Consider the following 40,804-nt stretch of genomic DNA (forward strand, 5'->3'; position numbering starts at 1 on the left):
TCATTGGTTTTCTCACAGGATGGTCTTGGATCTTACATTCTTTATCTCTAGCACATCTTTAGAAAAATGGTATAAGTCCTATCTCAGCTACCGAGTCGCAAAAATTGAACGAAATTGGAGGGCGCGATCGCACTCCTTGGCACCACTATCCGAAATAGGCTTTTGGGCTTGTTTCACAACAAAGTACAGCAGTTGTCAATTGGATCGAATACAGGTAGGGACTCAGGCAAAGCCTGAGTCCCTACACCAAATCTGTATCGCACTCAACTAAAAATTGCTGTAAATTTACTTGAGAGGTGGGGATAAGTGGTTTCCCCAAAAGGGATGATTGAGAGCGATCTAAAAACTCACTTACTATTTCCGGTTCTCAAATAAAACTGGCGCACCTATACTGTAATTTCGACGTGATACCGTTACAGTATAGGTGCGCCAGTTATAGCGCCCGTCAATCGATTTTAGATTTTAGATTAAAGAATTGAAGAAAGCGACCCCACTGCTAAATCGGGGGGCTGGCGATCGGGAGCGAGGAGCTTTTTTTTCACTCCCCGAATGACTCCGGGGGGCTCCGGACTAAATTGCTCGATCGTCAATTGCGGAGTTTCGGTAACGCAGGTGCGGTGAAAGTTAATCATCCATGCGCATCAGCTTCCGGTAAAACGATTTAGAAAAATCGACGCTACGAGTCCGCTGAAAAGTCAGGAGTACCTCAATTAAGCAACTGACAAACTCAGAGCTTTGCATGGTCACTTCGTAGCTAAGTTCAGCATTGCCGTCAAACAAAACCCGACAGCGGGTCAAATCGATCGGCAGGGACGATATATTCCAACTAGCGACAAACGGCACGTTCTCCCCGCCGTCAATTTTTCTTGCCCCCTCCAAGCTTTTGAGCTTGTAGAGGCCGATAGCGTGCGGCAAAAACTTGCGCCGGGGCTCCTGACAGAAAGGCGCATAGACTTTCACTTCTTTCTCGTCGGCTGGCTTCAGTTGAGGAATAGACATATTTATACCTCAGATAATTATTAGTAGCAGATACTTGAGATCCTCTGAAAAAACTAACAGATATTCATGGTCGATCGCAAGCAAAAGTCATCCCAAATACTCTATGCAATGCCCGTTTACCCTGTTCGGACAAGCAGCTAGCCCGCTGCTTGTCCTCCGGTCTGCTTTCGACAAAACGCCAGAAACTGGTACAGTAAATACTTATCTCTAAAATCAAAAACTATTGGTGGTTGAATCAAGTAACCTATGCAGGAGACTTCTTGGTCAGAAAACGACGCTCGCAGCGAGCTTAACTTGGACATCTCTGATTTAGCTCAAGAAGAGCTCAAGAGTTTGACCTCGAACTCGAAGCTCGGCAAAGTATTTGCTATACCAGACATTGGCGACAGGGTGTTTGACGCGGAAACAAAACCAAAACTCCCGGTTGCGGTGTCGGTGCCGGGAACTACCTCTTTTCCTCAAAATCTGTACCGGGGACGCCGCGGAAAAGCCGCCGCAGTGCTGACTGCGATTTGGGGCGGCACGATCGCCCTGCACTTGATTTCTTGGGGTGCGTGGGTAGTGTGGGGGCTGACGGGACTGCTGTGGATGCAAGCATTTCGAGTTTTGTTTGCTTCGCCCAAGCCCGCACTGCCGCCTCTTGCCGATGAAAATCGAGAGGATTGGCCCTACGTGTCGCTGTTGGTGGCTGCGAAAAATGAGGAAGCGGTGATTGCCCGATTCGTAGAATCAATCTGCAATGTAGACTATCCGATCGACCGCTACGAAGTTTGGGCGATCGACGATCACAGCAGCGACAGCACCCCGGTAGTATTGGAACAGCTCACCAAAAAGTACCCGCAGCTCAAAGTATTTCGCAGAGGAGCAAATGCCAGCGGCGGCAAGTCGGGAGCCCTGAATCAAGTGTTGCCGCTGACTCGCGGGGAATTTGTGGGAATATTTGACGCCGACGCGACAGTAACGCCGGATTTGCTGCGCCTGGTGCTGCCGGTGTTCGATCGAGAACAGGTAGGGGCTGTGCAAGTCAGAAAAGCCATCGCCAATGCTTCGGTAAATCTGTGGACTCGGGGCCAAGAAGCAGAAATGGCTCTCGACAGTTTTTTCCAACAGCAGCGGATTGCGATCGGCGGCATTGGAGAATTGCGCGGTAACGGCCAATTCATGCGTCGCACCGCCTTGGAAAGCTGCGGCGGCTGGAACGAGGAAACGATTACCGACGACCTGGATTTGACGTTGAGGCTGCACCTCGAACAATGGGACATTGAATTTCTCGCTTTCCCAGCCGTGTCAGAAGAAGGAGTCACTAACGCTCGCGCCCTGTGGCACCAGCGCAATCGCTGGGCAGAAGGCGGTTATCAGCGTTATCTTGACTACTGGCGGCTAATTTTGCGCAACCGCATGGGAACTTGGAAAACCTGGGATTTATTTGGATTTTGGGTATCTCAATATTTCTTGCCCACAGTAGCGCTACCCGACTTTGTGATGTCAATTGCGCTGCGCCGGATGCCGATCGCCAGTCCCCTAACTGTGATGACCCTTACTTTGTCAGTGGTGGGAATGTTTGTCGGTTTGCGCCGCACTCGCAAAGAGACCAAATTTGAGGTAAGGCGAGTTTTTGTCACCTTGCTGCAAACGCTGCGGGGTACTGTGTATATGTTCCACTGGCTGCTGGTAGGGACTGTGACGGCTCGGATTGCGGTACGGCCCAAGCGGCTCAAATGGGTTAAAACCGTCCATCAAGGCGCTGCTAGTAGCATCAAGTAAACAATTAGCAGAAATATCTCGGCACCTTTTTGCCCCAAGTCCGAAGATTTTCGGAGACAAAAAAACACCAAAGCTCGCCAAATATGTCCCCACCACAGCCTAATAGTAAAATTTGGCAATTCCGAGAAAAAAACATTTTGAAACAGCTTAGGTAATTAATAGGTAATCGGCGAGGGGTAATAGCGAATAAGTAATCGGCAATACAAAAGTCTAAAATTAAAAGATAAAAGCGAAAATTTTTAACTTTTAACTTGACAAAAAACCAATTACTATCTATTAATTATGAATTGCCAATTAGGACGAATTGCTTGTTGCCAACTACCCGTCACCCGTAATTGATAATGGATTTGTTAGAGTACCAAGCTAAATCTTTATTTCGCCAGATGGCAATTCCGATTTTGCCGTCGCAGCGGATTGACAATCCCGCCGACCTCAAAGGACTGAAAATTCCCTACCCCGTTGTACTAAAATCGCAAGTGCGGGCTGGGGGAAGGGGCCGGGCGGGCGGTATCAAGTTTGTGGCAAATACGATCGATGCAGTAGCTGCGGCCCAAACAATTTTTAATTTGCCGATCGAGAGCGAATATCCCCAAGTCCTGCTGGCAGAAGCAAAGTACAACGCCGACCGAGAATTGTACTTAGCGGTACTCCTAGACCCCGTAGCGCGACGCCCGGTGCTTCTGGGATCGAGCCAAGGAGGTATGGATGTCGAAGGGTCGATCGAGCAAATGCAGCAAGTTGCCGTAGATCAAGAATTTTCCCCGTTCTACGCGAGGCGTCTCACGCTGAAAATGGGATTGCAGGGAGACTTGATTCAATCGGTGAGCACCATTGTCGAGAAAATGTACCGGCTGTTTGTCGAAAAAGATTTAGATTTAGTAGAAATCAATCCTCTCGGCATCAGTCCTACGGGAGAGGTCATGGCTTTAGACGGTAAAGTCACTGCCAATGACGAGGCCTTGGGGCGACATCCAGACTTGGTAGCACTCTCGGAGAATAGGCTCTTGGGCGGGCTGGCACGGGAAAGGAGAAGTCCCCATGTCCCTGGCGATCGCCCCGATTCCTACTCGAAGGCTCAGCAATCGCCGGAGTTTGACCCCAAATCTAAATCCCCAATCTCGAATTCCGAATCCCTGGAATTAACCGAACTAGACGGGAATATCGGAATTTTGTGCAACGGAGTGGGCCTGACAATGGCAACTCTGGATGCTGTAACCCACCAAGGAGGAAAACCAGCTAATTTTGTGAATATTGGTTCCCTAGACCGCTACTATGCAGCAAATGCCCTGCGCGATCGCGCGGATTCGGGTCTGGAGTTAGTCGCTCAGGATAAAAGCGTTAAGGTGATACTGGTAAATATTTTGGGCAGCGCCTCCAAGACGGAGGAAATAATCGCCGCAGTAGCCGGCTATTTGGAACGGAAAGCTCGCGCTAACCGCCACATCCAAGTTGTGCTGCGGCTGGTAGAGATCGATGCTGATGCTGTTAAAAAGCGTTTGGGACAGTTGCCGGTGCAGCTAGCTAGCACTTTGGATGAGGCCGCGGCCGCTTCTGTATCATCCGTCAAGTAGCGGCAGTCGATCGGCAAAAAACAAGATTTCTGTACAGATGAAGGCCTTCTGCTTTTTACAGATCGAGTGTCAAGTGGGAACAAATGAATTTAACTCCTGAAAGCAAAGTCCTGGTGCAGGGCATTACAGAATCTCCCGCGTCAACCCGCGCCGCCCTGATGATGAAAGCATACGGCACGAATGTAGTCGCCGGTGTCAGTCCCGGTCGGGGGGGGCTGGAAATGGAGGGGATTCCGATTTTTGATTTGGTAGAACAAGCAGTGTCGGCAGTGGGTCACGTTGACACTGCGGTAATTTTTGTAGACGCTTACTCGGTGCTGGATGCGGCTCTAGAAGCGATCGCCGGAGGAATTCGGCAAATCGCGATCGTTACTGGGGGAGTGCCTCCTCTGGATATGGTGCACTTAGTCAGAAAAGCAGAGGCTACTGAAACTTTAGTAATCGGGCCTAACAGTCCGGGGATAATTGTGCCCGACAAACTGCTGCTGGGATCTCACCCCAAGGAATTTTACATTCCCGGCCCGGTGGGGGTGATCAGCCGCAGCAGCACTTTGACTTACGAAGTTGCCCTAGAACTGACTGAGGCCCGGTTGGGACAGTCTATGGCGGTTTGTATTGGCTGCGACGGGATTGTCGGTTCTTCTTTTATGCAGTGGCTGCAAATTTTGGACGAAGACGACAGTACCGAAGCGATGGTTTTGGTGGGGGAAGTTGACGGCTGGAGCGAACAAGCTGCTGCTTCTTACATCGCCTCGGCGATCGACAAACCCGTGGTTGCTTATCTGGCCGGTCGCTACGCTCCCAAGGGGCCGTCTTTGGGCCACGCCGGCATCCTGATCAGTTCTCGCGCTGCTGCCCAGAAAGCCTTTGGAGTTACGCCCCCAAACAAATTGGCGGCTTTTGAAGAGGCGGGCATACCTGTGGCGGCTCGGCCTTCGGAGGTTCCGAAGTTGCTCAAAAAATTGCTCAAGAAAAATTGATTGCTTCGGGAGTCCTAACCCTCGTGGCGGTTGGGATCAAGGTAGGGCGGGGGCGGGTTTGGTCTCAAAATTGCCTGCAGAATGCCACAAATGCACGCTAAACCCGCCCCTAAGACACATTTATAATTTTTTTACCAAAGTCCTCTGACCGGCCTCACAGGCTGCGGTGCGGGTGCTGGCAAGGGTGCGGGTTCGGCGCGGCGCGGCGCTGGAGGCGGAATTGTTGGCTGCACGCTGCGCCGAGGTTCGATCGGACTTTCGGTGCGAGTTGTTTCAGTTGTGCGATTTGTCGATCGCATCACATCTTGAAGCAGGCTTTGTATATTTCCGGCTAAACTCTGAACTTTCCCCACAGTGGCGCTAATGCTGGCAACATCTACGTAAACCTCCGTTAGAGGATACTTTTTCAGGATTTCCAGCAGCGATACCTTGCCGTCATCCCCGGCCGCCAGTATCATCGCCGCCCGCAGAGCTTTCCCGCTTTCTGTGCGGCGCTGAGTGCGAATTGCTTGACCGATTTCGTCAGTGATTTTTTCTCCCGGGGTGCTGTAAACTACCCGGGCCAGATTAGCAGGCTTTAAACCGATTTCTAGACCCATCAACCCCCGCAATATTTGCGCGTCCATTTTGGAAAACCGGATAATTTGTTGTAGGGTTGGGGTCGTCGTGCCGTCTTTAGCAAAGTCTTCTAAGTCGCTGATATTGATGGCTTGTCGGATCGGGCCAAATGTGAGGACAATTTTTTCGGCTGCTAATGCTGTACTGCTGCTAGATAATATGCTCGCGCTTGCCCCTAAAGCTAGGGCAATGCCGATCGATACAAATTTTGTTAATTTCATACTCATTTTTACCGCTCGATTAAAATTATTTCTTTGAGATTTGTACATTATAGATGCAGCAGTTATATTCTACAAGGTCGCCTGTTTAATTTGTACCCGCGTCACACCCACAATCTCGACCGAGACTTTTTCTCGATCTTGACTTTAAGAATAAGTAACCACATCTGCAGCATATTTTTGCTTCTCTTCATTCTGCCTTCTACCTTCTACATCGGAGTGCCTTCTACATCGGAGTGCCTTCTACATCTGAGTGCCTTCTAGAAGTTATGTTTAAAACCAAGCGCAAATCCAAAAAATCCAAACACAAGCACAGCGAAAAAACAACAGCGCTAAGCAAAAAAGAAGTAGCAGCACAAAAACGCAAAACTTCACAAAAGCGCAATAAATTGCTGCAGGCGATCGCCATAAGCTGCTTGGTCAGCCTTGCCGCCAGCATCCCCCTGTTGTTCGTAGCCCGCCCTAAGATTGCTGTTGCAGGAGGCGCCGCCGCAGCCATCTTGCTGCTTTCCTACAAGTACCCCCGTCAAGCTTTGTGGGCTTTTCTAATTTACCTGCCTTTCAGCGGTACAATTACTTACGCAATTGGTGGCGGGAATGCTGCATTTCAAGTAGCAAAAGATGCTTTCTACATACCAGCCCTCATCGCCCTAATTCAAAGCTGCAAAAAGAAACAGTTGCCCGTGTTCATTCCCAAACAAATGCTTTCTACCTTCAGCATCCTGTTAATGATGGTCATGCTGACTTTAATTTTTGTCAACGGCGATATGCAGCTCAACCCTATGAAGGGCGACAAACCCATTTTGCAAGGAATTCTCGGCTTAAAAGTATTGATAGGTTACATACCGCTGATTGCTTGTACCTATTATCTGCTCCGCACTAAGAAGGATTTGGTATTTTTTAGTCGAATGCACGTCGTTTTGGCGATCGTTTGCTGCCTTCTCGGTTTGATTCAATACCTGTTGCTGCAAAGTGGAAAGTGTGCAGGCACCAGAGGAATGATCGGAGAAGAATTATATAAAGCAACCCTGCAAGCTAGATGTTTTGTCGGCGGTTCTTTGGTGTTCAGTCCAGAAGTCAAATTTATTCGCTTGCCTGGAACTTTTGTCGCGCCTTGGCAGTGGGCGTGGTTTTTAATTTCTAATGCTTTTTTAACCTTTGCCTCTGCCTTTTGTGACCATTCATTCTGGTGGCGACTTATCGGTTTATTTGGCATGGCATTAGTATTTGCCAATGCAGTTATTTCCGGTCAAAGAGCTGCTTTAATTATGGTTCCAGTTGCCACTGCCATCCTGCTAGTTCTCACTGGTCAATTAGTTAACTTCAAACGATTTATTCCCATCGGTGCAGGACTGGCGATTCTGCTGTTTGTCGGTGCAGCAATTAACCCGGGAATTATCGAACAGCGGTGGGAGAGTTTTGTTAGCCGCTGGAATGCTGCACCGCCCCAGCAGTTTCTCTTTAATCAATTCGAGCAGAGCAACAATTTTATCATTGACAGACCTTTCGGTAGAGGTGTGGGACGAGCAACTAATTCAACGCGAATATTTGGTACCACGCAGCTAATTGAAACTTTCCAACCTAAGTTGATCTACGAACTCGGTTATCCGGGAATGATTTCTTTTCAAATCATGGTTTTACACTTGGCTTTTCTAACTTTTAGAGCTTACCGATCTGTCAAGGACAAAAGTTTGCGGAGTTACGGAGCAAGTTTTTGGGTATTTGTTGGATTTATTACGATCAATACTCAATACTATCCGCTAGATGTAGATCCAGTGTCCGTATATTATTGGGTTTTAGCTGGGGCGATTTTAAAGTTGCCCAAAATTGACAAACAGGTGCAGGATGAAAAACATCACGAACTTGAGTCAAATGATTTGGAAGTTCACCAGCCATTAAAGGAGAAAAAAATTATTGCATCTTCCCCTATTTGAGAAGATTTTTGAGTAGTGAGTTGGGTTGATTCTTTCTTGTTCGTTAACCCGCTTTCGCTCCAAGGCGATGCAATGCAAAGATAGCGTGCCCTTCTGGGTTTATCTATGCTAAAACCCACCCGGACAGCATATTTTTGCTCTTAACTTTACTGCGGTTGCCAAACCGGATGGCTAGCATTCAAATCCTTGTCGTTTGTCAATTTAGTTAATGCCGAACCGTCCCGATTAATTACATACAAGTTGCTTTTGTCTCCTTGAGTTTCATTAAATATAAAAGCGATTTGCTGGCTGTCAGTAGACCAAGCTAATTCTGAAATACCCGACGGTTCTAGCCGAGAAGCTAGTTGATTTAGCTGGTTCCCGTCAGCATTGATTGTGTAGAGTTTTTGATTGTTGAACTCTCCGGCGACGAAAGCAATAAATTTGCCATCCGGCGACCACGAAAGTTCGCCGTAGTTGCTGGGTTTTTGGGTGAGCTTCTTGGCTGTCCCCCGGTTAATGTCGAGCAGGTAGATATCTTGATGTTTGCCGCCAAAATCGCCCGGTTTATTGTAAAAGTAAGCAATACGGCTGCTGTCGGGCGACCAAAATAGTTTGACGTTGTAAACCTCATGTTGCGGGTTGTTTGTCAAATTTTTGAGGTTGGTTCCATCGGCATTAATTGTGTAAATTTGCTGTTTCGGATAAGCGCCGAACAGGAAAGCAATTTTCGTGAGATCTGGGGACCAAACAAGTTGACTTCCGCCGGAAATATACTCGCCGGAACTTTTAGTTAGTTTTGTCACTTCCGAACCGTCGGCATTCATTTTGTAGATATATTTATCCTTGACAAATGCTACCTGCTGGGCGTCCGGCGAAAGGTAAAATTGCGATGAAATTTCCGTTTTAAGTGGACTTCCTCCTACTTGCAAATTCCGAACTAATTTAGTTCCTTTAATGCCAGCAGTGTCGCTTATATAAAGTGACTGACTGCCGGGAGTATCAGATGTAAAACCGTCGCAAGAACGGGCAAAAACAAGTTTCTGGCTGTTGGAAAACCAAGCTATTTCAAAATTAGCCGCTTTGCAAGCATCCCCAGCAAACTGTTTAGTTAGTCGGGAACCGTCAGCATTAACTGTATAGATGTCGGTGTCTCCACTCACGAAAGCCAACCGCTGGCCGTTGGGCGACCAAACTAAGGTAGGGCTAACATCTATATTGGGTGCAAGTTCGCGGCGGGAGGAACTGCTAGCATTGATGGCAAATAAATTGTTTCTCACCTCGCTGCCGCGCCTCTGGAGGGCGATAAACGCCAGTATCCTTGGTGTTGCTGCGGTTGTGGGAGGGCTATGAACGCTCAAAAACAAGCTGATTGAGAGTATTAGGGAGATGAGGGCGATCGCCCTGATGCGGCATAATTTATTGAAGCTGAAAAGTTGCAAAATTTCCAACAAGCTTTTCCGGGGCGCGCAAGATGCCCACCCCGCACTCCACTTAAACTTTTGTGTAACAGGCTTTTGTGGAACGGGCATCTTGCCTGTTCCATATCTCAGCGGGAAATGCAAGTTAAAACGCATTTTATCGATTCTTCTGCTAATTTTTAAAGTGTTTGTCTGTCTATATGCCGCGACAGCCTCAAACTCTGTTTAATTCTGCCAATAATTAGCTCGAACATTTTTTTGCGGGACGGATTCTTGCTGCTGGGCGGCATCCCTAACTCGCAACACATCAAGTTCAAGTCAGTTGCACTCATTGCCAACAACTTTTGCCTCACCTCTTCTTCATTACCATTCTTAGCTTGTAAACGCAGTTCTTCATAAACTTCGAGAACATTGGCAGCCGATAAATTAGCAGGTTTCTTAACATCAGCACCCCTGGGAATATCCGAAGTTTTTGAGCCTGCAGAAATCACTCCCCGCTTGACTTGAGTCTCAAGCCGGGTTAATTTTCGAGCAACGTCCCGCAAGATTTCCTTAAGTTCGCCAATTTCCTCAACTAACCCCCCGCTTTCTTGTTCGGAAGCAGCCAAAATTTCTTTTTTAATCATTTCAGATACTCCTCACACTCGCGCCAGAGTTTTTCAAATTCTCTAACTAATTCTCGCGGCAGTTCTCCCTCATTAATCGCGCGTTTTAGCCCGACGCTTTCCCGAATCGTCGATTCTAAGAATCTAACTTCTATGTGATTATCTTTTGAGATCTCATCGCAAAGTCTCTTTACTTCTCTCATGTAAAACTGAACTTCATTTGTCAGCAATCCTCCATAGATTTTAGCTTTATTCATAAACACTGCAATTTTGGGAAACGGATAAGGCTCAATCCGTTTCTGGAGCGAGTTTAAAACTAAACTCAATCCCCTAGAACCAAAATAATCGGGATTGACGGGAATCAATATTAAGTCGCAGCAAGAGAGTACGCTGTAGGTGAGGAGACTGAAGGAAGGCGAACAGTCAAAAAGCATCAAGTCGTATTTGGGGAGATTGGCAGAGTTGGCGATTTTGCCGATGAATCTGCGGATGAAGTCTTTAACACTTTTTCCCTCAAATCCATCGATATCCAACCAATACAATTCTTCAACTGAAGGGACAAAATGCAACTGTTCGTCAATCTGATAAATGGTGTCGAAACCCACGGGAAATTTAAAGTTATGTCCGGCTTTTTTAAAGACTTCTAAAGCGTCGTAAATTGTAAGTCTATGCTTGATAGATTGTTCGTACCACTTACCAAACTTGTCATCTAAATGACCTGTATTTTCGTTAAGTCCGATCGCCTCTGTGAGCGACATTTGCGGATCTAAGTCTAACATCAAGACTTCTAAGTCGGTTCCTTGGGATATAATATTTCCTAGACTCCAAGTGACGGTGGTCTTTCCGACACCGCCTTTGAAGTTGATTACGGCTATTGATTTAGGACTCATGGCTAGTTTTGTTTGGATTTTGCTCAAATATAAATTAAAACATATTGTGTGACTTAGTTCAGCGCGCGATCGCCCACGAGAAGCCCGAGCTGCCAATTGACATGAAAGGCAAATTATGATAAAAAATATATAATAAAATAAATAGCACCTTATGTCAAATCAACTAACTCATTTGCAAATAAAAAATTTTCGCTCCCTAGCAGATGTAAAAATTCAAATCAACCCTCTCAACATTATCTTCGGTCCTAATGGAGCTGGAAAAACTACATTACTCGATACCATCTGGTTTGTGCGAGACTGTGCCATCAGGGGTGTTGATTTAGCTTCTTCTGAGAGAGATCATGGGATTGGTCTGCTGTGGGATGCAGCCGATGAGGGGGAAAATATATCAATCAAAATTGTAACCCCATGGGGTGAATACGAAGTTTCATTTGGTTATTCTTCAGGTAGAATCGAACCTTTTGCGGGAGAAAAGCTTTTTTCCGATGGTGATAATCAATTGATTGTTCGCATTATAGGCAGTGACAAAGCTCAGGTTTATCGTACAGACCTGCAAGAATTAGAATTCATTACACTCAGAGAACCAGAGAAATTAGCCCTAAGCCGATATGTAGCATTTGAGAATAGCGAACCCGCTGCCTCTAACATAGACAACTTATTGCGCGTTGTTCGCAACTATAACTCCCGGTCAGCTTCTTTGTTCAAGATAAAGCGATTTGGTTCAGAATCTGATTCTGGAGAGCGATTACAAGACAGGTGCGATAATTTATGGTCAGTTTTGCGGAATTTACATGATAAGCGAGTCATTGATGAACGGTACGATACAATCATCAGTTTCATGCAAGAGAGCTTTCCAGCTTTTGATAATCTGTTTTTTGAACAAACAGGTCGATACACAGTCTATGGCAACTTTTTAGAAAAAGGACGGCGCAAACCAATTCGATCCTCAGGAGTATCTGACGGTCATCTCCAGATGCTGATTAATCTCACAGCTTTGTTTTCTGAAGGACAAAATCGTTATGCACTAATTTTATTTGATGAGCCTGAAATCTCGCTTCATCCTTGGGCTTTAGCTGTTTTTGCTAAAGCTGTCAAACTCGCTACTGAAAAATGGAACAAGCAGGTTTTTATTGCGACTCATTCACCTGTATTAATTAGTCAATTTGAACCAGAAAATATTTTGACTGCGGAACTTGACAAGGAAGGAAAAACCGTCCTCAAAAGGATCAGTGAGATAGAAGGTATCCAAGATTTACTAGAAGACTATGCTACTGGATCGCTATATATGGCTGAGATGATTGCGCCTCAAAGTAAATCTCCATTAGAGGTAGCAAGTTAATGAATAGTCACGATACTACGAGTGACCAGCAATGTTATTTTTTCAAGTTTGGATTGCTGGTAACAGGAGAAACGGAACAGGAACACATTCCCAAGTTATTTAAAACTCTGATGGAATTGGGTATTTGCTCTTTTCAAGTTATTCGCAAGGTTGAGCAGCTAGGCGTAAGAACTTCAGAGAAAAGACTTAAGATGGTTGAAACGGGTAAAGACATTCCTAAGATGGTTGGAACTGGTAAAGACATTCCTGATAAGGATACTGTAAGAATTGGATTCCCAGCAAGGGTTTACTTACAAACGCCATGTACTTATGTCCTGCTACTGGATGACCTAGAATCCGCTCGAACCCATCAAGCACCACAAATTTTTGAGCGATACCGAAATGTACTTGATAAGATTTTGCTCGACCAAAAACACCGTGCTTCAGTCCACTTTTTAGTAAATATGCTAGAAGCATACTACTTCGCTGATGCTGCTACCGTCAATGCAGTATTAGGAACCAGCTTAAACGATTACGAGGGAGATGTGGAAACGATTCCCCATCCCAAAAATAAACTAAAACAGATATATTCTGGATTTAAAGAAAAGGAACACGGCTGCCAAATTCTCGATCGACTTGATGTTGAAAAAGTTTTATCCGATCCGAATACTTGTGCTTCTCTGAGAACCTTATTTGCATGGTGTTTAAAGGCTTTGGGGCAAATACCTACCGATAAATATCAGCTTCTAAGTGGAAAATTAAGTGAAATAACCAAAGCACAATTGGATAATATATAATTTTTTAAATTCTGGCAGGTTTTTATTCCCGATAAAACGTAAGGTGCGCAATGCGCACCCTACAAGCTTTTTTAGCGTTTCACCAGTAAGGTGCCCATTGCGCACCCTACAAGTTGTTTTAGCGTTTGACCAACTTCTTAGAAACCTTCCGCAAGCGAATTGATTTCGGTGTTACTTCCACCAATTCATCCTGACCGATGTACTCCAAAGCGCGCTCCAAACTCATGTCGATCGGCGCTTGCAATTGCACCAATTCTTCACCGCCAGAAGCGCGGTGGTTTGTCAACTGCTTCGACTTGCAAATATTCAACTCCATATCTTGATTTCGGTTGCTTTCTCCGATAATCATTCCTCTGTAAACCTTGGTACCGGGGGTAATGAAAAATACGCCGCGGTCTTCAGCATTTTGCAGGGAGTAATAGGTCGCAACTCCTTCTTCAAAAGAAATCAATACTCCGTTGCGGCGGGCAACAATTTCTCCGCTGAGGGGGCGATAATCGAGGAAGCTGTGATTCATAATTCCAGCGCCGCGAGTCAAGCGCATAAACTCGCCTCGGAACCCGATCAAACCGCGGGCGGGAACTGAAAATTCTACTTGCGTGCGGCCGGTGCTGCTGACGTGCATATCTTGCATTTCTGCTTTCCGCTGACCGAGGCGTTCGATGCAGCCGCCGACTGCTTCTTCGGGTACGTCTAACACCAAACATTCATAGGGTTCGCACGGAGTTCCGCCGACTTCGCGGTAGATTACTTGCGGCTGGGATACTTGGAATTCGTATCCTTCGCGGCGCATATTTTCGATCAGGATGCCGAGGTGAAGTTCGCCGCGACCTGATACGAGGAATTTGTCGGGAGAGTCGGTTTCTTCGACGCGCAAGGCGACGTTTGTTTCCAGTTCTCGCATTAGTCGATCGCGAATTTGCCGAGATGTCACCAAACTTCCTTCTTGACCGCAGAACGGCGAATCGTTCACCGAGAAAGTCATTTGCAAAGTCGGTTCGTCTACCTTGATTAAAGGCAGCGCTTGCGGGTCGTTCGGACAAGTAATTGTTTCGCCAATATAGGCATCAGCAAAACCGGCAACCGCGACAATATTACCAGCAGAAGATTCTTGGATATCAATCCGTTTCAGGCCTTCAAAGCCCATCAATTTGCTGATTTTAGATTTGACAAGCGCGCCGCTTTCTGTGATTAAGACTGCTTGTTGACCGACTCTAATTGTGCCGTTGTGGATGCGGCCGATGACAATGCGACCCACGTATTCGGAATAATCCAAAGTGGTGACTTGCAGTTGCAGCGGTTTGTTGGGGTCGCCTACGGGGGGCGGTACGTGGTCTAGGATTTCTTCAAACAGCGGTTTCATGTCCACTGCTTCCTCGTCCAAAGTTTTTTTAGCAGTACCGTTGAGTCCGGAACCGAAAAGATAGGGGAATTCGCATTGATCGTCGTCGGCGCCGAGTTCTAAGAACAAGTCTAAAACTTTATCAATAGCTTTGTGGGGGTCTGCTTGGGGTCGATCGATCTTATTCACAAAGACGATCGGGCGCAGTCCTTTTTCTAGGGCTTTTTTGAGCACGAACCGGGTTTGCGGCATCGGGCCTTCGTTGGCGTCTACGATCAGCAGACAGCCGTCAACCATGCCGAGAACTCGTTCGACTTCGCCTCCAAAGTCCGCGTGTCCGGGGGTATCGACGATGTTGATCAGGGTTTCTCCGTACCTGACAGCGGTATTTTTGGACAGGATGGTAATGCCGCGCTCGCGCTCGATATCATTGGAGTCCATGACGCAATCTGGGATTTCTTCCCCTTCGCGGAAGATCCCGGACTGTCTGAGGAGAGCGTCCACAAGGGTGGTTTTGCCGTGATCGACGTGAGCAATGATAGCGACGTTGCGAATGGGAAGACTCATAATGCGTCTGGGACGTTAAACGGATTTAACTAAAGATTTCTTAATAATTGTAGCGCATGAAGTCAAGGGCCGATCGGGGCGGCTTTCAGATTGGACTGCGATCGTCGCTAAAATCAAGATTATGGAAGCGTAACCGAGAGAAATTGAGCGTTAAACTACCCCTGACGGCAGAGTTCCTTTCGATCGGCGATGTTGAGGTGGCCCAGGTCAAGAGGGTTCGATAGGGGGCGATCGCCGGTATTAAGATGAGGGTGCAAGTACGATCGACTTTATGGAAGTACAACCCAGAGATATTCAGCGTTACAGTACGCCAGACGGCAAAGTTCCTTTCTCGGAGTGGTTAGACTCCCTGCGGGAGCTCAAGGCAAAATTTAAGATTGAGCGGCGACTCGATCGAGTTGGGACTGGAAATTTCGGAGATTATCGAGCAGTCGGAGAAGGTGTCTATGAGTTGAGGATAAATTACGGCCCCGGCTATCGGGTCTATTTTGGACAAGTAGAAGAAACAATTGTACTTTTGTTGATAGGCGGGGATAAAAGCACTCAAGAACAAGATATCCGCAAGGCTAAAACATACTGGACAGATTACAGGAGTTAAGACAATGACAATGCCTAAGAGCTTACCTTATCACCCCTATAAAATTTCAAATCTCAAAGATCCGGCATATTCTGCTGGCTATCTCACAGAGATTTTTGAGGAAGAAGCCGGCGATTTGGAATTAGGAATAATGCGAAAAGCGCTCAGAGATGTATTTGAGGCTCTGGGCGAACCAAATATGTCTGCTGAAGATGCTAAATTGCATTTGGAAAAATTAGATGTTTTGTTGTCGGGAGAAGGAAGTGCGACAATTTATGCTTTAGCAAGTTGGCTGAATGCTCTGGGATTGAAGTTAACTGTTGCGGTTGATGAAGGGGATAAAGGGGAAGAGAAAGATTCTGTTAGTGCTGCTGAATTGGCGGAAGTTGGTAATATTTGATTTGGGGCGATCGAGCTTTAAGCTATTAATTAGACCTTGACGGCGCTCGAATGCCGATCGCTCAAGGAAGTAGCCGATCGCTCTGGAGTATCCTACAATACTGTTAAAAGTTATGCCCATCGCCCGGCATGGCAATGGCTGACATCGGTGCCCTGCTAAAATTGGCCCGGACGTTTGATGTGTCGATCGAAGAATTGTTGGATTTTGTCAATTTGTAACAAATTACACTTAAAATAAACCAGCGCCCCCAGCGCCAACCAGTTCGACCTCGCAGGGACGATCGACTGTGGGCCCAAGCAACAGATACGAGAGTTGGCGGATGGGACGGGGCGAAGTCAGAAAGAGATGATATATTCTCAGCGCCAATTGTAGCTGTTCGATCGCCCATATCGGTCTACAATTTGTAACGTTGAGCCTTATTGAAGTGCAGGAGTGGAGCTGGCTTGGATAACGCTAGTCTGTCGAGAAAACCCCCGCAAGCCTCGGAGCTTGTCGCCGACGAAATTCCAGAAGCAGTGCGAGACCATCCATACCCAGAAGCAGGGCAGAGTCAGTCCAAGAAAAAAGGGCTGATTTGGAAACTGCTAGGCTTGGCAGCCTTAGCCTGTGGGGTCAGCATCTGGCTGCACCTCAACTTTAACTTGTTCCCAGCCACCAGTCAGGCAGAGCAAACTCAACAAAACCCAGCACCGGTGAGTTCGCCGTCTGCATCGGTCGCGAGTCCAGCTACCAACCCCAAAGCCACCGCCCCCGCAATCCCAGAAAACCTGCTGGGACACTTGCCGTACCCAGAAGCACCAGCCAATGACTTGGTAAGCGTCACCCCCGAGGGTAGCGTCAAACTTCGCACCTCAGCAGCAGCAAAATATCAGGAAATGGCCAACGCCGCAGCGGCATCAGGCATCTACTTTGCTCCCATATCCGGCTTTCGCTCCCTGCAAGACCAACAGCACGTATTTTTTGACGTGAAAGCCGAACGCAGGCAAAACGCCAGCAAGCGAGCCGAAGTCAGCGCCCCTCCTGGTTACAGCGAACACCATACCGGTTACGCCATCGACATCGGCGACGGCAGCGCCCCGGATACCAACCTCAGTCCCAGTTTTGAAAATACTCAAGCATTCAAATGGCTAGAAGCCAACGCCGTCACCTTCAGCTTTGAAATGTCCTTCCCCAAAAACAATCGCCAAGGCGTCAGTTACGAGCCTTGGCACTGGCGGTTTGTGGGCGACAAGCAAAGCCTCGAAACTTTCTACAAAGCTCATTCCATGAAAAAGTAGAAGGAAGTTCGGCAACGAGCAATAATGTACGGGATTTAACGAATTTAACGGATAGATGTTGAGAGAATGAAGTCAAGCGTGAAGATTTCCCTACCACTCCCCCACTCCCCCACTCTCCCACTCTCCCACTCTCCCACTCTTGCACTCTTCCACTCCCCCCCACCCCCCCACTCCGTTGAGCCAAACTTGTGATTGCAATCTATCCAGGCAGCTTTGACCCGATTACCTTCGGTCACGCAGACATTATTGAGCGGGGCTGCAAACTGTTCGATCGGGTAATTGTTACGGTAGTCAGAAACCCCAGCAAAACCCCTCTGTTCACCGTAGAGGAACGGATCGAGCAGATCCAGCGCTCTACTCAACACTTGCCAAACGTAGAAGTAGACAGTTTTGAAGGTTTGACAGTAAACTATGCTAAGATTCGACAAGCCAAAGTGCTGCTGCGGGGGCTCCGGGTATTAACAGATTTTGAAATGGAACTCCAGATGGCCCACACCAATAAAACCCTTCTGGGCGAAATTGAAACAGTTTTTTTGGCAACTTCTAACGAGTACAGCTTTTTAAGTAGTAGTGTAGTTAAAGAAATAGCCAAGTTTGGTGGCTCCGTAGATCATCTTGTTCCGAAACACGTCGCCCTAGATATTTACAAATGTTACGCCAGCAGGAACCAACTCGCATCGAACCCGATAGTAACGGCCTCCGCACTGAGAATGAATCACCTCAGAACACAGCCGCCTTCGGAGACCCCACCCGAACCGCAGGAGTAGACATCCAGCGGGAATTGAACCGGCTTGAGGAAATTGTTCTCGACAGTCCGCGAATTCCCATGACCAGACGCACTCTGGTGGATGAAGAACAGTTGCTCGATCAGTTAGACTTGGTGAGGCTAAATTTGCCGATCGCCTTTCAGGAAGCCGAGACGATCATCCGGCACAAGGACGACTTGCTTCAAGAAGCGGAACTTTACGCTCAGGAAGTGATAGAAGCAGCAGAACAGCGAGCTGCAGAACTTTTAAACGATATGGGCCTGCTCCAGCAGGCGAAGATAGAAGCAGATCAGTTGCGGCAGCAAGTTTTGCTCGACTGCGAGGCAATTCAGCAGGCCACGCTGGCGGAAGTGGAACAAATTCGCTACCAGGCTCAAGAGGAATTGGAAGAGATGAGAGTCAGGGCGATGGCTGAATGCGAGGAAATTCAAAACGGAGCCGACGATTATGCTGACCAAGTGCTAGATAATATCGAACACAAGCTGAGCGATATGCTGCGCGTGATCCGCAACGGGCGCGATCGGTTGGATAGTGTTTCTGCCTCGCACATCCATCACAGCAACGGTTAGCCCGCAGTTAACTCATTGCTTGAAGACTTCTAAAAGTCTACCTAAATTAGGTAGACTTTTTTTCGCAATAGTCTCTATAGTCTTTATTCCTCAATCCCAGCACTCGGTGACTGATTTTTGCCGACATAAGTTTTGTGAAGAGAGGAGCAAATATAAAATTTTATGCTAGAGTTTGGTGAAAACCGATCGGACAAAAAATTCCTAATTGAATTCAAATTTTTACAATCTAATTGTTACCATGCAAAAAGTTTCTAATCGGTTCGCTGAATTTGATTTGATCCGAGCTTTAGCGATCGTCAGTGTTGTGATTACTCATGCTGGGTTCTTCACATTTCGCGATCGCAGAATTTTATTTGTGGCGATCGATACATTTCAACTGTTCTGCGTACCTGCATTTTTACTGTTGAGCGGTTTTTTTCTCACCAACAAACTGGAAAATCAAAATAATCCCGGACTGGTAGTTAAAAAAAGACTGTCAAAAATTCTACCCCCTTATCTGTTTTGGTCAGTAGCTGCGTACATCTTAAATAATTTGGGAGAACTCCAAAAATTTGATTTACTTTCATTACTCAGAGATATCTTGACGGGTTCAGTGATGCCTCCTTATTACTTCATCGTTGTGATTGTTCAATGCTACGGCTGGTGGTGGCTTCTGGTGAAATTAAGATTTTTAGAATCCAGAAAAGTTTTGGCTTTGGGCTTAACAATTCAAACAATTTTTACAATCTTCTTCTACTTAACCGCTTTCCAATACATATCAATACCTCTACCTTTGATGGAGCGCTGGATTTTCAGTTGGATTTTGCCATTTTCAACAGGTCTATTTTTGGGCAGATCGTATGACAGAATTCAACCCGTTCTCGAACGGAACAAAATACCAATTTTAGGGGCAACGATTTTTGTTTATCTCGCTAGCATTTGGGAATATTACCTGATAAGTGGAGTTAATTCGGAGGCATGGTTTCTCCGATCGTTTTTTAAACTATCTGCTCAAGGATACGCAATTTTGTTCGTATTATCGATCCTCGCATTTTCTAAGAGTATCGCACTTCCCAGTAGAGTATCGGGGTTAGTCAAAATATTTGCTGCTTATTCATTCCCTATATATCTTCTGGATTCGACAGTAATGAAATATGTGTTGTTACTGTTTTATAAGTTTATTGACCCGGTAAATCCCCTGCTGAAGCTCGGCTTTTTAGTGACGGGGACTTTGTTAGGTTGTTGGGCGATTATTTACCTCTTGGAAAAAGTTTTGCCCAAAAATTACAGGCAGTACATTTTGGGAATTTAATCAAATTTTGTGTTTCAGCGGATGTCTTCATAAAACTGCTTGAGATACCTTGGGGAAACGCCAAAACCCCACAAAAAACCAATCGAAAGATAGATCGCAATAGCTTTAAATTCACCCCAACTCGCAACTCGACGATCGCTACTTTCCACTACCCGATTGACTAACTTAAGTCTCCCCAGTCGCACTAACTTCAAACACAAATCCGCTTCCTCCATAATTGGCAGCGCAGTATCGAAACCCTCGCATTCCCAAAAATCGGTACGGCGGCAAAAAATAACTTGGTCGCCAAACAGCAGGCGCAATCCTTTAAAAAATAAATGAGGTCGAAATAACAGCGGCGCGTAATAAGTTTTTAGGTAATTGTGGAGGGAAAAACCCCATCTTGTTTGCTGCGAACCAGCCATCAGAGATATAAATCCACCGCCCGCTATTTCGGCATCGGACAATGTTTTCTGGATGACTGCTACAATGTCGTCGGGAACTAAAGTATCGGCGTGGAGAAAGCACAAAATTTCGCCGGTGGCGATTTGAGCACCTAAGTTCATTTGCACGGAACGTCCGGCTGTACTGCTAGAAATAACGCGGGTGGCGGCGGAAAGTGCGATCGCCGCTGTTTCGTCTTGACTGCCGCCGTCTACCACTAATACTTCCCAAGCCGGAGGATTGAGAATGCTGAGTTGGCGGAGGGTGCGTTCCAGACAAGTCGCTTCGTTGAGGGCTGGGATGATAATAGAAACGCGATCCATTTCGTTTAAATTTGTGCCAGAGATATTATAATAAAAAACTGTGGCGATTCACAAATAACGAGAAAATAAAACTTATGCGCGCGGATTCAGAAACGCGGTGTCTGCCTGCGAACTTGTCATGAAACCTCAGATTGTTCACATGAATTAGGTTTCTTGGCGTCCTATAAAATCAAGCAAAAGTGCAATCGCAATCTATATTTTCCACTAATCATGACTGACAAAATCGTGCACAGAACAAAAGTAAAAAATGATTTAAAATTTTATGATGAAAATGCAGATAATTGGTGGGACGAGAATGCTAAAATTTATGCTTTATACCATCTAAACAAACCCAGATTTGAGTTTTTCGACAGATACGCGACTAATTGGCATGGGCTGAAAACCTTAGATGTCGGGTGCGGCGGCGGCTTTTCTTGCGAGTTTATGGCCCAGAGAGGTGCTATTGTTTCTGGAATAGATCGATCGCACAAATGTATTGTAGCCGCTCAAAATCACGCAGTTACCAGCGGTTTTGAGATTGACTACAGGCAAGGTTTTGCGGAAAATATGCCCTACGACGACAATACCTTTGATGTTGCAATCTGCGTGGATGTTTTGGAACACGTGGCCGATTACAAAAAAGTTGTGTCTGAGGTTCACAGGATTCTCAAGCCTGGGGGACTGTTCTTTTTTGATACAATTAACCGAACTTTTTCCTCGCAAATTGTGATGATTGGACTGATGGAAAATATTTTGCAGGAGATTAGGCGGGGCGTTCACGATTGGGAAAAATTTATTACCCCGGAGGAACTATCTTTGGTAATGCAGGATATTGGTTTTGGCAAGATTGAAATTAAAGGTTTCGATCTGTTTGGAGAAATGGGCGCTATTTTAGCCGAGATGCACGGGTTTTGGGAAGATTTTACACGCGGAAAGCAGGTGTTTCCTTCCGTCGGTATTTTCAAACAAGTATTTCAAACTATAAAATATAATCTAGCTAGCTATGTTGATTACAAAAAGTCTGGCTTGTTTAAAATTAAAATTAATGAGGATACGTCGATTATGTATGTTGGCGTAGGGGCGAAGAATTAGTTAGTTAATTGTTGATTGTTGTCATTAGGGGCGAGTTTGAAACGGATTTTGGCGATCGACAAATCCAGCTAAAACCCGCCTCTATTGCATTTTGTAGGGTACGCACACAGCGGTACACCTTGCCCTGTTGAGTGCAATACACATATTCCGCAGGCACGGCGCCGTATCCTTACTGTATTGCGGACAATTGAGAATTGCTACATTGGCGATCGCACTACAAACCTAATTTCCCGAACTAACTGCAAATAATTAGCAAGTAATTTTAAACTTCAGCCATCGGCTTTCTCAGTTCTATAACCCAAAAATACCGCCCAGCCTCCATTTCGGGCTGCGTTCGCTGAGCGTAAACCCAGCCAGATCACCTTTTGTAACAAATCTTAATATTAAATGCTTGACAATCTATGTAAATAGCATGGTAGCTTATTGAATATTAATTGCAATAACGGCCGGAAGTTAACAGTACCTGGAGTTCAATCACCGTGACAGCAGCAATAGTTTCCGCGTCAGCCTCGCGAATCAGCGACGGACAACCCGCCTACAGCCAAAAACTGATGAGTTTGGGTAGAAATTGCGAAATACCTGACCTCGATAACTCCAAAGATCTAACCCTCGCCGTCTTAGAAGGAGTGGGAACTCTGGCGGTGTGCGATCGAACAGTCACTTTAAAACCGGGAGTATTTGTGTTTGTACCCGCCGGCATCCCGCGCAGTCTAAAAGTACAAACGACGCTAAATTTGTTACTAATTGACTGCGAAGCCGACCCCGATATGAGCGAGTCAGTTTGGTCGATCAATTTTTAACTTTAACCCGATGAAAAAACACTGTCCTTGCTGCCTTGACTCCCTAATTTCTCAGGTTTGCCACAACCGCGTCTACTGTTTTTGTCTGAATTGCAGGCAGGAAATGCCAAATCCTGACTCAAAAGAAATAAATTTTAAACACTGTCAAGTTTCACATTCGGAGTAAAAATGTCAAAAGGAATTGGTCTTTTCTACGGAACTACAACAGGGAAAACTGAGTCTGTAGCTGAAATGATTCGGGATGAATTTGGCGGCGATACAGTCACCTTACACGAGATCGGCAGCGTTGAAAATGATGCTTTTGCCGAATATGAATGTCTGATTATCGCTTGTCCCACTTGGAATATCGGCGAACTGCAAAGCGACTGGGAAGGTTTTTTTAATGAACTAGATGATATTGATTTTAGTGGGAAAAAAGTAGCTTATGTGGGAACTGGCGACCAAGAAGGCTACCCGGATAATTTTATGGATGCCATGGGGATTCTGGCTGAAAAAATTTCCGAACAGGGCGGCGAAACAGTCGGTTATTGGCCGATAGATGGCTATGAGTTTAATGAATCTAAAGCAGTCGTTAATGGCAAGTTTTTGGGTCTTGCTATTGATGAAGACAACCAATCAGATCTGACGGAATCTCGCATCAAATCTTGGGTATCTCAACTCAAGAAAGAATTTAGCTTGTAGACTGAACGGTAGCAGGGTGAGTTGTGTAATTAAATGATATTAGGCAATCAAAATTACGGACTCAACCCGCCCCGAAAATCTAGCAGATCAATTATTATTGTTAATCAGTCGCTCTTAAACTGAAAATAGATGAAATTTAGTTCAGATGACGTACTTTGGTTAAGTGTAAGTCCGAGTTTGCAATTCTTCGATCGCTCGCTGCTTTCCTACTTAAATGATTCTGTACCAGTGCAAATATGGGAATACCAACAAACTGAAGACGAAGCTTGCTCTTTAGATATGGCTGTTGAACTTTTGCACGATTTTTTAACAGTCCGCGATCGCCCAATTCATCTAATAGGCCACAGTACCAGCGGATTAGTCGGTTTAATGTATGCGCGCCGCTATCCTCACAAAGTAAGTTCTTTGGGGCTTTTATCTGTCGGTTTGCCATCTGCTATTAATTGGCAAGCACATTACTATACGTATCTTTCAGCTTTTCCCTGGAGCCGCCAACAAGTTTTGAATCAAATAGTAGGCGATATGCTGGGATGCCAAAATCAAATTATCAATCAAAAATTCATATCATATTTTGAGGATGACTTAGCCTGTTCTCCGTGTCCTCACTCCTTATTTAGGATTAGTAATCCCCGCGACAGAGGTGTAGAAGTACCTTTGTTAATATGCAGCAGCAAAACAGATTTTCTGGTATCTCCTGTTGTGATGCGTCGCTGGTCGGAATTTCTAAAAAAAGGCGATAGGCTTTGGGAATGTCAAGACGGCAGGCATTTCTTTCACCACTTTTATCCAGAACAAGTGGGCGAAGAAATACTGAATTTTTGGCTATCTGTACACAGCCACCAAGCAATTTTAAATTTTAAATTTTAGGTGAAGCTTGCTATTCATTGTTCAATTTATTGAGGCTTTATGTGGCAAAAACTAGATTAATTGCGGTAATTCCGGGAATTTTTCCATGCCTGCTTCTAGTTTTTTGGCGCAGTTGTCTCAGTTGATTCTGCCAATATTAGTTGCGAGGGTTTTGAGGCATGGAGTTTGAGTGATCGTCAATATTCTCTTGAGATTTTAGAATAATTTTAAAAATAATCAGTACTAGACGCATAAATGCCGGTTTGTTCACGTAATTTGGTCGTATACGCTCGAAAGTGACAGCGAGAGACTGGGTTTTTTTGGGAAGCGCGCGATCGCGAACTGATTATTTAACATACAGCAGATGCCACGTTTATCAAGTACACCCGCCTCTGGCTTCCCGTAGGGACACGGCACTGCCGTATCTCTACCTCTGCTATGTACCTCACTTACGGCAAAAAGTGCTTTATATTCAGATGTTTGAGTAAATGGTATACTAATTTTATTAGATTTGTTAATCAGTTTTGTTTGAATGAACCGCAGAGGTGCTGTTGACGCAGAGGAAGGTAATAGTAGATTAAACAGCAATTATTAGCAACGATTATAAAATATATTAACATCAGGTTAAGAAACTCAACCTTAGCCTGGGCAGAGGCATACTAAGTATCGATCGCATTTTAATGGCTCGATCGCCCCAACCCCTAAAATAGCGATCGAGCAAACATATATACTTAAATCTTAGGGTGAGTGCAGGGACACTGCCACTACCAAGTCACAATTTATCAAGAATTATGCCAGCAAGCTTTCTCCCAAAATCGATCGCACAGCTAACAGAATCGACCTCAATTGCTTTAGCGCAAAGCATTCAACGAGAGGCAATTACAACTCCCCTATCTTCTGGACCAATTGCCACAACCTACGTGCGCCAAGGCAGGGGAAACACCCCTATTGTGCTAATTCACGGCTTTGACAGTTCCCTGTTTGAATTCCGTCGCCTGTTGCCGTTGCTGGCTGCCGAAAATGAAACTTGGGCGGTTGATTTGTTGGGTTTTGGCTTTACAGAAAGAGTGGCGGGTTTGGCATTCAGTCAAAAGGCGATCGCCACTCACTTCTACTATTTCTGGAAAACGCTAATTTCGCAGCCTGTAATCTTAGTCGGTGCTTCCATGGGAGGTGCCGCAGCAATTGATTTCACCCTCACTCATCCCGAAGCTGTCAAAAAATTGGTGTTAATCGACAGTGCAGGTTTTGCCGCCACTTCTAATAAGGGAAAATTTCTCATTCCTCCCTTAGGATATTTGGCAACTTCATTTTTGCGAAATCCCAAAATCCGTCAGCGAATTAGTATCAATGCTTATTTCGATAAAAAATTTGCTTCTCTAGACGCTCAAACTTGCGCTGCTTTGCACTTAGAAATGCCCAACTGGAATCAAGCTTTAATTGCGTTTACAAAAAGCGGCGGTTACGGAGGTTTTCGGGATAAATTGTCGCACATTCAGCAGCAGACGCTGATTTTGTGGGGAAAACAAGACCGCATTTTGGGGACGGCAGATGCGGAAAAGTTTGCAAGGGCGATCGGCAATTCTCAACTAATTTGGATACCCGACTGCGGCCACGTTCCCCACTTAGAAAAGGCAGAGATTACGGCGCAGCATATTTTAGAATTCATAAATAAAAGCGGACTCACGCCAAACATTTAAACGTAAGGTGCGCTGCGGCGCACCTTACATATATGTTTTATCTTCCGCATTTGGTATGTATAGTTTGATGTCAAACAGACAGGTGTCAAACTTTCGGCAAATACTTTTGTACGATCGTCCATCCAGTGATCGACACAGCCACAAATCCCCCAAACAAAGCCAAATTAGTGCTGATGTGCAGGGGACGCGCCCAAGGGTGTTTAGGCCCAATTTGCAGACCGCTTCCAACAGAAATCAATACCAAAGCAACAACAGCTAATCCCGCCGGTAAATGAGCCGAGTGACCCAAATTGCCGTAGTATCCCAGGGTACCGACTACACCAATTCCCAGCAGTAAAATTACCAAAGTTGCCATCCCCGCACCAGTCGCCAAATGAAAGGGACGCAGCCACTTTGGGCGCTGCTGTTTGGTACTGCGGGCGGCAAACATCCAGGTTCCTGTAACGGCCAGCAACAGGTAAGCTAACAGGGAAACACCCATTGACCAAGCCGCTATTTTCCACAACCACAAGAAAGAAGGCAGATTCATGATTTAAATCCCTAATTAGGATTTTCCACAAAAGGTTTCTTTCCGATTTTACCTGGACTTGAAAGCAAAAATAAATGATTTTGAGAGAAAGTGCGATCGGACTATCCGCAGCTTGCATCTATCTTGCCTTGAAGTCAAACACAATTTTTCTCCTAATCAGCTTAATTGACGCTAGAGATTGGTAGCTAACCTTTTTAGGAGCCACCTTCCCATTCTAGCTTTCTGCTTTTGCTCTCAATGAAAGGCATTTTATAATACCCTAATTTTTGTTCTAAAATTAACCGGAAAAAAGGCAGACCTTCTATCAAATATCTTTTCCACAACCTTCTCGGTTCACTTAACAGTCGGTACGCCCATTCTATGCCGACTTCGCTCATCCATTTGGGAGCTCTTGCTTTGCAACCAGCTTCAAAATCAATGGTTGCACCTACGGCTAAGAAAATTTTGACGTGTGTTAATTTGCTCCTGTATTTAACCAGCCACTTCTCTTGCTTGGGCGCTCCCACTCCAATCGCCAGAACAGTCGCTCCTGATTTATTGATCGCGTCAATTATTGTTTCACATTCTTCCTCATTTTTTTCAAACCCAAAAGAAGGAGAAAGTGCTTCAACCACTATTTCTCTACCAATTTTTTGGTTAATTTTTTCCTGGGCTTTCTTAGCAATACCTTCAGCAGCTCCTAGCAAAAATATCTTAATCTTCTCGTTATCTTTGTGATACATATAAAATGCAGGGAACAAGTCGGAACCAGAAATCTTTTCTTTGAGAGGAGTACCCAAAAACTTGGAGGCATACATCAATATTTGACTGTCACAGACTCTATAAGTAGAGGTATTGTAAGCTTCATAGAAGTCGCGGTCATACTGCAACTTAATCAAGTGGTCTACATTGGGCGTAAATACGACACCACCTTCGCCGTCTAGTTTTTCAAACAACTCTGTGATGGAGAAGTTATCTATGGAGACATTCAATAAATTAACTGTTTTCATTTGTGATTTCCTTCCACCTTTTATATTAAACTACAACTCAAACACTCAAACTATTATAACCCACACTACAGCCTTGTGTTTTCACTACTTGGGCGTTTTGTCGGTGAATATACTTTTTTAAGTATATCCTCGTACACCCTACCTGTCCAGTCATGATTTTTAAAGATTGTGTAAAGACTCAGCTCTTTTTAGCAAAAAGTGTATAAAGCCAATTTGTGTTTGCAACCCGCAAAATGATGGTAATAAAAATACAATCCCGTGCTAAATATTTGCAGCATTATAAATCAGTGTAAAAAAAGTTACACTGATTTTGAGCAATTGACAAAGATAGCCCAACTCCCTAACTTTATTTGAGGAAAAAGCGGTAGATTTTAGAGTTTTTGTATGCAGCGAATGCAAGATATTTTCAACATAGAAGTGAAGCGGCGATCGCATCTCTGAAAATCATCCTGATTTTTGGTGAACCAGCGACTGTCTTCTTGGTGGCGAACTGGTTTTTTTGGTCTTAAGACTTTCGGGAGCTTTTAAGACCAGACCCGATATTCCTCCAGCAATCATCGCAAAAATCGGGTTAGTCATAGCGTTCAAAACACAGTCAAACACGTACATAGTTAAGGCTACTCCCAGGACGGCAGCCGGCGCTACTTTGGGATTAGACCAGGTTCTGGCGGGATACTTGAACACGCAAAAGACGATAACAGGAAGTAACAATGAAGAAAATAAACTAACTAAACCGACTGCACCGTTGACGCCAAATGCAATAATCCATAAGCTGTCGGTGACCGAAATATCTTTACCGGACTGGTCGTAAACGCGGTTTCCGCCGGAATCCCCCCAGCCAAAAAGAAAATTTTGCCGCGCTTTTTCCCCCAATATCTCTTCCATGTCAAATCTAAACTTCAGAGAGGCGGCTCGTTCTTCACCAAATATTGGAGTGATAAAGTCCATCACGTCTTTGCTCGAAAATTGACCCGATGCAGCTACGTACAGATAAAACACTATATATCCAATTATAAATAGCAGGGGCAAAGACGTGCGAAACCACTTGGCAGAAAATAATACGAGTAACGCCATTGCAAATAAACTGTAGGCACCAGTAGAACGGCACAGGAAAAAAGCGATAGTTAATATAATTGCTAAAGTCTTGATGTTGCGACCCTGAAACTTTTTGAGAGTCCCAGTTTGCCACAGCCAAACTGCGATTACAGCGGCTGTCATCATCCACAGGCCCACCATCAAACCGTGCTGCATAAATACTACCGGTCTCCATCCCCCCAAACGCCTTGCTTGACTCCAGTCCTCAAAAGCATTGACGCCGTAAATCATGAGGTGCAGAACTGGGCCCTTAACCCCTTCAATTAAAGTAAAAGGAATGTATGCCAACCCACCTGCAAAAATCCCGATCGCCAATTGTCGCAGCCCGTCTAAACTACCCACATACAAGCGTCCTAAAAAATAAGGCAGACCCCAAGTAACGATTTGGTTTAAAGTCGGAGAAATCGGGCTGCCGCCATTAGTAACTTGTGAAACAATTGGACACAAACAGCAAATTACCACTGGCACGTCCAGCCAACCCGGCTTAAAAGTGGTTATGCGCGCAGTATCGTAGACAATAGTCGCCAGCAAAATGCCATAGCAAGCTGCCGAGATTTTGGTATAAGGCGGCAATGAGCCGATGGGATACTCCGCTTGCGGCAAAAACAGCCACGCTCCAACAAAACTCATAATTACCGCTCGCTGAGGCGGAAACCTCACAAACAGGTAAAAAACGATTGGAATAAAGCCGAACATAGCAATTGGGATTAATGCAACCATAGGTCTTTTTTGGCAGTAAAATTGTTGAAAGAAAACACAATTTGCCCCCTAAAAATTCTCAAAAACGATCGCGCAACCCCAATCTTTTAAATCTACCTCAATTTTAGGCCTTGTCAGCTAATTGTGGCTGACGTTTCACAGCAGCGTACAGTGCAGCCTCGAAGAGATCGGTTGCATCCTCCCAGGTATAATTTGTCACCGTCTGCAAAGCAGTCTCAGACATTGCGCGCCATTGGGCATCAGACAACTGACAAATCTGCTCGATCGCTTTTGCCATATCCTTTGGGTCTTCTGGCTTGACAAGTATTCCACCCCCGCCAGCAAGCAGTTCCGGAGCCGCACCAGCAGGAGTGCCGATGACTGGAGTGCCGCAAGCCATAGCTTCTAAAATTGGCAAGCCGAAGCCTTCCGAGCGACTGGAAAACAGCCAAGCATCGCATTTGCTGTAAAATTCTTTGAGTTGGTCTTGGGTAGGTGTCTTATTATACTCAGTACCAGGCGGCAGCGGCAAATAGGGAGGAGGAGTATCGCCGGAACCAAAGGCAACTAAACGAAGGTTGGGAATTTTTTTAGCAGCTATAGAGAAAGCTTCCAGAGCAATATCGCAGCCTTTCCAAGGAGTTGTAGTATAGTACATCCCGACTGTGGGAACTGACTGCTTGCCTCGTCGTCGCTGCTTGCCTCGCGACTGCGGGTCGTAAAACTGTTTGGTGTCCACGGTAGGAGGGACGAGAGATACAGACAAATCGCCGTATTCGTTCCGAGCTATGTCGGCCAGCCACTGGGCCACAGCGATTTTGTGCATTGGCAGCCGCCAAGTTGCCTCTACTCGACCTTTTGGTACGTAGTCAAAAGCCTCGTAGTGTTGGATAAAATATACTTTCGCTCCTTTGGTCGGAGAGAGTTTTGCCACCCACTCGGCAGTTTCCCACCAAGTAGCCATGATAATATCGGCATCAGGCACGTCCTTGTCAGTAATTGGACGGTAGGTTTCGAGAACTCGGCTTTCGACCTCCACCTTGTCAAAGTGAGATGCTTCTTTCTTGGGAGCCAACTGCCAACCCCTACCTCTCAGCAGCGATGGCAATTGTTCGATCCAAGTTGGTTGTCGCTCGGGTGTAGAGACGATAAATATTTTGTGTCCTCGCTTTTGAAGAATTTCTGTGTAGATAGATAACACCCTCATGCCCCCTGTAAGACTAAGGGTAGGCAGGACAAAAGTAATTTTCATGATTAGATGCCCTAGATTCACACTGGTTAATAAAACTTCTCCATAACAGAAAGTTCGCACTTACGAGCCTCTTTTTGGCTTTGATGCAGGGTGCGGGCTTCTGCAGGAGGCGATCGTCACTTGATAGTCGAGCCGACCTTACTTTGTCGTCAGGGACTTTTCCCAATTACAAATCGGGAGATGTATGAGGACTAGACAAGTCTAACCTGTAACGGCGCGAGCCTCAAAACCGCCGTTGCACTCGGGTTAAGATTTGGGCCGACGAGCGCTTTATAACCAGTTACAACCAGTATTCGCTAGTTGGTGGGGTCAGTATTCGTGTCTGCACTGCTCGGTGGAAAACAGGACACGGGCGATTTTAGTTTTCGCAGAAGCACCCTAGCAAACGATGTTGAGTTTCTGCCCAGAATCCCATGCCACAGCGAGCCGTTAGCGCAGAATTTCAAATGGCTGCATTTAGCATTTAAGCTCAATTTTTTAGTTGGCCACTGCTGGAACCGCATCGTAGGGAGAAGAGGAAACTATATTAACGTTCCGCTGTTTAGATATGCCTACAGCAACTTTCAATCCCGCTTCAAAATGATCCGTGGCATCTTCCCAAGTATAATTCCTCACCTTGGCATAGGCTGCTTCGGACAGGGCTTGCCACTCTGAATTCGGCAACTGACAGATATACTCTATGGCTTTTGCCATTTCTTGGGGATCTTCTGGTCTGACAAGTATGCCAGTACCGCCGCTCAAAATTTCAGGAGCAGCGCCTGCTGGGGTACTGATGACGGGAGTGCGGCACGCCATCGCTTCGATAATTGGCAAGCCGAAGCCTTCTGAGCGGCTCGCCAGCAGCCAGGCATCGCATTTGCTGTAAGAGTCTTTGAGTTTGTCTTGGTCGGGTTGAACTACATACTCGGCATTGGCCGGCAGGGGCAATTCCGAGGATGGGGCATCTACACCGAAGGCAACCAGACGCAGGTTGGGAATTTTTTCAGCAGCTATGGAAAAAGCTTGGAGGGCGATGTCGGTTCCTTTCCAGTAGATTGTAGAGTACATTATTCCAATTGTAGGAACCGATTGTTTGTTGCGAGGAGGGGCGTAAAATTGCTGGGTGTCCACGCTTGGAGGAGCTATGGAAACTTTGCGATCGCCGTATTTAGTCCGAGCTAGGTCAACTAACCACTGAGAAATCGTAATTTTGTGCATCGGCAGCATCCAGGTTGCTTCTACTCTACCTTGAGGTAGATAGTCAAAAACTTCGTGGTGCTGGATGAAATAAGCTTTTGCTCCTTTGCTGGGAGAAAGTTTTGCTACCCACTCGGCGGTTTCCCACCAGGTGGCTACTACTACGTCAGCGTCAGGTACATCTTTGTCCTCTACCGGGCGACAGCGATCGGTAATTTTTTGTTCTACACCTAAGTTATCGAAAAATGAGGGCTCGTTTTTAGGTGGGGAAATCCAACCCCGTCCCCGCAGCAGCGACTTGACTTGCTGGCGCATACTCGGTTGGGGGTGGGGTACAGAGATGACGAACACGGAGTGTCCTCGCTTTCTCAAACGTTCTGCGAAAATAGATACTACTCGTATTCCACCAGTCAGACACAGAGTAGGAAGAACAAACGTGATTTTCATTTTTAAGTCCCGCTGAAGACTCCGACTAGCTTTCTGCGCTTTGATGAGCGCTCGTTTGAGAGTCGGGCAGGAAAGAGGGGCGGGTGAATATTAATACCGCTTTCCTGGTGTGTAAATATAATCAAACTTAGCGACTGTTCGCAACACCCCAGTATCGATATGCCACAAATTCGCTGTCATTGAATAGATAATAACGACAGAGGGGATAGCCCAACAGTGCTCTAGGGATAATTTTTAAATGAGCCAAAGTTCCTCCTGAAGACAGATTCCTCATCAAAAAGCAACTTTTTTCCCGCCAAACACCGAACTAGACAACACTTCATGTTTAACTTGAGAGCACTTGCTTGTGCTGCAGACAGCGATGTACGGGAAACCGAAAAGCACCCAACCTTTACTGTGGGGACGCCCGGTAGCATTGGCAACAATACTCAGTAGATTGACATCGCCTTTGGCAAAATTTTATACTCCATTAAACAAGAAATTCTTACTTTGAGAAGTTTGATTTCCCGATCGCCCCCACAGATCTAAACACCGCATCGGCGACTTTGACTTTTTGGTAAATGTCCTGTAGGTATTGCTTGACAAAATATCGTATTTATCAGGATTCACAGGTGATGGTTTTCTCAAATACCGGCACGGGGGCGCTGGGAGACAGGCGATCGCGCCAATGACCGTCCTGGACGCGCGCGCATGAGGGAAGAAACCGGGTTTTTCAACCAATATCCCTCGCCCTCACTTGTCATATTTTCGTGAAAAAACCCGCTTGATGCCTCCGAGACTCTTTAAAAAAGTAGCTTTGCCAATCGCACTACAGAACATAGAGTTTCACCGCTATAAATTTAATTAGCTGGCTCTGTTTTAAATTTCTTAATAAAAGGCGATCGCATGAAAGAGTCTCAAAAAGCGACTGCCACTTCTCCGTCGAGTATATGTAGCGTCGCTGTGCAAGTCTTGTCTAAGTAATTAGCGGAAAAAAAGTTCAGCAACTTATCAAATGACCGTATAAAGATAAAATAAATACTCAGGGCAAAGCGGCATATATCGTGCCAACCTTGACTCAATCAGCATTAGCAGCTTAACGGTATGTATCAAACTACCTCACTTACAAAAAATTTCCTGTTATGAAAGAATCATTCTTCCTAAGTTTGCGATTCCGGATGACAATCGGCGTGCTCTTGGGGGTTGTGCCGCCGATGCTTGCAGCGATATGGTTTGCCAGTTTTCACGCAGCTAATATTATTCGATCGCAAGCCAAACAAAACCTAGAATTAAAAGCCGATGTCTTAACTGAAAGCATCTCGCGGTGGGAACAAACGAACATTCGACTTTTGCGCAGCATCAGTCAAAATCCCAGTACCGTCAGCATGAATGCCAGCAAACAGTTGCCGCTGCTAATTGGCATCAACCGCAGCTACAGCCACATATACATTGCCGAAGCTTACAATTTAGAAGGGTACGTTGTGGCCCGCGGCAGCGGCACGCCGCCCGATCGCATCAACCGCAGCGATCGCTATTGGTTTAAAAGTGCAGTTGCTGGCACTGAAATTACCCGCGAAGCTTTGATATCTCGCTTAACTGGGAAACCAGCAGTTATTTTCTCAACACCCATTCGGGAATTTGCTACTTTAACTTTGGGCGATCGAGGAAATTCAGTCAGCGAATTGCAGCAGCAACTCAAACAACTCGGCTATTACAAAAACGAAATTACGGGAATTTACGGAAACGCCACCGCCGACGCCCTGGATCAATTTCAAAAAAAATATTCAGGCTTGCCGGCAGGTGGCAGCCTCGATTCTACAACCAAGCAGCTTCTCGAACTAGCAACTAATTTTCAACAAAAATATTCTCAAACACCTCAATTAAATTCAACCGATAAATCTGCCGACCAACTGGGAAAAATTCAAGGAGTAGCTATGATAGGTATATTATTAAGCGACCTCGCTAGAGCGATCGGAACAGTCCGGATCGGGAAAACCGGCTTCGCTTTTTTGGTGGACAACAAAGGTCAATTAATCGCTCATCCCGACGAGAAATATTTTGCAAAAAAGCAACTAATAAACCTCAGCAACTATCCGCCAGTCAAAACCCTGTTAGCAGGCAAAAGAGGTGCATTTTATTTCGCAGACGACCGAGGAGTGAAATGGCTTTCCTGTCTAAACCAATTAGACAGTGGTTGGGGCGTAATTATCTTGCAGGAAGAAGCCGAGGTTTTAGAAAAAGAAGAGTTATTTTGGCAGTTTGCAATTACTATTGCCACCATTGCAGTCTTGGGAGTCGGCGGTTTGACCTGGATATTAACCAGCCGTTTGGTTCGGCCGATCGGCGACTTGACAGTTGCAGCAGCACAGTTGTCTAACGGCGACTGGAATCAGAGAGTAAATATCGATCGCCAAGATGAATTGGGAACTTTAGCCAAAGCTTTCAATCACATGGCTGTGCAGTTGCAAAAGTTATTTGCTAGCTTGGAAGCAAAAAATCAGGAAGCAGACAAAGCTCGCACGGAAGCTGAAAAAGCTAGCAAAGCAAAAAGCTTATTTATGGCAAATATGAGCCACGAACTCCGCACGCCTCTGAATGCGATTATGGGCTACAGCGAAATCTTAGAAGACGAAGCCTGCGAGCTGAATTGTGAAGAATTAGTCCCGGATTTGCAAAGAATTAATAATGCAAGCAAACATTTACTCTCTCTCATTAATGATATTTTAGATATTTCTAAAATTGAAGCTGGTCGCATAGAATTATACTTAGAAAAATGCGATATTTCGGCAATAGTTCACGATGTTGCTAATACTATTAAACCTTTAGTTGACAAAAATAGCAATGTTTTGAGCGTAAATTGTCCGCCAGATATCGGCACGGTTTATACTGATGTTACTAAAATTTATCAGTGTTTGTTAAACCTGCTAAGCAATGCCAGCAAATTTACAGAATCTGGTGAAATTACTTTAGAAGTAAGGCGATTTAGAAGAAAGCAGGAAGAAGAAAGAGAAAAGCATGAAGAAAAATTGAGTGTTCTAAGAGAAGAGGAAGTAGAATCGGATGTTTTAGGTGTAGAAGCGAAGCGGGAAAGAAGCAAAAGCGAGAAAGAATTAGAATCGAATATTCCGGCTGCTGAAGAATGGATTAGTTTCACAGTCAGCGATACGGGAATTGGAATGAACCCAGAGCAAATTGAAAGAGTATTTCAAGCTTTTACCCAAGCGGACGAGTCTACTACTCGCCGATACGGCGGTACGGGTTTGGGACTGGCAATCGCCAAGAAGTTCTGTCAGATGATGGGGGGAGATATTAGTCTGGAGAGCGAGTTGGGAAAAGGGTCAATTTTTACTGTAGAATTGCCGGCAATAGTCGCTGAAAAAGCAGCTAGTTAAAGAGGATTTGCCAACCAATACTTGCCAGGGCAAAATCTGCGATCGCGTGGCTGATATAACTAGGCCAAAGCGAACGGTAAGTCAGATAAGAATGCGACCAAATTATCCCGGCGGCGAAGACAGCTAAGGAACCTAAGAGAACAGCCTGCCAGTTGCTGTAAGCTGCTATTACAAAAATGTGGTGGAGGGTGAAAAATAGCGAACTCAGAAATATTGCTTGTGTTCCCGGTATGAGAATCTGGCACTTGTTGCAGACAAACCACCGCCAAGTAAATTCTTCAATCAGCGAGTTAACTAGCACAAAATATGCTTCTACAATCAAGTAAATAGTAGGGCTGCTAATACCTAATTGGTACGATTTTTCTTTAGCAACTACAGGATCGATCCAGTGCTGGCCAAAAAGGCTATAGATACCCAGAATTACCGCAAACATGAATATTCCCCAAATAGATCCAGCCAGCAATTCTTGGCGCTTGGGCAGGGAGAAACTCAGCTTTTCGCGATCGACAAAAACAGACCACGCGATCGGAAAAACTAGCAACCAAACTTGACAAAAGACTGACACTGTTTGTCCCCAGCTTCCAGGGGCAATATACAAGGCTGCTATGATACCAATACTAGCCGCAGGGACAAGCAATGTTAGAGCCAATAGTGCTGTTTTGCGATCGTCCATGTCCAGCATTTTTCACGCTTCATTTAAAAATTGGATTGATATCAAAGGTAAAAGCTTGGCGGCGGCGGACAGGTGATACCACTTTCAAAAAAAAATGCAACTGTAGGCCAGTGTTCCAAACCCTTATGCAGTCAGCCATTCCCAAGTGTTTAATCTAAAATTTAAAATGGTATGAGTTTTGTGCCGCTTATAAAAGAGGCGCTTACTTGTTGCAACCAAAAATATGCAGTTGCACAAAATTGAAGACTCCGCTGCTAAAGCAGTTTTGATTGCAACTAAGTATTTATGCAAGCACAAGTTGATAATCTATTTGCATTTGGGGTTCAAAATACAATAATATGATTGAATCCCTCGTAGCTGTGTATTTTGGCTGAATGGCGATCGCAATTGATTTTGGAACTAGCAACACTGTGGTCGCTCGCTGGAATCCAGCCCGATCGCAGCCCGAAACTTTGAAATTACCGGGATTGTCGGCAATCTCGGCTCAAAATCCGCCCCTAATTCCCAGTTTACTCTACGTTGAGGACGCTGCTCAAAGTAAAGTCATACTCGGTCAGCAAGTCCGCGACAAAGGCCTGGATTTGAGTGGAGATTCTCGGTTTTTTCGCAATTTCAAGCGGGGAATTGGCACTTCTGTTCAGGGTTTTGTGCCAGAACTTGACGGGCAACTTGTTACTTTTGAACGAGTAGGCGAGTGGTATTTGAGCCAAATTGTCAACTCAATTCGCGAACTGCCTTTGCCGATCGATTCTTTGATTTTTACTGTCCCGGTAGATAGTTTTGAAGCTTACCGCCATTGGTTGGGCAAAGTGTCTCAATCCCTGCAAGTAGAACAGGTGCGGATGTTGGATGAACCTACGGCGGCTGCTTTGGGTTACGGTTTGGCCGATCGCGAAAATCTGTTAGTCATTGATTTCGGAGGCGGAACTCTCGATCTTTCTTTGGTGCGTTTGGACGCTTCCTCCAACAAAAAGCCCCTCGGTTTTATTCTCAAATGGGGCGAAAAGCTATTAGCTGAATCTTCAGCGCAAAAAACAAAAGTTGCCCGCGTTTTGGCTAAAGCCGGACAAAATTTAGGCGGTTCTGATATTGATAATTGGCTGGTTGACTATTTTGTTCAAATAAAAGGGCTGGCAAAATCTCCGATTACAACGAGATTGGCAGAACGGTTAAAGATTCAGTTATCTTTAGTAAATCAGGCGGTTGAGGTTTATTTTGATGACGAAAATTTTGAGAGTTACGAATTAGAATTAGATCGATATCGTTTTGAATCTATCCTCGCGGAACATCAGTTTTTTGACAAACTAGACGAGTGCATGAATCAAGTATTGCAGCAAGCGCGCCGCCAAGGCTTAGAAATTGGCGATATCGATGCAGTTTTGCTAGTTGGCGGTACTGTACAAATTCCCGCTGTCGGGCGTTGGGTGCAGCAATATTTCGATCCGGCAAAAATTCGCTGCGACAAACCCTTTGAGGCGATCGCCCAAGGTGCTCTGCAACTGAGTCAAGGCATAGAAATCAAAGATTTTCTCTATCACAGTTACGGAATTCGCTACTGGAACCGCCGCGACAATTGCCACAGTTGGCACAGTTTAATCAAATCCGGCCAGTCTTATCCGATGAGCGAACCGGTAGAATTAGTCTTGGGGGCTTCTTTAGAAAATCAGCCAAGTATAGAATTAATTATCGGCGAATTGGGAGCGGAAACTGGCGGCACGGAGATATATTTTGACGGCGACAGGCTAATTACTCGCCAACTCGCGGGTCAAACATCGGTACAGCCCCTAAATGATAAAGACGGAGCACGCAGTATCGCGCAATTGACGCCGCCTGGGTATCCGGGGAGCGATCGCATAAAAGTTTTGTTCCGCGTTGACGAACAGCGTTTTTTGCGGATTACCGTGGAAGATTTGCTGACAAATGAAACGTTGTTAGAGGATAAACCAGTGGTGCAGCTAAGTTAGGAATAGGCTTTACAGGTAAGGTGCGCCGAAGCGCACCCTACTGATTGCGTTCAAAAAAAATTGTTAAAAGCAGATGAACTACAAACTAGAAGTTCCACTCTCTCCCGAACTAGAAAAGTATCGCGACAGAATCGAAGCTACTATTAAACCTTACATTGAAATTCAAACCCAGAATAATGATGACGTTAATTGGTGCCAGAGTAAATTTGGGGGATTTCCTTATTTACCTAAAGGCTTTGAATATCCCAAAACTTGTGACGGTAAATATTTATTTTTGCTAGCGCAACTCAACTTTGATGAAATACCGCCTTTAGATGGTTTTCCCGATCGGGGCATCTTACAGTTCTATATAGCTGACGATGACCTATATGGTTTAAATTTGGACAATTCTGCTAATGCAGATAATCATACAATCGAAGACAGATTCAAAATAATGTATTTTCCTCAGCCAGACTTCCAAGTTGAAAACATCATTACCAATTATGATTTTTTGCCGGAACCAGAATATTTTCCTGTTCAGGGCTGTTACGGCTTGCAATTTACTAAAAAATATGCGCCGATTAGTACCCATGACTACCAATTTCCCGAACTTTTAGGCGGGGAAATCCATGAGTTATTTATGAACCATGAAATTGAGGATGAGTACCTAGAAATATCGCAACCCGTTGGTCATAAAATAGGTGGTTATCCTGATTTTACACAAGAGGACGTAAGAAAATATAGGAGTAACTCCGAGCAAAAACAAAAGCCAGACATTCTTCTATTGCAAATGGATACCGATTGCAATGAGACAGTAGATATCATGTGGGGAGACAGTGGTGTCGGTAACTTTTTTATTGATGAATTAGCACTCAGAGAATTAGATTTTAGTGAGGTTTTATATAATTGGGATTGTGCTTGAAGGCAGCAATGAAATAAGCAAGCTAAAAAAAACCACAACTGATGAACTCCGATCGAAGAAACCGGGTTTTTGAGCGAATCTACGACTGTAACGCAGTATTTCGCAAAAAACCCTGTTTCTGACCACCGGTGCATAAGTTCTAATAATGTTCGACTATGCCCGATGCCCGATGCCCAATTCCCAATTCCCTAAACCTGAGATTTGTGTACCACCACGGGTGTTCCCACCGAAGCCCATTCAAATAGCCATTTAGCGTGATTGACAGCTACATTTGTGCAGCCGTGAGTAACGGGATTGCCAAACAAATTGTGCCAGTAAGCGCCGTGAATTGCCATGCCTCCGTCGTAATACATTGTATAGGGAACGTCTGGCACGTCGTAGTCATCCCCAGTCATTCTAGTAACGCGGTGTTTGGTTTGAACAGCAAAGGTTCCCGTGCGGGTGGGAGTCGATGATTTGCCGCTGGAAATAATCACCGCGTAAACGGGTGTATTTCCTTCCCAAGCTATTAACCTTTGTCTTGACAAATCTATTTCAATCCAGCGTTCGCTTGATTGCTGCAACAGCATAATTTTATTGGCAATTATGTTGTGCTGTTCGCTGGCAAATGCGGTCATTGAACCGCCGCAGAATACAGCCAAACTCAGGGCGCAGCCGGCACAGAAAGTTCCAGCGCGGCGGAAGTAAGTTGAGTTAATAATCCTGTTCATTTCTCACACCTCGTACTATTTTAGATTTTAGATTTTAGATTTTAGATTGGCTTGTCCTATTTTAGATTGTAGATTTGAAATGTTGGATTGGGAAACTGGACTTAACAAGTTGTTAAGTTTTGGGCGAGAGTTCGGGCAATTTGGACGATCGCCAGCCAATCGCGATTTTCCACTAAGTGTTTGGGAAATAAGTCTCCGGCTAAACCAACGGCGATCGCCCCGGCGTCAATAAATACTTTGGCATTTTCCAGCGTCACCCCGCCAGTGGGAATTAAAGGAATGTTTCCCAGGGGGCCTTGCAGGCTTTTCAAGTAAGCCGCGCCTCCCAAAGCCGATATCGGAAACACTTTAACGCAGGTAGCGCCTGCTTGCCACGCGGTCACAATTTCCGTAGGAGAAAAAGCACCGGGGACGATCGGCACTCCGGCGTCAACTGCTGTTTTAATCATCGCTACATCGGTGTGCGGAGTAAACAGAAATTGAGCGCCGCAGTCTATTGCTTGCTGCAACTCTTCTAAGTTTAATAAAGTGCCGGTGCCAATACTAAAAGTAGGGAATTCCGACCGGAGTTCGGCAATTAATTCAGGCGCTTTGTGGGTATTCCAAGTAATTTCAATAAACTGGATTCCTCCTGCTGCTACCGCTTTTGCCATCTGCGAAGCAAGTTCTTTTTCGGAGGAACGGATGACTGCGATCGCGCGGTGTTGTTTGAGTAGTGTCAACCAAGATTGATGATTCATACAATTTTAGATTTTAGATTTTAGATTTTAGATTTCAGCGTGAGCGCTAGATCGCAGAATTTTTAATTGGGAACGCTCCCAAATTTGAGACTCATATCATTGTGACTCGCATATAATTTTAATACAGGTTACTAACTTCGATAGATGCCAAATTACAATATGCAAGGCGTTCAATTTGGAACTGAAAATCTAGGCAAAAAAACCGCTGCAATTATTGACATCAAAGAACACAGTTAATTTTTGGCTGAGGTTCTGCCTGAATGCGGCGAACCGACAGACTTTCAGTTTTTAGTTGATTCTCAAAGCGAAAAAATCGCGTTGCTGCTTGACTTCCAGTACCCAGACGAACTTTGGGAGGATGTTGAGGACTGTTGGATTATTGAATATAGAAAAGATGAAAGAAGATTTCCCTGGGAAGAAGTTAAGCGCCAGCTTGAGGGAAAGCGTATGTTGAACCCACATTCCGCACCCCAAACTGGCACATAGTCGGATTGAGGGGGTAAAAGTGAATCACCCGAGACAAGGGTGAG

At 45.3% G+C, this 40,804-nt stretch carries 38 protein-coding genes; 21 read left to right on the forward strand and 17 right to left on the reverse strand.

The window, feature by feature from the left end; genetic code table 11:
* Positions 1–467: 467 nt before the first annotated feature.
* Positions 468–632, reverse strand: a complete 165-nt coding sequence (locus QUA80_RS25225; RefSeq protein ID WP_333427744.1) for a hypothetical protein — start codon at positions 630–632, stop codon at positions 468–470.
* On the reverse strand, positions 625–999 hold the full coding sequence (gene ebsA, locus QUA80_RS25230) for a type IV pilus biogenesis protein EbsA (protein WP_333427745.1): 375 nt from the start codon (positions 997–999) through the stop codon (positions 625–627). The genes QUA80_RS25225 and ebsA overlap by 8 nt, the downstream gene beginning before the upstream one ends.
* Positions 1,000–1,245: 246 nt before the next feature.
* Here ebsA and QUA80_RS25235 point away from each other — a divergent pair, with 246 nt between their 5' ends.
* The 3 genes from QUA80_RS25235 to QUA80_RS25245 all read left to right on the forward strand — a co-directional run bounded on the left by QUA80_RS25235 (position 1,246) and on the right by QUA80_RS25245 (position 5,314).
* Positions 1,246–2,763 (forward strand): glycosyltransferase family 2 protein, encoded by a 1,518-nt coding sequence (locus tag QUA80_RS25235; RefSeq protein ID WP_333427746.1) that lies wholly within the window; start codon positions 1,246–1,248, stop codon positions 2,761–2,763.
* Between the two features lie 341 nt (positions 2,764–3,104).
* Positions 3,105–4,334, forward strand: a complete 1,230-nt coding sequence (locus QUA80_RS25240) for a succinate--CoA ligase subunit beta (protein WP_333427747.1) — start codon at positions 3,105–3,107, stop codon at positions 4,332–4,334.
* 83 nt (positions 4,335–4,417) lie between these two features.
* On the forward strand, positions 4,418–5,314 hold the full coding sequence (locus QUA80_RS25245) for a CoA-binding protein (RefSeq protein WP_333427748.1): 897 nt from the start codon (positions 4,418–4,420) through the stop codon (positions 5,312–5,314).
* A 131-nt stretch (positions 5,315–5,445) separates the two neighbouring features.
* On the opposite strand, the gene QUA80_RS25250 is transcribed toward QUA80_RS25245, so the two are convergent.
* Positions 5,446–6,159 (reverse strand): alpha/beta hydrolase, encoded by a 714-nt coding sequence (locus tag QUA80_RS25250; RefSeq protein ID WP_333427749.1) that lies wholly within the window; start codon positions 6,157–6,159, stop codon positions 5,446–5,448.
* A 260-nt stretch (positions 6,160–6,419) separates the two neighbouring features.
* Between QUA80_RS25250 and hpsL the strand changes: the two genes are divergently transcribed.
* Positions 6,420–8,084 (forward strand): hormogonium polysaccharide biosynthesis protein HpsL, encoded by a 1,665-nt coding sequence (gene hpsL / locus QUA80_RS25255; RefSeq protein WP_333427750.1) that lies wholly within the window; start codon positions 6,420–6,422, stop codon positions 8,082–8,084.
* A 146-nt stretch (positions 8,085–8,230) separates the two neighbouring features.
* Here hpsL and QUA80_RS25260 read toward each other — a convergent pair whose 3' ends face one another.
* The 3 genes from QUA80_RS25260 to QUA80_RS25270 form a co-directional block, all read right to left on the reverse strand.
* Positions 8,231–9,595, reverse strand: coding sequence for a hypothetical protein (locus tag QUA80_RS25260; protein WP_333427751.1), 1,365 nt, complete (start codon positions 9,593–9,595; stop codon positions 8,231–8,233).
* A 68-nt stretch (positions 9,596–9,663) separates the two neighbouring features.
* Positions 9,664–10,110: a hypothetical protein gene (locus QUA80_RS25265; RefSeq protein WP_333427752.1), complete on the reverse strand. Its 447-nt coding sequence runs from the start codon at positions 10,108–10,110 to the stop codon at positions 9,664–9,666.
* On the reverse strand, positions 10,107–10,979 hold the full coding sequence (locus QUA80_RS25270) for a ParA family protein (protein ID WP_333427753.1): 873 nt from the start codon (positions 10,977–10,979) through the stop codon (positions 10,107–10,109). Before QUA80_RS25270 ends, QUA80_RS25265 begins: the two co-directional genes overlap by 4 nt.
* Positions 10,980–11,130: 151 nt before the next feature.
* Here QUA80_RS25270 and QUA80_RS25275 point away from each other — a divergent pair, with 151 nt between their 5' ends.
* Both QUA80_RS25275 and QUA80_RS25280 read left to right on the forward strand, forming a co-directional pair.
* On the forward strand, positions 11,131–12,318 hold the full coding sequence (locus QUA80_RS25275) for an AAA family ATPase (RefSeq protein ID WP_333427754.1): 1,188 nt from the start codon (positions 11,131–11,133) through the stop codon (positions 12,316–12,318).
* Entirely contained in the window at positions 12,318–13,094 is a 777-nt protein-coding gene (locus QUA80_RS25280) for a DUF4276 family protein (RefSeq protein WP_333427755.1), read from the forward strand. The genes QUA80_RS25275 and QUA80_RS25280 overlap by 1 nt, the downstream gene beginning before the upstream one ends.
* Before the next feature lie 118 nt (positions 13,095–13,212).
* Here QUA80_RS25280 and typA read toward each other — a convergent pair whose 3' ends face one another.
* Complete coding sequence (gene typA / locus QUA80_RS25285; RefSeq protein WP_333427756.1) at positions 13,213–15,003, reverse strand: translational GTPase TypA; 1,791 nt, start codon at positions 15,001–15,003, stop codon at positions 13,213–13,215.
* Between the two features lie 271 nt (positions 15,004–15,274).
* Between typA and QUA80_RS25290 the strand changes: the two genes are divergently transcribed.
* A complete protein-coding gene (locus QUA80_RS25290) occupies positions 15,275–15,601 on the forward strand; it encodes a type II toxin-antitoxin system RelE/ParE family toxin (RefSeq protein WP_333427757.1) in 327 nt (108 codons plus the stop codon).
* Positions 15,602–15,605: 4 nt separating this feature from the next.
* Positions 15,606–15,980, forward strand: coding sequence for a transcriptional regulator (locus QUA80_RS25295; RefSeq protein WP_333427758.1), 375 nt, complete (start codon positions 15,606–15,608; stop codon positions 15,978–15,980).
* Positions 15,981–16,083: 103 nt separating this feature from the next.
* On the opposite strand, the gene QUA80_RS33965 is transcribed toward QUA80_RS25295, so the two are convergent.
* A complete protein-coding gene (locus QUA80_RS33965; protein WP_445302294.1) occupies positions 16,084–16,368 on the reverse strand; it encodes a hypothetical protein in 285 nt (94 codons plus the stop codon).
* 55 nt (positions 16,369–16,423) lie between these two features.
* Here QUA80_RS33965 and QUA80_RS25305 point away from each other — a divergent pair, with 55 nt between their 5' ends.
* The 4 genes from QUA80_RS25305 (at position 16,424) to QUA80_RS25320 (ending at position 19,884) form a co-directional block, all read left to right on the forward strand.
* Positions 16,424–17,257 carry a M15 family metallopeptidase gene (locus tag QUA80_RS25305; protein ID WP_333427759.1) on the forward strand — a complete coding sequence of 278 codons (834 nt, stop codon included), beginning with the start codon at positions 16,424–16,426 and terminating at the stop codon, positions 17,255–17,257.
* A 188-nt stretch (positions 17,258–17,445) separates the two neighbouring features.
* On the forward strand, positions 17,446–18,024 hold the full coding sequence (coaD, locus tag QUA80_RS25310; protein ID WP_333427760.1) for a pantetheine-phosphate adenylyltransferase: 579 nt from the start codon (positions 17,446–17,448) through the stop codon (positions 18,022–18,024).
* A complete protein-coding gene (locus QUA80_RS25315) occupies positions 17,907–18,593 on the forward strand; it encodes a DivIVA domain-containing protein (RefSeq protein ID WP_333427761.1) in 687 nt (228 codons plus the stop codon). The genes coaD and QUA80_RS25315 overlap by 118 nt, the downstream gene beginning before the upstream one ends.
* 238 nt (positions 18,594–18,831) lie before the next feature.
* Positions 18,832–19,884 (forward strand): acyltransferase, encoded by a 1,053-nt coding sequence (locus QUA80_RS25320; protein ID WP_333427762.1) that lies wholly within the window; start codon positions 18,832–18,834, stop codon positions 19,882–19,884.
* Between the two features lie 14 nt (positions 19,885–19,898).
* Here QUA80_RS25320 and QUA80_RS25325 read toward each other — a convergent pair whose 3' ends face one another.
* Entirely contained in the window at positions 19,899–20,630 is a 732-nt protein-coding gene (locus tag QUA80_RS25325; protein WP_333427763.1) for a TIGR04283 family arsenosugar biosynthesis glycosyltransferase, read from the reverse strand.
* Positions 20,631–20,840: 210 nt separating this feature from the next.
* On the opposite strand from QUA80_RS25325, the gene ubiG reads away from it, so the two are divergent.
* The 5 genes from ubiG to QUA80_RS25350 all read left to right on the forward strand — a co-directional run bounded on the left by ubiG (position 20,841) and on the right by QUA80_RS25350 (position 25,728).
* A complete protein-coding gene (ubiG, locus tag QUA80_RS25330) occupies positions 20,841–21,701 on the forward strand; it encodes a bifunctional 2-polyprenyl-6-hydroxyphenol methylase/3-demethylubiquinol 3-O-methyltransferase UbiG (RefSeq protein ID WP_333427764.1) in 861 nt (286 codons plus the stop codon).
* Positions 21,702–22,180: 479 nt separating this feature from the next.
* Positions 22,181–22,501 (forward strand): hypothetical protein, encoded by a 321-nt coding sequence (locus tag QUA80_RS25335; protein WP_333427765.1) that lies wholly within the window; start codon positions 22,181–22,183, stop codon positions 22,499–22,501.
* A gap of 168 nt (positions 22,502–22,669) precedes the next feature.
* Entirely contained in the window at positions 22,670–23,182 is a 513-nt protein-coding gene (gene fldA, locus QUA80_RS25340; RefSeq protein WP_333427766.1) for a flavodoxin FldA, read from the forward strand.
* Positions 23,183–23,311: 129 nt separating this feature from the next.
* Complete coding sequence (locus QUA80_RS25345; RefSeq protein WP_333427767.1) at positions 23,312–24,049, forward strand: alpha/beta hydrolase; 738 nt, start codon at positions 23,312–23,314, stop codon at positions 24,047–24,049.
* Positions 24,050–24,819: 770 nt separating this feature from the next.
* A complete protein-coding gene (locus QUA80_RS25350; protein WP_333427768.1) occupies positions 24,820–25,728 on the forward strand; it encodes an alpha/beta hydrolase in 909 nt (302 codons plus the stop codon).
* Between the two features lie 85 nt (positions 25,729–25,813).
* Here the strand turns inward: QUA80_RS25350 and QUA80_RS25355 are convergent, their stop codons facing one another.
* The 5 genes from QUA80_RS25355 to QUA80_RS25375 form a co-directional block, all read right to left on the reverse strand.
* Positions 25,814–26,257, reverse strand: a complete 444-nt coding sequence (locus tag QUA80_RS25355; protein WP_333427769.1) for a DUF4079 domain-containing protein — start codon at positions 26,255–26,257, stop codon at positions 25,814–25,816.
* Positions 26,258–26,451: 194 nt separating this feature from the next.
* On the reverse strand, positions 26,452–27,246 hold the full coding sequence (locus tag QUA80_RS25360; RefSeq protein WP_333427770.1) for a WecB/TagA/CpsF family glycosyltransferase: 795 nt from the start codon (positions 27,244–27,246) through the stop codon (positions 26,452–26,454).
* A 444-nt stretch (positions 27,247–27,690) separates the two neighbouring features.
* On the reverse strand, positions 27,691–28,971 hold the full coding sequence (locus QUA80_RS25365; protein ID WP_333427771.1) for an O-antigen ligase domain-containing protein: 1,281 nt from the start codon (positions 28,969–28,971) through the stop codon (positions 27,691–27,693).
* A gap of 193 nt (positions 28,972–29,164) precedes the next feature.
* Positions 29,165–30,292, reverse strand: a complete 1,128-nt coding sequence (locus QUA80_RS25370; RefSeq protein ID WP_333427772.1) for a glycosyltransferase family 4 protein — start codon at positions 30,290–30,292, stop codon at positions 29,165–29,167.
* A 477-nt stretch (positions 30,293–30,769) separates the two neighbouring features.
* The gene (locus tag QUA80_RS25375) at positions 30,770–31,915 is read right to left on the reverse strand and encodes a glycosyltransferase family 4 protein (protein ID WP_333427773.1); all 1,146 of its coding nucleotides are present in this window, start codon (positions 31,913–31,915) and stop codon (positions 30,770–30,772) included.
* A gap of 1,121 nt (positions 31,916–33,036) precedes the next feature.
* On the opposite strand from QUA80_RS25375, the gene QUA80_RS25380 reads away from it, so the two are divergent.
* Entirely contained in the window at positions 33,037–35,286 is a 2,250-nt protein-coding gene (locus QUA80_RS25380) for an ATP-binding protein (protein ID WP_333427774.1), read from the forward strand.
* On the opposite strand, the gene QUA80_RS25385 is transcribed toward QUA80_RS25380, so the two are convergent.
* Positions 35,279–35,968 carry a CPBP family intramembrane glutamic endopeptidase gene (locus QUA80_RS25385; protein ID WP_333427775.1) on the reverse strand — a complete coding sequence of 230 codons (690 nt, stop codon included), beginning with the start codon at positions 35,966–35,968 and terminating at the stop codon, positions 35,279–35,281. The two genes, QUA80_RS25380 and QUA80_RS25385, sit on opposite strands and share 8 nt — an antisense overlap.
* Positions 35,969–36,333: 365 nt before the next feature.
* Here QUA80_RS25385 and QUA80_RS25390 point away from each other — a divergent pair, with 365 nt between their 5' ends.
* Together QUA80_RS25390 and QUA80_RS25395 are read left to right on the forward strand one after the other, a co-directional pair.
* Positions 36,334–37,923 (forward strand): Hsp70 family protein, encoded by a 1,590-nt coding sequence (locus QUA80_RS25390; protein WP_333427776.1) that lies wholly within the window; start codon positions 36,334–36,336, stop codon positions 37,921–37,923.
* Between the two features lie 73 nt (positions 37,924–37,996).
* Complete coding sequence (locus QUA80_RS25395) at positions 37,997–38,824, forward strand: DUF1963 domain-containing protein (RefSeq protein WP_333427777.1); 828 nt, start codon at positions 37,997–37,999, stop codon at positions 38,822–38,824.
* Between the two features lie 188 nt (positions 38,825–39,012).
* Here the strand turns inward: QUA80_RS25395 and QUA80_RS25400 are convergent, their stop codons facing one another.
* Both QUA80_RS25400 and QUA80_RS25405 read right to left on the reverse strand, forming a co-directional pair.
* Complete coding sequence (locus tag QUA80_RS25400) at positions 39,013–39,534, reverse strand: L,D-transpeptidase (RefSeq protein WP_333427778.1); 522 nt, start codon at positions 39,532–39,534, stop codon at positions 39,013–39,015.
* A gap of 101 nt (positions 39,535–39,635) precedes the next feature.
* The gene (locus QUA80_RS25405; RefSeq protein WP_333427779.1) at positions 39,636–40,274 is read right to left on the reverse strand and encodes a bifunctional 4-hydroxy-2-oxoglutarate aldolase/2-dehydro-3-deoxy-phosphogluconate aldolase; all 639 of its coding nucleotides are present in this window, start codon (positions 40,272–40,274) and stop codon (positions 39,636–39,638) included.
* A gap of 240 nt (positions 40,275–40,514) precedes the next feature.
* Here QUA80_RS25405 and QUA80_RS25410 point away from each other — a divergent pair, with 240 nt between their 5' ends.
* A complete protein-coding gene (locus QUA80_RS25410; protein ID WP_333427780.1) occupies positions 40,515–40,760 on the forward strand; it encodes a hypothetical protein in 246 nt (81 codons plus the stop codon).
* Positions 40,761–40,804 lie beyond the last annotated feature (44 nt).

It is taken from the genome of Microcoleus sp. F4-D5 (assembly GCF_036704885.1).
GTDB lineage: Bacteria > Cyanobacteriota > Cyanobacteriia > Cyanobacteriales > Microcoleaceae > Microcoleus.

Bases quoted from the DNA above. Each gene is read 5' to 3' on its own strand.
- QUA80_RS25275 (WP_333427754.1), top strand. From the start codon at position 11,131: ATGTCAAATCAACTAACTCATTTGCAAATAAAAAATTTTCGCTCCCTA.
- fldA (WP_333427766.1), top strand. From the start codon at position 22,670: ATGTCAAAAGGAATTGGTCTTTTCTACGGAACTACAACAGGGAAAACT.
- hpsL (WP_333427750.1), top strand. From the start codon at position 6,420: ATGTTTAAAACCAAGCGCAAATCCAAAAAATCCAAACACAAGCACAGC.
- QUA80_RS25265 (WP_333427752.1), bottom strand. From the start codon at position 10,110: ATGATTAAAAAAGAAATTTTGGCTGCTTCCGAACAAGAAAGCGGGGGG.
- QUA80_RS25400 (WP_333427778.1), bottom strand. From the start codon at position 39,534: ATGAACAGGATTATTAACTCAACTTACTTCCGCCGCGCTGGAACTTTC.
- QUA80_RS25405 (WP_333427779.1), bottom strand. From the start codon at position 40,274: ATGAATCATCAATCTTGGTTGACACTACTCAAACAACACCGCGCGATC.
- QUA80_RS25325 (WP_333427763.1), bottom strand. From the start codon at position 20,630: ATGGATCGCGTTTCTATTATCATCCCAGCCCTCAACGAAGCGACTTGT.
- QUA80_RS25345 (WP_333427767.1), top strand. From the start codon at position 23,312: ATGAAATTTAGTTCAGATGACGTACTTTGGTTAAGTGTAAGTCCGAGT.
- QUA80_RS25320 (WP_333427762.1), top strand. From the start codon at position 18,832: ATGCAAAAAGTTTCTAATCGGTTCGCTGAATTTGATTTGATCCGAGCT.
- QUA80_RS25315 (WP_333427761.1), top strand. From the start codon at position 17,907: ATGTTACGCCAGCAGGAACCAACTCGCATCGAACCCGATAGTAACGGC.
- QUA80_RS25375 (WP_333427773.1), bottom strand. From the start codon at position 31,915: ATGAAAATCACGTTTGTTCTTCCTACTCTGTGTCTGACTGGTGGAATA.
- QUA80_RS25360 (WP_333427770.1), bottom strand. From the start codon at position 27,246: ATGAAAACAGTTAATTTATTGAATGTCTCCATAGATAACTTCTCCATC.
- QUA80_RS25270 (WP_333427753.1), bottom strand. From the start codon at position 10,979: ATGAGTCCTAAATCAATAGCCGTAATCAACTTCAAAGGCGGTGTCGGA.
- QUA80_RS25260 (WP_333427751.1), bottom strand. From the start codon at position 9,595: ATGCCCGTTCCACAAAAGCCTGTTACACAAAAGTTTAAGTGGAGTGCG.
- typA (WP_333427756.1), bottom strand. From the start codon at position 15,003: ATGAGTCTTCCCATTCGCAACGTCGCTATCATTGCTCACGTCGATCAC.
- QUA80_RS25250 (WP_333427749.1), bottom strand. From the start codon at position 6,159: ATGAGTATGAAATTAACAAAATTTGTATCGATCGGCATTGCCCTAGCT.
- QUA80_RS25355 (WP_333427769.1), bottom strand. From the start codon at position 26,257: ATGAATCTGCCTTCTTTCTTGTGGTTGTGGAAAATAGCGGCTTGGTCA.
- QUA80_RS33965 (WP_445302294.1), bottom strand. From the start codon at position 16,368: ATGGGCGATCGAACAGCTACAATTGGCGCTGAGAATATATCATCTCTT.
- QUA80_RS25350 (WP_333427768.1), top strand. From the start codon at position 24,820: ATGCCAGCAAGCTTTCTCCCAAAATCGATCGCACAGCTAACAGAATCG.
- QUA80_RS25280 (WP_333427755.1), top strand. From the start codon at position 12,318: ATGAATAGTCACGATACTACGAGTGACCAGCAATGTTATTTTTTCAAG.
- QUA80_RS25365 (WP_333427771.1), bottom strand. From the start codon at position 28,971: ATGAGTTTTGTTGGAGCGTGGCTGTTTTTGCCGCAAGCGGAGTATCCC.
- ubiG (WP_333427764.1), top strand. From the start codon at position 20,841: ATGACTGACAAAATCGTGCACAGAACAAAAGTAAAAAATGATTTAAAA.
- QUA80_RS25235 (WP_333427746.1), top strand. From the start codon at position 1,246: ATGCAGGAGACTTCTTGGTCAGAAAACGACGCTCGCAGCGAGCTTAAC.
- QUA80_RS25245 (WP_333427748.1), top strand. From the start codon at position 4,418: ATGAATTTAACTCCTGAAAGCAAAGTCCTGGTGCAGGGCATTACAGAA.
- QUA80_RS25290 (WP_333427757.1), top strand. From the start codon at position 15,275: ATGGAAGTACAACCCAGAGATATTCAGCGTTACAGTACGCCAGACGGC.
- QUA80_RS25370 (WP_333427772.1), bottom strand. From the start codon at position 30,292: ATGAAAATTACTTTTGTCCTGCCTACCCTTAGTCTTACAGGGGGCATG.
- QUA80_RS25390 (WP_333427776.1), top strand. From the start codon at position 36,334: ATGGCGATCGCAATTGATTTTGGAACTAGCAACACTGTGGTCGCTCGC.
- ebsA (WP_333427745.1), bottom strand. From the start codon at position 999: ATGTCTATTCCTCAACTGAAGCCAGCCGACGAGAAAGAAGTGAAAGTC.
- QUA80_RS25395 (WP_333427777.1), top strand. From the start codon at position 37,997: ATGAACTACAAACTAGAAGTTCCACTCTCTCCCGAACTAGAAAAGTAT.
- QUA80_RS25240 (WP_333427747.1), top strand. From the start codon at position 3,105: ATGGATTTGTTAGAGTACCAAGCTAAATCTTTATTTCGCCAGATGGCA.
- QUA80_RS25295 (WP_333427758.1), top strand. From the start codon at position 15,606: ATGACAATGCCTAAGAGCTTACCTTATCACCCCTATAAAATTTCAAAT.
- QUA80_RS25385 (WP_333427775.1), bottom strand. From the start codon at position 35,968: ATGCTGGACATGGACGATCGCAAAACAGCACTATTGGCTCTAACATTG.
- QUA80_RS25225 (WP_333427744.1), bottom strand. From the start codon at position 632: ATGATTAACTTTCACCGCACCTGCGTTACCGAAACTCCGCAATTGACG.
- QUA80_RS25380 (WP_333427774.1), top strand. From the start codon at position 33,037: ATGAAAGAATCATTCTTCCTAAGTTTGCGATTCCGGATGACAATCGGC.